The sequence below is a fragment of the Massilia sp. Leaf139 genome (assembly GCF_001424165.1).
Classification (GTDB): Bacteria; Pseudomonadota; Gammaproteobacteria; order Burkholderiales; family Burkholderiaceae_D; genus Telluria.
In genome coordinates this window covers 400704-457856 of sequence record NZ_LMOJ01000024.1, presented here as the reverse complement: position 1 = coordinate 457856, position 57153 = coordinate 400704, and the positions used below count along the sequence as shown (strand labels likewise).

Sequence of the window (57153 nt, the reverse complement as noted above, 5' to 3'; positions counted from 1 at the left end):
CGGAATCGCCACATGCATACTCGATTCCTGTCCGTATGTATCCATTTTGAATTGCCGAAAGCATAAAAATCACAGACACTCGGTTAATTGCAATTTGGCATCATCTTGCATCTCTTTTCCTCAGACGGGCGACACGATGAAACTCTTCACCAAAAAGCGGGTACTGGTTGCCGGTGCCCTCCTGATCGCGGGCGCGGGCGCAGTCGCCTGGGCCAACCGCAACAGCGAGCCGAAAACGCCGCCGCTGAAATACCGCGCCAGCGCCGTCGATACCGGCAGCATCACGCACACCGTCACCGCCACCGGCACCATCAATCCGGTCGCGCTGGTGAATGTCGGCTCGCAGGTCTCGGGCACCGTGGTCGAGCTCAAGGCCGACTTCAACGACCGCGTGAAAAAAGGGCAGGTGCTGCTCAAGCTCGACCCTACCATCTTCAACGCCCAGGTCGGACAGGCGCGCGCCAGCCTGGCCTCCTCGCAGGCCTCGCTGCGCCTGGCCCAGGCCAGCTTCGAGCGCAACGAGCAGCTCGTCGCCCAGAAATTCGTCTCGAGTCTCGCGCTCGACCAGTCGCGCCGCGAACTCGACGTGGCGCGCGCCAACGTCCAGCTGGCCAACGCACAGCTCGCGCGCGCGCTCGCCGACGTCAACAACAGCGTGATCCGCAGCCCGATCGACGGCGTCATCATCAAGCGCACGATCGACCTGGGGCAGACCGTGGCCGCTTCCTTCAACACGCCGAACCTGTTCCAGATCGCGCAGGATCTGACCAAGATGCAGATCGATACCAGCGTCTCGGAAGCGGACGTCGGCGCCCTCAAGGACGGCCTGCCGGCGCGCTTCGTGGTCGACGCCTACCCGAGCCGCGAATTCCACGCGACCATGCGCCAGTTCCGCCTGGCACCGAACGTGGTGCAGAACGTCGTCACCTACAACGTCGTGCTCGACGTCGCCAACCAGGACGAACTGCTGAAACCCGGCATGACGGCGCAGGTGCGCCTGGTGGTGGACAACCGCCCGAAAGCGCTGCGCATCCCGACCGCCGCCCTGCGCTTCCGCCTGTCGGAAGAAGACCAGGAAAAGGAACGCAAGGCGCTCGCCGCCAAGCAGCCCAAGGACGCCGCCGGCAACGCCGTCGTGCCGCCGCTCGAGGACGACCTGGCGGCCCAGGGCACGGGCGAGACCGCGCGCATGTTCAAGGTCTACAAGCTCGACGCGAAGAACGAACCGAAGCCGGTCGACATCCGCATCGGCCTGTCGAATTTCCGCTACACGGAAGTGGTGAGCGGCGACCTGAAAGTGGGCGAGCGCGTGGTCACGCGTTCGCTGGCGCCAGCGCAGGAGATGTGATGGCGGCGGTCATGAACGACGCGCTGATCGACATCCGCGCCGTCACCAAAAGCTATGTGTCGGGCAGCGTCGAGACGCCGGTGCTGTTCGGGGTCGACCTGCGCGTGGAGCGCGGCGACTTCATCGCGGTGATGGGGCAGTCGGGCTCCGGCAAGTCGACGCTGATGAACATCCTCGGCTGCCTGGACCAGGCCAGCGGCGGCGACTACCTGCTGGCAGGCGCCGATACCCGTTCGCTCTCGCGCCCGCAACTGGCCGAAATCCGCAACCGCACCATCGGCTTCGTGTTCCAGAGTTTTAACCTCATCAAGCGCATGAGCGTGATCGAGAACGTCGCCCTGCCCCTGATCTACGCGGGCGTGGCGCGCGGCCGCGCACTGGCGAAGGCGAAGCAGGAGCTGGAACGGGTCGGCCTGGGTGAACTGGGCAAGCGCACGCCGAACCAGCTCTCGGGCGGCCAGCAGCAGCGCGTGGCGATCGCGCGCGCCCTGGTCGGCGACCCGCCGCTGATCCTGGCCGACGAGCCGACCGGGAACCTCGATACGCAAACCAGCGACGACATCATGCGCGGCCTGCAGAAGCTCAATACCGAACGCGGCATTACCATCGTGCTAGTCACGCACGAGCCGGACATTGCGGCCTGGAGCCGGCGCCTGGTGCGCCTGAAGGACGGGCGCGTGCTCTACGACGGCCCGGCCGGCGAAGGCTTGCGCCAGCTCGCCGCCAGCCACGAGCAGGCCGCGGCCGGCGATCGGGATAGTGCGCGCAACAGTGCTCACGATCGTGCAACCGGGAGCGTGCCATGAAGGTCTTCCAGGTCGTCGTCGAAGCTCTGCGCTCGATGGCCGCGAACCGGCTGCGTACCGCATTGACCATGCTCGGCATCGTGATCGGCATCGCCTCGGTGGTGCTGATGCTGGCGCTGGGCGACACCATGCAGCGCTTCATCAAGAAAGAGATGCAGATGCTGGGCACGAACATGGTCTACATCATGCCAGGCGGCGACCGCACCGCGGAGCTGCGCAGCCGCAGCGGCGCGGCGCCCTCGCTGACCCTGGCCGATGCGAATGCCTTGAACCGCCTGCCCAACCTGCTGGGCGCGGCCCCGGCCCTGCAGGGCACCTTCAAGCTCGCCGCCGGCAACGAGACCGCCGCCAACATGGTGCACGGCGTGACGCCGGCCATGTTCAAGATCCGCAACTGGAAGATCGAACAAGGGAGCATGTTCACCGACGACGACGTGCGCGCCGCCGCGCGCATGGTCGTGGTGGGCCAGAAGGTGGCGGATCGCTATTTCTATCGCCAGGATCCGCTCGGGCGCTACCTGCGCATCGAGAACGTCTCCTTCCAGATCATCGGCGTGCTGCAGGGCGAGGGCCGCCAGCTCGACGGCGACGACCTGTCCGAGATGGTGCTGGTGCCGATCACCGCCGCGCGCGCCTACATGGTGCGCGGCCCTTTCCCCGACAACGTCCACTACATCGCGGCGCAGGGCAAGAGCGATGCGGTGCTGACCGATGCGATCGAAGACATGAAGGAAACCCTGCGCGACCGCCATCGCATCAAGCTCGACGATCCCGACGACTTCCGCATGCAGAACATGGCGACCTTCGCCGCCACGGCCGGCAAGATCTCGGCCGGCATCGCAGCGCTGCTGGGCGTGATCGGCGGGATCTCGCTGCTGGTCGGCGGGATCGGCATCATGAACATCATGCTGGTGTCGGTAACCGAGCGCACGCGCGAGATCGGCATCCGGATGGCGATCGGCGCCAAGCCGCGCGACATCCTGCTGCAGTTCCTGACCGAGGCGGTGATGATCTGCCTGGCCGGGGCGGCCGTCGGCATCGGGATCGCGGCGGCGGGTGCGGCGGCGATCAGCGCGGCGGCCGACTTCGACGTGCGCGTCGGCCTGAGCGCCGTGATCGTGGCCTGCGCCTTTGCCACGGCGGTCGGCGTGTTCTTCGGCTTCTATCCGGCGCGGCGCGCCTCGCGCCTGCTGCCGGTGGACTGCCTGCGCCATGAGTGAGGACATGCATCGGATTCGCCAGCTCGGCGCGGCCGATGCGGCGACGATGGACGCCGTGCTGCGCTTTTTCGGCCAGGCCTTCGGCGATCCGGCCTCGTACACGAGCAAGCCGCCAAGCGCCGCCTACCTGCGCAAGCTGCTCGGACGCGACAGCTTCATCGCGCTGGCGGCTTTCGAGGATGGCCAGGTCACGGGCGCCCTATGCGCTTACGAGCTGCACAAGTTCGAGCAGGAACGCAGCGAGATCTACATCTACGACCTGGCGGTGGCGGCGACGCACCGCCGGCGCGGCATCGCCACTGCGCTGATCGCGGCCTTGCAGGACATCGCCGCCGCGCGCGGCGCCTGGGTCATCTTCGTGCAGGCCGATACCGCGCCGGAAGACGCGCCGGCGATCGCGCTCTACAGCAAACTCGGGGTGCGTGAAGACGTGCTCCATTTCGACATTCCCGTCGCCCGCGCGGCGGATCGATAACGTGTTCAGTTCAGGAGGCAGTATGAGTTCAATGACCCTGTCGCGCCGCGCATTCGCGGCCGGCGCCGTAAGCCTGTTGGCAGTCTTGCCCCTCGCCAGTGCGCTGGCCGCGACCTTCTCCTCGGAGCGCATCAGCGTGCGCACCGAGGGGTCGGGGCCGGACGTGATCCTGATTCCCGGCCTGAATTCCTCGCCGCGCGTCTGGGCCTCGACCGTGGAGGCGCTGCCGGGCTACCGCTACCACCTGGTGCACATCGCCGGCTTTGCCGGCCAGGCGGCCGGCGGCAACAAGGAGGGCGCGGTGGCCGCGCCCGTGGCCGAGGAGATCGCGCGCTACATCCGCGAGTCGAAGCTGAAGCAGCCGGCGGTGATCGGCCACTCGATGGGCGGCACCATCGGCATGATGCTCGCAAGCCGCCATCCGGACACGCTCTCGCGCCTGATGGTGGTCGACATGTTCCCCTTCCTCGGCACCTTCTTCGCCGGCCCGGGCGCCCCCCAGGCACGGGTGGAAGCGGTCGCCGACGGGGTCGCCGCCGGCATGCGCGCCACGCCGCCCGAGCAGCGTTCGCAGCGCGCCAACGAGACCATCGCCGGCATGGTCGACACCGAGGCGATGCGTCCGGTCGCAATAGGAGATTCGATGGCCAGCGATCCGGACGTCGCCATCCGCGCCTACCGCGAACTGATCGTCACGAACCTGATTCCCGAACTACCGAAGATCGCCGTGCCGACCACGGTGCTGTACGTCCAGCCCAAGAGCGTGCCGATCCCGGCCGAGCAGTTCGACGCTGCCTACAAAGGCGGCTATGCGCCGCTGAAGAACGTGAGCCTCAAGCGCATTCCCGACAGCGCCCATTTCATCATGTGGGATCAGCCGCAACGCTTCCGCAGCGAAGTCAAAGCCTTCCTTGGTGCGCCATAATTATTGCCTAATGGAATCAGTAATCGGCACCGTTGCAAAATTAAACATTTTTTTTGAGATCCAACATATTTACAAAAAATCGATTTATACTTTTTCTTAACTAGGAACAAAGGCACCACAGAAATTTAGCGCCGCAAGTCAGAAGTGAGTAGCAGAACGATGTACCGGTACGCGCATCCATAGCGCACAAGCCTGCCGTCAGTGCGGGAACGAAGCCGAACACGATTCTAGGGAGAGCTCCTTGCATGAACGCGTTTCATTCGTGGTACTGCCGTTCCTCGGCAGCGCATCGCATCGCCATGCTCACGCTCCTTGCCGCCGCCTCCGTCGCCGGATGCGGCGGCAAGAGCGGCGGTAGCGACGGCGGCGGCTCCAGCAGCGGCTTCGGCGGCAGCACCGGCAGCGTCGCCAACAGCGGGCCGACCAAGACCGCGCTGCGCGTCGAAGCACTGGACGCCGACGGCGACTCGCTGCAATACCAGTGGCGCGTGACCGGCGGCAGCGTCGAAAACCGTAATGCGCGCGAAACCATGTGGACGCTGCCCGATGGCCCGGGCCTGCACTTCGCCTATGTCCTCATCTCCGACGGCAAGGGCGGCTACCGCGAGCAGCAATACGCCGTCTCCAGCGACGGCACGCGTGTCTCGGCGCCGGTGCGGCCGCCGGTGGCTTATACGGCGTCCACGGTCAGCGATTTCTCCGGCACCCCCGTCAGGCTGCGCTTCCAGGCGCCGGGCGATACCAGCTTCGCCCCGCCGGGTGGCGGCACGCCCGTGCGGCGCACGGTCTACCTGCCCGACGTCCAGGTGCAGGTGGTGTCGAACGGCGCAGTGGTCTACAGCGGCGTGTCCGACCTCAGCGGCGAAGTGGGCCTGCCCAAGCTCGATGCGGCGCGCAGCTACGACATCAAATGCGCGACGACCCAGGGCGTCGTGCTCGATACCTGCCTCGCCGGCTTCGCGCCCGGCACCGTGGCCTCGGTCGTGACGGTGCAGCCGGCGCTGCCGGAAGGCCGCAACCTGCGCCTGCACGGCCACGTCGGCCTGGCCGACGGCGGCATTTGCGGCACCGAGAACGAATTCCTCGGCCTGCAAAGCGCGGCCACCGTGCAGCTGCTGCAAGCCGATGGCGCCGTGCTCGGTGCGCCGGTGCGGGTCAACCGCTTCGGCGACTATGCGCTCGATGCCGCCGTGGCCGTGCAGGCCCGCCTCAAGCTGCGCGTGCAGTGCGAGTCGTATGCGGCGACGCTGGACGTGCCGGCGCCGGCCGCCGCCGGCTACGTGCGCAGCGTCCCGGTCGAGGTGTCGCACCAGATTCCCAACAGCCGTCCGCGCGTGGTGCGGATGCTCGCCAACGGCATGGACGGCAACGTGCGCGGCGATACCCTCGACCTGGAAACGGCGGCCTCGCAAACGCGGGCCCTGCCGAGCCCCGACCACTTCCTCACCTACAAGGGCAAGGACACGCGCCTGAGCGCCTGCATGTACTACCGCTCCCTCGGCGCGGTCGGCGATTGCGACGCCCAGGGCAACATGGTCGCGGCCATCTCCTTCGACGACTGGAAGCGCAAGCACAAGTTCAAGCCCTACGCCGGCGCCAATACCGAAGTGGCGGCCGACTACATCAACAAATGGGACTTGAACCTGGTGCGCCGCATGGTCGCCACCAGCACCGCGCCCGATTCGATGGCCTTCTATGTGTGCAACCACCCGGGGCCGGACGGCAGCACCCAGACCGAGATCGACCAGGTGCTCGACACGGCCTTCCGGGGCGAGAACCAGGTCGCCTGCGTGGCGATGGAGTATTCGACTTCGCCCGGCGTGAATGGCGGCGTACCGTTCACCAAATTCCTGACCTTCGGGCCGGACGGCGCGCTGCTGCCCTCGATTAACCTCGACGGCCGCGGCGAAAAATACATGCCGGGAGCCTGCGTCGCCTGCCACGGGGGCACGCAATACAACGGCCGCTTCCCGGACAAGGGCAATCCCTCGCCCTTCCTCGGTGCGCGCTTCCTGCCTTTCGACACCGGCAACTTCCTGTTCAGCTCACGCCCCGAGCTGACCGAACGCGCCCAGACCGACGCCTTGTACCTGCTCAACCAGATGGTGCGCGCCACCGAGCGCACCGGCGCCGCACCGCCCGACAGCCCGACCACGCGCCTGATCGACGGCTGGTATGCCGGCGGCCGCACGCTCGACAAGAACTACCTGCCGCCGCGCTGGCGCGTCGACGAAACCCAGGCCGCCACGGCGGGCGCCGCGCGCTTCTACCGCGAAGTGATCGGCACCTCCTGCCGCACCTGCCACACGGCCCTGGGCAGCAGCCGCTTCGATTGGGACGAATTCGGGCCGCTCCAAATGCGCGGTATCTCGGAGACGCACGTCTGCGGCGGCACGGCCGACCTGGCGCGCAACGCGAGCATGCCCAACGCGCTCGTCACGCGCAACAGCATGGCCGAACGGGTGAAGACCGACCCCGGATTGGCGGCGCTGATGCGTACCTATTTCGGATGCGACGCGCCGCGGCCCGACCCCGCCTATCCGCAACAGTAAGGCCACCGTTTTACCTGAGGATGCCGACCATGAAGCTGATCATGTTCCCTTCGCTGCGCCCGTACGGCTGGCGCCCTGCCGCCGCCGCGCTGGTTCTGCTTGCCGGCTGCACCAGCGCCGGTTCCCCGCCCGCCTCCGCTCCGGCGCAAGCGCCCGACACGGCGCCGTCGCCGCAGGCAAGCGCACCCGTAACCGCCGCCGCGCAGCCGGTGCAGGCACCCCTGCGCAAGGTCGCGGTCGTCGATCCGAAGGATCTCGTGCCGCCGGCGCCGATTCCCTTCGAAGGCGCCGTCAACCGCGCCGGCCAGGATCTGTTCGCGCAGGCGCGCGCCCTGCTCGGCGACGAAAGCCGCGCGCTGGTCGTCGACCCGCTGATCGACGCCAATACCGGCGCCCAGACCGTCAGCACGGCGCGCATGGGCACCCAGCTCGAGTCGCTCGTCAAATCGAAGTACAGCGGCTGGGCGGTGAAGCCGCTGACGCGGCAGGCGCTGGCCGAAAAGCCGCTGCTCCTGATCGGCACCCTGACCCCGGTCACCGTCGAGCGCAGCGTCGACACGGTGCCCGACGCCTTCCGCGTCTGGCTCACCCTGATCGACCTGCGCACCGGCCGGGTGATCGCCAAGCAGATCGACCGCGCCACCGTCGGCTCGGTCGACCCGGAACCCCTGCCCTTCTACCGCGACAGCCCGACCTGGCACAAGGACAAGACGGTGTCGGGCTACATCAACTCCTGCCAGGTGAACACCAGGATCGGCGACCCGGCCGACCCCGACTACCTGGCGCGCCTGCCCGGCGCCGCGGTCGTCAACGAAGCCATCCTCGCTTATGGCGACGGCAAGATCCCGCAGGCGAACACGCTCTACAAGGAAGCAGCCGCGCTGGCCGATCCGGGTGACCTGCGCGTGCTGAACGGCCTGTACCTGACCAGCTGGCAGCTGGGCCAGCGCGAGGCCGCGCGCGAAGCGTTCGCGAAGCTGGTCGATTCGGGCCTGGAATCGAAACGGTTGCCGGTCAAGATGCTGTTCCAGCCGGGTAAAACGGCATTCAACCAGGTCGGCGACCTGCCGCAGCAATACCAGATCTGGCTCGCCTCCTTGGCCCAGCAGACCGGCAAGGCCGCGGCCTGCGTGCGCATCGTCGGCCACACCAGCCGCACCGGCAGCGCGCGCGTCAATGAGACCCTGTCGCGCCAGCGTGCGGAGGCGGTGCAGAAGATGCTGCTGCAGCAGAACCGCAGCCTCAGTGCGCGCTTGACGGCGGCAGGCGTGGGCTCGAAGGAGGCGCTGGTGGGGCTGGGGACGGATGACCAGCGCGATGCGCTGGATCGGCGGGTGGAGTTCAGGGTGGTGGATTGTATTTGAGGGTGGCGCACACAGCATCGACAGGGACTTGATCGCAGGCGAATAGGGAGAATGCAATGGCGGCGTTTTGGCAGAGAGGGATGCTTCGTGTGCTCCTGGCGCTGGGGCTGGCCTTGGTTGGCTTGGGCTGGTCCTCGGGCGCGTCCGCCGCCGATCCGGCGCGCGGCCAAACGCTCTTCAACGGGTCGACCTACCAGTGCGCTTCCTGTCATGGCAGCACACCGAACGCATCGGGATTTCCGTCGCCGCCTGCGTCCTATCACCTGCGCTTCTCGGAACCCTGGTCGGCGTCCGTCGGCGCCTTCATTGACCGGCTCAAGTCGCCGCCGACGGTCACCCAGATGCAGACCCTGGGGAACGCCGCCAGCAGCGGCGACCCGGTCGCCGTCGCCGATGCGGCCGATATCTACGCCTATTTGATCCGGGCACGGGATCGCTTCAACCCGCAGGCAATCATCACTCCGCCCGCCAGTACGAACACCGAAACCGGTACCACCCTCACCTTCGACGGCGGCAACAGCATTCCGGCAGGCGACGTCACCTATTCCTGGTCGGTGCGCAATCCGTCCGGTGTCACCAGTTCGTCCGGCACCGGCGCGACCCAGAACGTCTTCTTCAGTACCGTGGGCACGTATCGCGTGATGCTGACGGTGCGGCCGGTCGGCGGCGGCACCTCGGCCTCTTCCTTTGTCGACATCAATGTGACCGCTGCCGCCCAGGCCATCATCAGCAGTCCCGCAAACAATACGAGCGTCGTCGCCGGCACCACGCTTACGCTCAACGGCGGCACCAGTACGCCGGTCGGCGGCGTCACCTACCAGTGGGACGTGCGCGACCCGGCCAATGCCGTGGCGGCGTCCGGCAGCGGCGCGACACAGGTCGTCACTTTCACCAACGTCGGAACCTATCGCGTCAACCTGACCGTGCAGCCGAGCGGCGGCGGCACGCCCTCGACCGCTTCGATCAATGTCATCGTGACCGCGCCCATCGTGGCCCAGGCCATCATCAGCAGTCCCGCCAACAACACGAGCGTCGTCGCCGGCACCACGCTCACGGTCAACGGCAGCACCAGCACGCCGCTCAACGGGGTCAGCTACCAGTGGGCCCTGCGCGATCCGGCCAATGTCACCACGCCGCTCGGCACGGCTTCGACGCAAAGCATTCCCTTCCCGACGGCCGGCACCTACCGCGTGACGCTGACCGTGCAGCCCAGCGGGGGCGGCACGGCCTCCTCCACCGGGATCGACATCGTCGTCACCGCGCCGCCGCCGGTGGTCGCGCAGGCCGTCATCGCCAGTCCGCCCGCCAGCGTCGTGATCGGCACCACGCTGACGATCAGCGGCAGCGGCAGCACGCCGGCGAACGGCGTCAACTACCAGTGGTCGCTGCGCGATCCTGCCAACGTCACGACCCAGCTCGGCACCGCCGCGACCCAGAACGTCACCTTCGCCACCGTCGGCACCTACCGGGTCAGCCTGACCGTCGTGCCCACAGGCGGCGGTACGCCGTCGACCGCCGGCGTCGACGTGAGCGTGACGCCGGCGCCGAGCGTGCCGACGCCCGTGTATTTCCCTTCCGGCTTCGGCGCGCTGACCGGTTTCACGGCCTCGACCGCCGACGCCCAGACGCTGTGCCCGACGATCCAGAACACCGGCACCGCCACGCTGTCGCTCGGCTTCGCGGCGGTGCAGGCGGCCGGCAGCAGCGCCGATTCCTCCGGCTACTTCGAACTGGGCGACAGCGCCGGCTGCCCGGCGACGCCGCGCCCCTGCATCGCTTCGCTGCCGGCCGGCAGCCCGATTTCCGGCAACACGAACCTGCAGGCGCCGGCCGATGCGGCCTGTACGTTGGCACTGCGCTTCAATCCGGCGAAATTCGGCGCCGGCGGCGGCCTGGGCGCGCGCTCGGCCACGCTGCGCATCACGCACAACGCGCCCGCCGGCACGGTCGTCGACGTACCCCTGAGCGGCAACGTGACCGCCGCGCCCCAGCCGGGCATCGGCCTGTTCACTAACCCTGGCGCCGGCGCGAACGGCCGCGTGTCGCCGCCGGCCTTCGCGGCGCAGCCGCTCAACAGCGCCAGCGCGGTCTGGAACGAGTTCCAGGTCTTGAACAGCGGCGATGCGGACGGCCTCGACATCACCGAAGTGGGCAACAGCAACCCGCAGGAATTCAGCCTCGCTGAAAACTGCGTGAACGCGGCGCCGCTGGGACGCGCCAGCACCGGGGCGAGCTGCGCGATCGGGATGCGCTTCACGCCGAATGCGCTGGGCGAACGCTGCACGACGGTCAGCATACGCGCGGCGCTGAGCAGCAATGGCGCACAAAGCCGCACCATCTGCGGCACCGGCGTCGCCGCGCCCGGCCCTGCCATGACGCTGTCCGCGGACACGATCGACTTCGGCCGCCGCTTCATCAACGCCGTCTATCCGCCGCGGCCCCTGGTGATCGGCAACGGCGCCGGGGCAACCGGCCCGCTCCAGATCAACGCGATCACCTTGACCGGTTCCGGGTTCGCACTGGTTCCGGAAGGCCCCAATGCGCGTACCCCTTGCGTGGGCACGACGCTGGCGGCGGGTGCGAGCTGCACCGTGCAGGTGCAGTTCACGCCGGATCCGGCGCGGCCGGACATGCCCTACAGCGCGTCCATTCAGATCGATACCAACGATGCGACGCCGCGCCGCACCGTCAGCCTCGCCGCGATTGCTGCGACAGGCGGGACACCGCCGGTGCTGCAGTTCCCGGGCACCCCGGCCCAGATCGAATTCGCCAACTTCGTCGTGGCCGGCCAGCAGTCGGAACAGGCCCTGAGCGTCACCCTGCGCAATGCCGGGCCGGGCGCCGCGTCGATCGAGGCGATCCGCATGGTCGGCGCCGATGCTTCCAGCTTCAGCGCGACCGGCTGCCCGGCGACCCTGGCGGAAGGCGACACCTGCCCCATCAGCCTGCGCTTCGTTCCGGGCAGCGGCGGCGCCAAGCGTGCGCAGCTCGAAGTGCTGTCCTCGCGCAGCGTCGCCCCGCCCCTGGTCACCGTCACCGGCCGCGCCGTCGGCGGCACCTCGGCCTTCCTCACCACCTCGTCCGCCGGCCTGGCGCTGGGCGAGGTGCGGGTCGGCGCCCGCTCGTCGCCGGTCGAGATCCGGCTCGCCAGCGCCGGCGACGGCGTGGTGCAGGTCACCGGGATGGAAGCCGAAGGCCCCTTCACGGTGCAGCCGAAGACCTGCCCTGCGGTGCCCTTCACCCTGCCGCGCGGCGCCGACTGCACGGTGACGGTGACCTTCACGCCGACCGACGCCCGCGCCGCCACCGCTTCGCTGCGCATCAGCACCGATGCCGACACCCGGCCCCTGGTGGTGCCGCTGAGCGGCAGCGGCCAGGCCGAAGCCGAGATGTCCAGCGGCGGCTGCTCGCTGGCCTCGGGCGACACGCGCTTCGATCCGACGCTGTGGCTGCTCGTGATCCTGGCCAGCGGCGCCATCGTCTACCGCAAGCGTGCGCGCGCCGCGCGCGGGCGCCAGCCATGAGCCGCGGCATGCTGCGTGCGGCGGGCGGATCGGATGCGGCGTCCTGGCGCCTGCCGCTGGTGTGCGGCGCGCTGGCACTGATGGCGATGCTGACGGTCGACGATGCAGCGCGGCGCCTGCTCATGCTGCTGGTGCTGGCTCCGCTGCTCGAGGAAGCCGTGTTCCGCGCCGGCCTGCAGGAGGCCCTGCAGCGCCGCTGGCGCCCGCAGCCGGCGAATGCCGTGACGGCCCTGGCCTTCGGTCTGGCGCATGCGCTGGCGCGCGCCGATGCCGCCGCCTTCGCCGCCGCGCTGCCGGCGCTGCTGATCGGCGCCGTGTACGCGCGTACCGGGCGGCTGCGCTACTGCGTCGCGCTGCACGCGGCGATGAATGCCCTCTGGCTGCGCTGGAGCATGGCGGGCGGACTGCCGGGCATCCTATAAGGCTGTGCAAACTCAGAACAACAGGGAGAATCCTTCATGATGCACACACGACCGTCCAGACACAGCCTGATCGCCGGCCTGCTTTCCCTTGTCGCTTCAGGCGCGCAGGCGCAAGCGGAGCTGTCGACCCAGGGCGTGCTGGACTTGTCGTACGGCCGCTTCGAGCCGAGCGGCTTCTATCGCGAGCACCGCTTCAACAGCAATTCGCTGACCGCCAGCTTCGTCGGCCTGAACGCGAAATACGGCCTGGAGGGCGGGTACAGTGTCGGCGCGACGGTCGAATCGTTCGTCCGCTTCCAGGACTGGAGCCTCGGGCGCAGCGGCAACGATCCCTTCTTTTCGCGCAATGCCTTCGTCTCGGTGAGCAGCAAGTACGGCAGCGTGCGGGTCGGGCGTTTGCAGACTTACTTGTTCGACGCCACGGCGCGCTTCAACGCGCTGGGCAATTCGGTGGCCTTCTCCCCCGCGATCCGCCATGTCTTCGCCGCGGGGAACCTGGAAGGCGTGCAGGGCGACTTCTACTGGAACCGCGCCGTCAGCTACAGCACCCCGAACTGGGAAGGCGTCACCGCCAACCTGATGTACAGCCAGGGCCAGAACGACGCGCGCGGCCACCGCGCAGCGGCGAGCCTGATCGTCTCGAAGGGGTTGTTCGGGGCCGCGCTGTCGGCGCAGCGCGTGCGCCGTAACGACGGCATCATCGATCCGGTCAGCGAGGACACCTGGCAGGCCGGCGCCACCTACAACTTCGGCATCGTGCGCGTGTTCGGGCTGTTTACCCGCACCCGCGACCGCGGACTGGAGGTGAACAGCAAGCTGTCCTCTGGCGGCGTGGCGATTCCGGTCGGGCCGGGTACGCTGCAGGCCCAGGCCGGGCGCGCCACGACCGAGGGCGTGGCGGTCGAGCGCAAGCACACCTCGGTGAGCGCCGCCTACCTCTACCACTACGACAGCAAGACCGATGTCTACGTCGTCGGCATGGACGACCGCGTGCGCAACCAGACGAAGGGCGTGTCGCTCGCGGCCGGCGTGCGCTACCGCTTCTGAGAGAGGCCGCCGCCCTTGTGACCGATCCCAAGAAAATCGCCGAGATCCATGCGCTGACACGTCCGAGCGTGCAGACACGCCCTGGCGCAGCCGCTTCCGCCGAGGACTGGGACGACCACTCCCTGCCGCTCGGTAGCCGCGTGAGCGAATTCGAGATCACGGGCATCATCGGCAAGGGCGGCTTCGGCATCGTCTACCTGGCCTGGGATCATTCGCTCGACCGCGTGGTCGCGCTCAAGGAGTACATGCCCGCCTCGTTCGCCTCGCGCAAAAGCCAGACCCAGGTCAGTCCCCTCTCCGAACGGCACCGCGAGACCTTCCAGGTCGGCCTGAACAGCTTCGTCAACGAAGCCAAGCTGCTGGCGCAATTCCACAGCCCGTCCCTGGTCGAGGTGCACCGCTTCTGGGAAGCGAACGGCACCGCTTACATGGTCATGCCCTACTACCGCGGCAAGACCCTCGGCGAGACGGTGCGCGCCTTTTCCGGGCCGCCGGACGAAGCCTGGCTGCTCGACCTGCTCGCGCCCCTGACCGAAGCATTGATGGAGCTGCATTCGGTGCAGTGCTATCACCGCGACATCGCGCCCGATAACATCCTGATCCTCGACGACACCCGCTCGCCGCTGCTGCTCGACTTCGGCGCGGCGCGGCGCGTGATCGCGGGCCAGGCGCACGCGCTGACCATCATCCTCAAAGCCGGCTACGCGCCGGTCGAGCAGTACGGCGAGATCCCCGGCATGGAACAGGGGCCGTGGACGGACGTCTATGCGCTGGCCTCGGTGGTGTACTGGGCGGTCACTGGCAACACCCCGCCGGCGGCCACCAGCCGCATGATCCGCGACAGCTATGTGCCGCTGGCCGAATGCGCGCCGGCGCAATACAGCCGCGCCTTCGCCGCCGCCATCGACCGCGCGCTGGCCGTGCTGCCGGAGGCGCGCACGCAGTCGATCGAGGCCCTGCGCGGCGACCTGGGACTGGGGCCCTCCACCGTGCGCAGGACGGCCGCGCCGTTTCGATGGTCGGATGCCGATGCGACCGTCGTCATGGTGCCGCGCACGGGTGCGCAAGGCCTGACGGGCACGCCGCCGACGCCGACTGCGCCGGCGCGCGTGGAACAGGCGCAGACCGTCGTCCCGCCCTTGCCGCCGACCGAGCAGGCGCCGCCGCTGCAAAAGCCGCGTAAGCACCCGCTGGCGGCGATGATCGGGGCTGCGCTGCTGGCTGCCGCAGCGGGCGGCGTGTGGTTCTTCCAGTCCGGTGGCGATGCGCCGCCGCCCGCGCCTGTCGTCGCCGAGCGCCCTGCCAGCGTGCCATCCGCGCCGCCAGCATCGCCGCCTGCGCCCTCCCCGGCACAAGCCGTCCCCGTTCCGCAGTCGGCCGCGGACGCGCTGGCGCTGCTCCTGGTCAGCAGGGATCCCGCCCTCGGTGTCAGCGCCGGCCTGGAAGAAAAGAATGCGGGCGCGGCACGCCGTTTGCGCTACACGTCCGGCGAGCCAGGACGTGCCTACCTGATCGGCCTGCGCGACGGCCTCGATGAACCACTCAGGCTGCTGTCGCCGGCCCCCGAGACGCCGCTGCGCACCCAGGCGAAAGGCACGCTCGATTTGCCTGACGAACTAAAACCCGGCGCATGGAAGCTCGTACTGATCATCGCGCGCCAGCCGCTCAACCCGGGCGCTCAGGGCTGGAACGCCGAGGGCGGTACCTGGACATGGCGCCCCGGGGCCAAGCTGCCTTGGGACATTCCGGCCTGCGCGCCCGAGCGTGCGCCCTGCGTCGCGGCCTACGGCGCCGCGGCGGTCGAGACGACGGTTGAAGCAGCCGTGGTGGCCAGGCCGGCTCCTGCGCCGCCGGCCGGCGCTACGCGCAAGTCCGAGCACGCAAGGCCGCAGAACAGCCCAGAACGCAGCAAACCGGCACCCGCCAAGGCCAAGGCCGATCCCGAATGCGAGCGGATTCTCGTGCGCATGTCGCTGGGCGAGTCCAGCCAGGAACTGATCGACCGGATGAAGACCCTGAAGTGCAACTAGCGGCTGCGGCAGACGGAAGCCGGGCGGTCGCCCGCACCGATCAGGCGAATGGCGCCGCTGCCGTCCGGCCGGGGCAGGAGGCAAAAGCGCGCGCCGTAGTGCAGCGGCATGGCGGCGTTCTTGCCGGGCCGAACCTCGATGCGCACCGTGTACACGACGCCGCTGGCCAAGGGGCCGGCCGGCGTTTGCGGCAGCGCCTGCACGCGGCCGCCGTAGGGGATGCACATGCTGAAGGCAAGCGGAAAGGTGCGCTGGGGCGGCATCGCCATGCGCCACATCACCCGTTCGCCTGAAGTGACGATCACCGATTGAAAATCGGGGCCGCCGCCGCGTTCCTCGCGTTCCGCGATGGTGAAGCACGGCAGGTCGTTCTTCCCGGTGCGCACCTCGGCCGCACCCATGCGCCGCGCCGCCGCGATGTCCGGCATCAGAAGGACGGTGAGGAACAGGGTCGGAAGCAGCTTCATGGTGGGATCGGAAAACAGGAAGGTAGGCCGGGAAACAAGCCTATTATGTTGCCGTGCAGCAGCATTGAGGAATGTCAAATGCGGCGGGTGGGTGTGCGGAATGACGACGCTTTCCCACCGTGCGGTGGGCGCTTGAACGCGTGGGCAGGAAACCTGCCCACCCTACATTCTTCGCGCTTCAGGTGCGGCGTAGTTGGAGGCATGCCAGCTGGCGTGCCAGGCCGCGATGCAGGTTGTGGCGGTCGGCCGGATTGGCCAGGAAACCGGCCAGCACGCGCTCGTACAGGGCGAGCTCGTTTTGATAGCGGCGCTGGCGCATCGCCTCGGGCCGCTTCAGGAATTTGAGGACGAAGTAGTCGGCCAGCAGGTCGCCCTGCGCTTCCATGTTGTAGTCGGCGAGCGTCGCGCCTTCGTATAAATCGTAGTGATACGGCAGGCCGATGCGCACCGCCCCGCGCAGGCGCACCGGGTAGCCGAGCTGGTGCTGCCAGACGTGCACCATCTCGTGCATGAACCAGTGCTGGCCGCCGAGGTTCGCCTGGGAATAATCGTCGAGGAAGCAGGAATGGTGGAAGTACATGCTGCCGTTCGGCGTCATCGCGCAGTTCTTCGGCTGGAACGGCATGTAGCGCCGCCTGTGAATGCGCACACGCGAATAATCGATGGCATCGCGAAACAGCAGCGCGGCCATGGCGATTTCGCCGACGGTGAGGGGGCGCCAAGGCTGGGTATGCCGGCGACGAAGGGGTACGACAGTCATCCCTGTTTTTACAAAAATTGAAGACCCGGCAATCTTAATGGGGATTGCTCGAACACGCTGTAATCGCGCCTCGGGTGCGGCGTCGAATGAAAGTCGCTCTCATCCGCGCTCCCTGACATTCTCCACGCAATAAAAATTGCTATTGCATGGTATTCATTATGCTATCCTTATTCCGACTCATTGCCTCATCGATTCCGTAATCGTTTCTGATCGACACATTCAGTTTCAAACCCACGTGCCAAATCAAGAGGAAAAAATGAACAAAAAATGGCTTGTCGTAGTGTCTTTGCTGATGCTGACCCTGACAAATGCAATCGCCGCCCCGCCGCCGGAGCTCAATCGCGCAAGCCAATTGGAGGTCATCGACACTCTGGTTGCGAAGTTGAATGCCAACTATGTATTTCCGGACAAGGCCAAGCAAGCCGAGGCAGTGCTGCGCCAGCGCCAGCGCGAAGGCAAATACGACGGCATTACGGACGGCAAGCAGCTGGCCAAACAACTGTCGGACGATATCGAGGGCGTTATCCAGGACAAGCATCTGTCGGTAAATTTCAGCCCACGTCCGGTGCCGTCCGAGGAGTCGATGCCACCGCCACCCCAGACACGGGCGGAGTGGGAAAAACGGGCGCCGCCCGAGGTGCTGGAACGGGTGCGCGCATCGAACCTGGGCGTCGAAAAGGTCGATCGCCTGAGCCCCGCTATCGGCTACCTGCAGATTTCCTCGTTCGCGCCGGCGTTTCTCGTCTCCGACAAGTACGCGGCGGCGATGAACGAACTCGCCGACACCGAGGGTCTCATCATCGACCTGCGCAACAACGGCGGCGGCGGGGGCGACTCGGTGGCGCTACTGATCAGCTATTTCTTCGACGAGCGCACCCGCCTCAACGACACCTGGGAGCGCTCGACCAACACCACCACGCAGTACTGGACGCAGGAGAAGCTCGACGGCAAACGCTATGGCGGCAAGAAGCCGGTTTTCATCCTGGCAGGCCCCGAGACGAAGTCCGCCGCCGAAGCATTCGCCTACACGATGCAAACGTTAAAGCGCGCTACGGTGATCGGCGAGCGCACCTGGGGCGGCGCCCACGCCGCGCGCCCGTATCGCCTTGGCGAGCATTTCTTTGCCACGATACCCAGCCGGCGCACCATCAGTCCCATCACAAAAACCAACTGGGAGGGCGTGGGCGTGATCCCGGATGTCGCAGCGACGCCGGACAATGCGCTCGCAGTGGCCAGGGATCTGCTGCAGCGTCGCCTGCAAGGCAGCGCTGCGCCCGGCGCCGTGGGACATTGACGGCGTCGCGGCGCTGGATGCGGCGCTTCTCGTCGTTTTTACCGGCGCAGCGCCGCCGCCGCTTTCGCCAGCTCGGTGATACGGTTCCAGTCGCCGGCCGCGATTGCATCCTTGGGTGTGAGCCAGGAGCCGCCGACGCAGGCCACGTTCTTGCAGGCGAGGAAGGCGGGCGCGGTGTCGATCGAGATGCCGCCGGTCGGGCAGAAGGTCACGTCCGGCAGCGGGCCGGCGATTGCGTTGAGCATGCCGACGCCGCCCGCCGGCACCGCTGGAAACAGTTTTAACTGTTTGAAGCCGGCTTCGCGCGCGGCCATCACTTCCGAGGGCGTCATCACGCCCGGCAGCAGCGGCAGGCCGCTTTTCTTAGCCGCTTCGATCAGGCTGGGGGTGAGGCCGGGCGAAACGCCGAACACGGCGCCAGCATCGCGCGCGGCGGCGAATTCCTCGCCTTGCGTCAGGGTGCCGACACCGACGATGGCGCCTTCCACCTGCGCCATGTCGCGGATCGCCTGCAGCCCGTGCGCGGTGCGCAGGGTCACCTCCAGCACGCGGATGCCGCCGGCAACCAGGGCTTTGGCCAGCGGCACGGCGTGCGCCGGGTCGTCGATGGCGATCACGGGAATCACGCTCGCCGAGCGCATAATGTCGAGTACGGTCATGGTAGTCATCTTGGTCATCATCCTACTTCTGTGTCCTGAACAGGAAGTCTTCGTCGGAGCCGGGCATGATCTCGCCGCTGTCGGCGCCCTCATGCAGCGGTACGGTGGTTTGCTTCGGCGAGGGCAGCGGGAAGGTGGCCGCGCCCTCTTCCGCCGCGCTGCTGCCGGCGCGGAACATGGCGAACAGCTCGCGGCCCATGCCGATGTGGCTGGACGAGATGTCGGCCGTGACCTGCTTGCGCGCTTCCCACACTTCGCTTGGCACCAGCGCTTCGAGCGCGCCCGTGGCGGCGCAGACGCGGATGATGTCGCCGTCGCGCACGCGGCCCAGCGGGCCGCCGGCCAGGATCTCGGGCGAGACGTGGATCGCCGCCGGCACCTTGCCCGACGCGCCAGACATGCGGCCGTCCGTCACCATCGCCACGCGGTGGCCGGCGTCCTGCAGGTTCGACAGCGCGGGCGTGAGCGCATGCAGTTCCGGCATGCCGTTGGCGCGCGGGCCCTGGAAGCGGATCACGGCCACAAAGTCGCGGTTCAGGTGACCCGCCTTATAGGCGTGCATGAAGTCTTCCTGCGAATTGAAGGTCAGCGCCGGCGCTTCCACGGTCTGGTGTTCGATCTTCACCGCCGAGACCTTCATCACCGCGCGGCCGAGGTTACCCTGCACCAGCACCATGCCGCCGTTGCTGCTGAACGGATTGGTGTGAGGACGCAGCACCGATTCGTCGCCCGATTGCGCCGGCACGTCGCGGAAGACGGCATTGCCGTTCTCGTCCAGGAAAGGCTCCTTGCAGTGCTTGCGCAGGCCGTGGCCGAGGATGGTGTTGACGTCCTCGTGCGCCAGGCCGGCATCCAACAGCTCGCGGATGACGAAGCCCGGGCCGCCGGCGGCCTGGAAGTGGTTCACGTCGGCGTCGCCGTTCGGGTAGATGCGGGTCAGCAGCGGCACGACTTTCGACAGTTCGTCGAAGTCGTTCCAGTCGATGACGATGCCGGCCGCGCGCGCGATCGCCACCAGGTGCAGCGTGTGGTTGGTCGAGCCGCCGGTCGCGTGCAGCGCGGCGATGGCGTTGACGATGCTCTTCTCGTCGACGATATGCCCGATCGGCATGTAGTTGCCGCCCTGCTGGGAGATGGCCACCGCCTGCTGCGAGGAGGCGCGCGTCAAGGCGTCGCGCAGCGGCGTGCCCGGCGTGATGAAGGCGGCGCCAGGCAGGTGCAGGCCCATCATCTCCATCAGCATCTGGTTGCTGTTGGCGGTGCCGTAGAAGGTGCAGGTGCCGGCGCCGTGGTAGGAGGCTGATTCGCCCTCCAGCAGTTCCTCGCGGGTGGCTTCGCCCTTGGCATAGCGCTGGCGGATCGCGGCCTTTTCCTTGTTCGAAATCCCGGTGGTCATCGGGCCGCCCGGCACGAACACGCCCGGGATATGGCCGAAGTGGAGCGCGCCGATCAGCAGGCCTGGCACGATCTTGTCGCAGATGCCGAGATACAGGGCGGCGTCGAACATATTGTGCGAGAGCGCCACGGCGGTCGCCATGGCGATGGTGTCGCGCGAGAACAGCGACAGTTCCATGCCAGGCTGGCCTTGCGTCACGCCGTCGCACATGGCCGGTACGCCACCCGCGAACTGGGCCACGGCGCCGACTTCGCGCACCGCATCCTTGATCACCTTCGGGAAGTATTCGAAGGGCTGGTGCGCCGACAGCATGTCGTTGTAGGACGAGACGATCGCCACCGAGGGCTTCTTCGTTTCGCGCAGTTTCAGCTTGTCGTTCGCGGGAAAGGCGGCGAAACCGTGGGCCAGGTTGGTGCACGACAGCGCGCCGCGCTGCACGCCCTGGATGCGCGCCGCCTCGAGGTGCGCGAGATAGGCCGCGCGCGAGACGCGGCTGCGCTCGATGATCCGGTTCGTTACCTGTTCAACTACGGGGTGCAGCGCCATAATCGTTCCTTCGAAATTGGATTCTGAAATTTTACTACAGAATGGAAATCCTGTTTGGGCAGGGGTTTGTTTTTCGACCCGAGTGACGTGCGTTGACGCGTGGGCACGGGGCGCCCACCCTACGGTACATAACGGCCAACGACATTATTTTTCATCCCGACAGGTTGCGCACCGTAGGGTGGGCTCCCCGAGCCCACGCGTTATCACCGCCCGCTCAACGGCACCGTCACGCGCAGCCTGAAGCGCGCACACGCCTCATCGTGTAGTGAATTTACGCAGCATTCCCTGTATCATTCGATAATCTGTCCAAAACAACATCGCACGCTCAACATGACCGCTACGCCACTCACCAGTACCGCCAGCTTCCAGGCTCTCGAAACCCACGCCGTCGAGGCGGAAGACTGGGAGATGCGGCAGCTGTTCGCAGCCGATCCGCAGCGCTTCGAACGCATGTCGATCGAGGCCGCCGGCCTGTTCCTAGACTATTCAAAAAACCGGCTTGACGGGCGCACGCTTGAACTGCTGGCAAGCCTTGCGCGCGAGCGCGGCGTGGAGGCCCGGCGCGACGCCATGTTCCTAGGGGAAAAGATCAACAACACGGAAAACCGCGCCGTCCTGCACACCGCCCTGCGCGCCCCGCGCGACGCGGCCCTGACGGTGGACGGCCAGGATGTGCCGGCCGACGTGCATGCCGTGCTGGCCCGCGTCAAGACCTTCACCGATGCCGTGCGCAGCGGCGACTGGCGCGGCCATACCGGCAAACCGATCAGCGACATCGTCAACATCGGCATCGGCGGCTCCGACCTCGGCCCGAAGATGGTCTGCCTGGCGCTGCGCCAGTACAGCCATCCGAGCCTGACCATGCACTTCGTCTCGAACGTCGACGGCCACGACATGGACGCGGCGCTGGAAAAGCTGAACCCGGAAACCACCCTCTTCATCATCGCCTCGAAGACCTTCACCACGGCCGAGACCATGATGAACGCGAACACGGCGCGCATGTGGTTCCTGGCCCATGCCCAGGAAGAGGCCCTGGCCAAGCACTTCGTTGCGGTGTCGACCAACGTCGAGGCCATCAAAAAATTCGGCATCGATCCGGCCAACATGTTCCCGTTCTGGGACTGGGTCGGCGGCCGTTATTCGGTGTGGTCGGCGATCGGCCTGCCGGTGGCGCTGGCCGTCGGCTACGGCTATTTCTCGGACTTCCTGGCCGGCGCCCACGCGATGGATCAGCACTTCCGCACGGCGGCGGTCGAAGAAAACATGCCGATGCTGCTGGCCCTGGTCGGCTTCTGGAACCGCCAGTTCCTCGGCTGCACCTCGGTCACGATCGCGCCCTACCACCAGGATCTGAACCGCTTCCCGGCCTACCTCCAGCAGCTCGACATGGAGAGCAACGGCAAGCGCGTCACGCGCGACGGCGAACCGGTCGACACCCCGACCTGCCCCGCCATCTGGGGCGAGCCGGGCACCAATGGCCAGCACGCCTATTTCCAGCTGCTGCACCAGGGCACGGACGTGACGCCGATCGATTTCATCGCCGCCCTGCGCCCGGCGCACGAGCTGCAGCACCACCACACCGCGCTGCTGGCGAACTGCTTCGCCCAGTCGGAAGCCTTCATGAAGGGCAAGACCATCGACGAGGTGCGCGCCGACCTGCAGAAGGATGGCCTGTCGCTGCAGGGCATCGAACGCCTGGCGCCGCACAAGACCTTCCCCGGCAACCGCCCGAGCAACACGATCCTGATGGAATACCTGACGCCGTCGACGCTGGGCGCCCTGATCGCGCTCTACGAGCATAAAACCTTCGTGCAGGGCGTGCTCTGGGATCTGAACAGCTTCGACCAGTGGGGCGTCGAGCTGGGCAAGGTGCTGGCCAAGCAGGTCGAGGCGGAGCTCACGGGCGAAGCGCGTCCGCAGCAGCATGACAGCTCGACCAACGGCCTGATCGCACGCGCCAAGGCGGCCGTGTAATGAACCACTTCAGCGATACCGGCATGAAGAACCTCAAATTCGACATCGTCCACGACGCCCCCATGCTGGTGGGCGAATGCCCGCTCTGGCACGACGTGGAATCGGCCCTGTACTGGGTCGACATCAACGGCCGCACCGTCAACCGCGTGCATCCGGCCAGCGGCAAGTTCACGAGCTGGAAGATGGGCGCGGAACCGTCGGCGATCGCCGCCGACGACGACAACAACCTGGTGGTGGCGACGCGCACCGGCTTCGTGCGCCTGAACACGACCAGCGGCGCCATCGCCGACATCTGCCCGGCGCCCTACGACACGGCCATCACCCGCTTCAATGACGGCCGGGTCGATCCGCAGGGCCGCTTCTGGGTCGGCACCATGTACGAGCCGCGCGACAAGCCGGCCGCCGAGATGTACGTGCTCGAGCGCGACCGCCTGCGCCTGGCCTGGTCGGGCGGCATGACCAACTCGAACGGCCTGGCCTGGTCGCTCGACGGACGCGCCATGTTCCATGCCGATACCACCAGCCACCGGATCGACCGCTACGACTTCGACGGCGCCGCCGGCAGCGTCGCCAACGGCCGCACCCTGCTCAGCTTCTCGACGGACAAGACTTCGCCCGAATACGGCGGGCGTCCGGACGGCGCGGCGGTCGACGCGCAGGGTAACTACTGGGTCGCGATGTTCGAGGGCGGCCGCTTGCTGAAGCTCTCGCCCACGGGCGAACTGTTGCGCGAAATCCCCCTGCCGGTGCGCTGCCCGACGGCAGTCGCATTCGGCGGCTCCGACCTGCGCACCCTGTACATCACCAGCGCCAGCCATGGCAGATCAAGCGAGGAGCTGGCGCAGTATCCGCTGACGGGCAAGGTGCTGTGCACGCGCGTGGATGTAGCGGGACGGGTGCAGCCCGAGTACAAGCGCTGATTGCGGCGTGCAGCCTGTAGGGTGGCCGGCTCCACCCGACAGGCCGCAAGCACGCTGCGTATGCGCCGTCCACGCGTTCAATGCACACATGCACTACCGCGGCTACGCACGGGATGATTGAACGCGTGGGCGGCATCGGACGCATCGATGCGCATGCGTCCGGGGTGCAGCCGCCCACCCTACGCCCCCATTACCCGAACGCCCCATCCAGCCCGCTTGTGGCACCATGATCCCGCCCCACCCCATATGCGTAGTAGAGTTTCTTGCTAAGAGCATATTTATGTAGTAAATTTACATGAACTGCTTTTAACCCATTTGCGACCGACACCATGGCCCTTCTTGACTTTGACCTCGTCCTCTTTGGCGGCAGCGGCGACCTTGCGATGCGCAAGCTCCTGCCCGCGATGTATGCCCGCGATGTCTGCAGCGACCTGCCCGCCACGGCCCGCATCATCTGCGTCGGCCGCGACGAGAGCTCGCAGGAAGCGTTCCTGGACTTCGTCGATACACATTCGAAGCAGCACATCAAGGATCAGGACAGCGTCGACCCGCAGAAATGGGACAGCTTCCTGAAGCGGCTCACCTACATCGCCCTCGACGCCACCGACGTCAAGACCTATGCGCCGCTGGTCGACACACTGCGCCAGGACGAGGCGATCACGCGCGTCTATTACCTGGCCACGCCGCCGCACCTGTTCGCCCGCATCTGCGACAACCTGGCCGCCACCGGCCTGGCCACGCCCGCCTCGCGCGTGGTGCTGGAAAAGCCGCTCGGGCGCGACCTTGATTCGGCCAAGCAGATCAATGCCGATGTCGGCAAGGTGTTCGCCGAATCGCAGATCTACCGGATCGATCACTACCTCGGCAAGGAGACCGTGCAGAACCTGCTGGCGCTGCGCTTCGGGAACGTGCTGTTCGAGCCGCTGTGGCGGCGCGAATGGATCTCCGACGTGCAGATCACCATCGCCGAGAAGATCGGCGTCGGCAACCGACTTGGCTACTACGACACCTCGGGCGCGCTGCGCGACATGCTGCAGAACCACCTGCTGCAACTGCTGTGCATCGTGGCGATGGAGCCGCCGACCTCGATTTCTCCGGACGCCGTGCGCGACGCCAAGCTGCAGGTGCTGCGCTCCCTGAAGCGCTTCACGCCGACCACGCTGAGCCAGAACATCGTGCGCGGCCAGTACCGCGCCGGTTTCGTCGACGGCCAGGCCGTGCCGAGCTACCGCGACGAGCCGGACGCGCCGAAACAATCGAAGACCGAGACGTTTGTGGCCATGAAGGCCGAGATCGACACCTGGCGCTGGGCCGGCGTGCCCTTCTACCTGCGCACCGGTAAACGCATGGCCGACCGCCTGGCCGAGATCGTGGTGCGCTTTAAGCAGATTCCGCATTCGATTTTCAATCAACCGACCTCGAGCTTCCAGCCCAACAGCCTGGTGATCCGCCTGCAGCCCGACGAAGGCCTGTCGCTGAACCTGATGGCGAAAACGCCGGGCGACAGCATGCGTTTGAAGCAGGCCGAACTCGAACTCGATTTCCGCGAGCAGTTCAAGGCGCCGCGCATGGAAGCCTACGAGCGCTTGCTGCTGGACGTCCTGCGCGGCCAGCTGACCCTGTTCATGCGCGGCGACGAACTGGAAGCGGCCTGGGAATGGGTCGAGCCGATCCTCGATCACTGGGAGCAGGACGACACGGCGCCGGTGCCCTATGCATCGGGCACCTGGGGCCCGGCTTCTTCCTCGGCCCTGATCGGCCGCGACGGCCTGCAGTGGCGCGAAGAAGCGCTACCGGAAGACTAAACGATGCTGCTCGACTCGATCCGTACCCAGCTCGACTCCTTTTCGAAGTCCGAGCGCAAGGTCGCCCTCGCCGTACTGGAAGCCCCCAGCGCCACCGTCAGCCAGAACATCACGGCGCTGGCCAAGAATGCGCAGGTGTCCGAGCCGACCGTGGTGCGTTTCTGTCGCACGCTCGGCTACGACGGCTGGCACGAATTCAAGCTCAAGCTGGCGCAGGGCCTGGCCCTGGCATTACCCAGCGCGAACGAGCAGCCGGCCCAGGACGACCTGGCCGCGGATCTGGTCAATAAAATCTGCAGCCGCTCGATCAACACCCTGCTCGACCTGCGCAACAACCTGAACGCGGAGTCCGTGCAAAAGGCGCTCGACATCCTCTCGCGCGCGAACAAGATCGAGTTCTACGGCCAGGGCACTTCCGGCATCGTCGCCGCCGACGCCCAGCACAAGTTCTTCCGCTCCGGCGTGCCGACGGTGGCCTACGCCGACCCGGCGATCCACTCGATCGCGGCGGCCCTGCTGCGCGAAGGCGACGCCGTGGTGGCGATCTCGCAGCGGGGAAACAATCCGCAGCTGGTGCGCTCGGCAAAACTGGCGCGCCGCGGCGGCGCCGACGTGATCGTGCTGGCGCCCTCGGGCACGCCGCTGGCCGACATGGCGAGCGTCCTGATCCCGATCGACCTGGTCTTCAATATCGACCCCTACACGCCGATCTCGGCGCGCCTGGCCTACCTGGTCGTGATCGACGTCCTGGCCGTCGGCCTGGCCCTGCAGCGCGGGCCGGAGTTCCGCAAGAAGATGCAGAACGCGCAAAAGGCGTTGCAGGAGTTCGATATGCAGTTCGATTCGTTTATCGGCTGATGCCCAGGCCGTAGGGGTGGGCGATGCCAATGGCATCGCCCACGGTTTCACCGGGCGCCCCGTGTCCACGCGTGACGCCTGCATCGAGTTGGCCGTGTCTTTCGTAAAACCAAGCTAACACGGTGCTATGTATCCGCGTGGGCACTGGGCGCCCACCCTACAAAATATGGGCAGCGCGATGCAATCATCGTTCAGCGCCCACCCGACACCTCGATGAAGCTCCCCGTCGTGTACGAGGCCTGATCCGACAGCAGCCACAGTACCGCGCGCGCCACCTCTTCCGGTTCGCCGCCGCGCCCCATCGGCACCGACGATTGCAGGCGCGCCACCCGTCCCGACTCGCCGCCATCGGCATGCATGGTCGTGTGGATCAGCCCAGGGCGCACGCCGTTGACGCGGATGCCCTCGCCCGCCACTTCCTTCGCCAGGCCGATCGTCAGGGTGTCGAGCGCGGCTTTCGACGCGGCGTAGTCGACATACTCGCCGGCCGAACCGAGGACGGCTGCGCGCGAGGAGACGTTGACGATGGCGCCGCCGCGGCCGCCGTGGCGCGTCGACATGCGCCGCACCGCTTCGCGCGCGCACAGGAAGGCGCCGACCACGTTGGTGTCGAGAATGCGGCGGATGCGCGCCGCGTCCATCTCGTCCACCCGCATCTGGCGCGCCAGTACGCCTGCATTGTTGACGAGGGCGTCGAGCGGCCCACAGCGCGCATCGACTTCGGCGAACAGGCGCTCGACCTCCTGTTCGTCGGCCACGTCGGCGCGAATGGCCAGCGCGGTACCGCCCGCGTCCCCGATGGCGCGCACCAGGTTCGAGGCCGCTTCGTCGTCGCTGCGGTAACCGATGCAGACCTGGTAGCCCTGGCGCGCCGCCAGGTGGGCGCAGGCGGCGCCGATGCCGCGTCCGCCGCCGGTGATGAGGATTGTCTGTGTCATGGCCGCCTTTCGATGGGGGTGAAACCCTGGCTCAGCATAGCACTGCGGATGCGGAAAGAAGCCATCGTCGAGCTTTCAACATATAATGTTTTTTTACCAAAAGCCCACGCCATGCGGTCGCCCACCGGTTTCACCTTGTCGCTGCGTCGACTGCTCATCCTGCTCAGCGGGATCGGCCTGCTGCCGCTGGCCGTGCTCGGCCTGTGGTCGGTGCACACGACCAGCCAGTATCAGCAACGCGAGCGCGATCGCGCCATGCTGGACCAGGCGCGCGCGCTGTCGAGCGCCGTGGACGCGGAACTCGACGGCTCGATCGCCACCCTGGCCAGCCTGGCGCGCGCGCCGGCGCTGGCCGCGGGCGACCTGCGCGCCTTCTACGCCATCGCGCTCGACCAGGTGAAGGCGCAGCCGGAATGGCTGGCGATCATCCTCACCGACGGCGCCGGCAACATCCTGTTTCGCACCACCGACCCCTTCGGCGCGCCTGGCGGGCGCGTCAACGATCCCGAAAGCCTGCGCCAGCTGCTGGCGGTGCAGCGCCCCCTGGTCGGGCGCGTGGCGCGCGGCCAGCGCGGGCGCGTCGCCTTTCCGGTACGCGTGCCGATCCGCGACGACGCCGGCCGCCTGTACGCCCTCACCGCCGTCATCAAGCCCGACCGCATCCTCGGCGTCGTCAAGCGCCAGGGCGTGCCCGCCGATTCGGTCATTGCCGTCATCGACGCTTTCGGCGCCATCGTGGCGCGCTCGAAAGACCACGACAAACGGGTGACCGGCCCGGTCGGCCCCGCTCTGACGGAACTCATGCGCGGCGATGCGCCCGAAGGCGTCGGCAGCAACGTCAACTACGAAGGCGACCGCATCACCAGCGCCTTCACGCGGGTCTCGCGCCATGGCTGGACGGTGGCGGTGGGCGTGCCCAAGCCGGCCATCGGCGCCGCTTCGCTGAAGGGCATCACCCTGTATGGCTGGGGCCTGGGCGCTTCGCTGCTGGCCTGCATCGGCCTGGCGACGCTGCTCTCGAACCGCATCGCGAAAAGCTTCGCCAACCTGCAGCGCGGCGCCGCGGCGCTGGGCGCGGGCAAGCGGGTCGACATCGCGCCCTCGCGCATCCGCGAACTCGACCTGATGGGCCAGGCCCTGAGCGCCGCCGGCAGGCAGCATGCCGCCTTCGAGGCCGAACGCTCGAAGCTGCTCGCCTCGCTCGAAGAGGCGCTGGCCGCCAGCCGCGACGCCAGTCTGGTGAAGGACGAATTCCTGGCCGTGCTCGGCCACGAGCTGCGCAATCCCCTGAGCCCGATCGTCGCCTCGCTCGACCTGATGGATCTGCGCGCCGACGGCGCCAGCCTGCGCGAACGCACGATCATGCGGCGCCAGGTGAATCACCTGCGGCGCCTGGTCGACGACCTGCTCGACGTCTCGCGCATCACCTCGGGCAAGATGCAGCTCGAACTGCGCCCGCTGAACCTGGCCGAGCTGGTGCGCCATGTCGTCACCAGCCGCCCCGGCGCGCCGCTGGCCCTGGCGGCGCCGGATGCGGTCTGGGTGCAGGGCGACGAAAGCCGCCTGGCGCAAGTACTGAACAACCTGCTGTCGAACGCCGAGCGCTTCGGCAACGGCAGCACGCGCATCACCCTCGGCGCCGATGCCGGCACGGCGCGCCTCGTCGTCTGCGACGACGGCATCGGCATGGACCGCGAGCTGCTGGCGCGCGTGTTCGAACCCTTCTACCAGGCGCCGCAACAGGCCGCGCGCGTCACCGGCGGCCTCGGTTTGGGCCTGGCGATCGTGCGCAGGATCGTCGAGCTGCATGGCGGGCGCGTCTCGGCCCACAGCGACGGGCCGGGCACCGGCAGCTGCTTCACGGTGGAGCTGCCGCTGGCCGCCGCGCAGGACGCCGCGCCGGAGCCCGCAGCGGCCGCGCTGCCCGGCGCGCGCCGCGTGCTCGTCGTCGACGACAACGTCGACGCCGCCGCGACGACGGCACTGGTGCTGGAGCAGTTCGGTCACGAGGTGCAGGTCGCGCACAGCGCGGCCGATGCGCTCACCGCCGTGCGGCGTCACATGCCCGCCGTCGCGATCCTCGACATCGGCTTGCCCGACATGGACGGCTACGCGCTGGCCGCGGCGATCCGCAACATGCAAACGGGCGGCGCCGCACCGCGGCTGGTGGCGCTGACCGGCTACGGCCAGAAGTCCGACGTCGAGCGCGCCGCCGGCGCCGGCTTCGACCTGCATCTCACCAAGCCGGCCTCGCTGGACGACCTGGCGCGCGCCGTGGCCGAGACGGAAGGAATCAAGGGGTGACGCGGCATAAGAAGCTCACCTTCTACGGCGCCGACGAAAACGACGACAGCCTGGTGCGCGCCGTGATTGCCGGGCGCAAGACCGTCACCGCCGATACGGTCGAGGACTACCACAAGGGCTATGGCGAACTGGGCGACGGCGGCTACGTGGCGGGCGACATCATCGACGTGTACGACTTGCGCGGCCGTTTGCGCTGCACGATCCGCGCGCGCGAGGTGCGCATCGTCCGCTTCGGCGCGATTCCGGAAGACGTCTGGCGCGGCGAAACCTTCGCCAGCGCGCAGGAGTTCCGCGAGGTGCATATCCGCTGCCTGCCCCACCTCGACCTGCACGACGGCTTCGAATTCGTGACCCTGTATTTCGAGCTGGTGTCGGCCGCCCCCGAACCTGTCTGAGCCTCGTCACGATCCTGTCATTTGCCTTTCCTACAATGCTTTCCTTTTCCAGGGAGAGCATCGATGGGGGCATTCAGAGGGGCGGCCGCGGCCGCGGCGGTATTGGTGTTGCAGGGCTGCGGCGGCGGCAGCGATCCGGTCGTGGGACATGAACTGCATGGCGTCGCCGCAATCGGCGCGCCGCTGGCCGGCGCCAGCGTCGCGCTGCAATGCGTGGCCGGAACGCCGGCCGCGGTCACCACGGCCGCCGACGGCTCCTGGTCGGTTCCGCGTGCGCTTGCGCTCACCCTGCCGTGCGCGATCGAGGTGAGCGGCGGACGCGTGGGCGGCGCCGAGAACACCCAACACTTGTATGCGGTGGCGACCGCGCCGGGCGTGGCCAACGTCACCACCCTGAGCAGCCTGCAGACGGCCGTCATGACTGGCCAGGAACCGGCGGCCTGGTATGCGCGCGTAAAAGCCGATCCGCGCGGCCTGAACGAGGTCGACGCCGCGGCCGCCCGCGCAGCCACGGGCCGCCTGGCGGCGCAGCTGCCGCCATCGGTCGCGCTGCCGGCCGGCTTCGATCCGGTCGCCACCGCCTTTGCCGCGCGCAGCGACGATGCGGTCGACCAGCTGCTGGTCAGGCTGCAGGCCAGCCTGCTCGATAGCGGCACCAGCTTCGGCGAGGCGCTGGCGCTGGCGGCGGCGAAGCTGCCCGTGATCGAAGCGACGCCGGCCAGCCTGAGCCTGTCCCGGATCGGCGGCTTCGGCGGCGACCTGGTCGACGGCAAGCTGGTCGACACCCACGAGATCCCGGCCTACGACGCGTCGACCAAGCGCCTGTTCGTGGTCAACGGCTCGGGCACCGGCACCGTCGAAGTATGGAACATTGCCGATCCGCGCAATCCGGCGCAGGTGGGCACCTTGCGCACCGAAGCCTTCGGCATCGGCCTGGGCGGCGTCAACAGCGTTTCGGTACGCGACGGCGTCGTGGCGCTGGCGATCCAGGGCAGTCCGAAGACGGCCAATGGCCGCGTGGTCTTCGTGAATGCGGGCGATCTCGCCACCCTGTCGCAGGTGACGGTCGGCGCCCTGCCCGACATGCTGACCTTTACACCCGACGGCAAGCACGTGATCGTCGCCAACGAGGGGGAGCCGAACAGCTACGGTCTGGCTGACTCGATCGATCCCGAAGGCTCGGTCAGCATCATCGACGTGACCGACATCCGCAACCCGGTCGAGCGCCGCGCCGGCTTCGCCGCCTTCAACGGCCAGGCCGACAGCCTGCGCGCGGCCGGCGTGCGCATCTACGGCCCCGGCGCCAGCGTGGCGCAGGATCTGGAACCGGAGTACGTGACGGTCAGCGCCGACAGCAAGACCGCATACGTGACGCTGCAGGAAAACAATGCGATCGCCGTGGTCGACATCGGCGGCGCGAAGGTCGATGCGATCCGCCCGCTCGGCTACAAGGATCACAGCCTGGCCGGCTTCGGCATGGACGTCAGCAACGAGGACGGCGGCACGAATACCAACAGCGGCTCGGCCCTCGTGAAAATCGGGCCGGTGCCGGTCAAGGGCATGTACCTGCCGGACGGCGTCGCCAACTACACCGTGGGCGGCGTGACCTATCTCGTCACCGCCAACGAAGGCGACGCCCGCGCCGACTGGCCCGGCTTCAACGAGGAGACCCGCGTACGCGATTACTGCGGCACCCTGGGCCTGGATCCGGCGCGCTTCGGCGGCGACCTGGCCAACCTGACGCGCGACTCGAACCTGGGCCGCCTGCGCATCACCACGACGCCGAACGGGGGCAGCACCGGCAAGAACGGCGCAGGCCAGTGCACCGAGCTGTATGCCTTCGGCGGCCGCTCGTTCTCGATCTGGAATGCCGCCACCGGCGCACGCGTCTACGATTCGGGCGATGCCTTTGAACGCACGACGGCGCAACTGGCGGGCACGCCCGGCTTCGACTTCCCGTTCAACACCGGCCACGACGAGGCCGACGCGCTCGACGCCCGCAGTCCGAACAAGGGGCCGGAACCGGAAAGCGTGGTGCTGCAGCGCTTCGGCAAGAAGACCTTCGCCTTCATCGGGCTGGAACGGGTCGGCGGCGTGATGGTGTACGACGTGACGACAGCCGCCGCGCCGAGCTTCGTCACCTACATCAACACCCGCGCCGGTGCCGGCACCGTGGTCAAGAATGCGAACGGCGACAACGGCATCGTCAACGGCGGCGACCGCGGCCCCGAAGGCCTGATCGTGATCCCGGCCGCCAAGTCGCCGACCGGAAAACCGATGCTGGTGGTGGCCAACGAGATCAGCGGAACGACCTCGATGTTCGAGATCTCCCTGCGCTGAAGACCCTGTGCCTCGGAGCCCTCGGTGCACCCGGCGCCGGGGGCTTCGCCGCACATGGCGAAGCATATAGACAATAATGTCTAGTTAGTTTATCGTGCATGCTCGAACCACCAACCGGAGCCAGCATGCGCATTCTCGTCACGTTCCTCCTCTTTTTCGCGGCCGCCGTCGCCCAGGCCGCGCCTCGCTTTGCGCATTCCTTCGTTTTTCCGAATGCGCCCGGCGCCTTCCCCGTCGGTTTCAAGGCCATCCACCAATACGACCAGGCGCGCGCCTACCGCGGCGAGATCGATCCGGCGACCGGCAAGCGCAATTCCGAGCTGGCGCGGCCGGTGCAGACGCTGGTCTGGTATCCGGCCACGGCATCCACCGCTCCAGCCATGGTCTACGGCGACTACCTGCGCCTGATCGGCAGCGAAGACGATTTCGGCCGCAACGCGGCGCAGGTGGCGGCGATCGCGGACGGGATTGTCCGCGCCGACTACATCGCCGTCTCGGGCCCCGAGCAGGGACGGGCGGCGCTGCCGAACCCGATGCGCGCACGGCACGACGCCGGCGCCGCCAATGGTAAATTCCCGGTCGTGATCTACGCGCCCAGCATCAGCGCACCGGCGGCCGAGAACGCGGATCTGTGCGAGTTCCTGGCCAGCCACGGCTACATCGTCATCGCCAGCCCGAGCATGGGCACGCGCGGGCGCGAGATGCCCGCCGACCTCGAAGGCGCACAAACGCAGGCGGCGGACATCGCCTTCCTGATCGGCTATGCGCACACGCTGGCGCAGGCCGACACGCGCCAGGTCGCCGTCGCCGGCTATAGCTGGGGCGGATTCGCGAACGTGCTGGCCGCGGCCCGCGATCGCCGCATCAAGGCGCTGGTCGCGCTCGACGGCTCGGTGCGCGCGTACCCGGAACTGGTGGCCGCCGCCAACTACGTGACGCCGTTGACGGTGACCGCGCCGCTCCTGTATGTGGCCGGTCGCCCGCCCTCGATCGAGCAGCTGGCCAAGCGCGGCAAGCCGGCGTCGAGCTTCCTCGACGATATGAAGCATGCCGACGTCTACAAGCTGACGATGTACCCCATGGCGCATTTCGCGTTCTCGTCGACTTACCTGCGCTTCGCGCCCGACAAGATGTTCGACCAGTACCCGCGCGCCGAAGTGAACCGCGCCCACGGCTGGATGGCCGATTATGTGCTGCGCTTCCTCGACGCCTACCTGAAGGACGATCGCGCCGCCAAGACCTGGCTGAACGCGGCGCCGGCCAGCCACGGCATTCCGGCCTACGCGGTCACGATGGAGGCGCGCTCCGCGCTGCCGCTACCGGCGGGCCGGCAGGAACTGGCGGTGGAACTGGCCAAGCGCGGTTTCGAGCACGCGCACGCCGCTTTTCAAGCGCTGCGCGAGCGCGACGCCGCGTTTGCCCTGTCCGAGAAAGAGCTGAACGAATGGGGTTACCAGCTGCTGCGCGTCGGCGAGCAGCAGAAGGCGATTCAGATCTTCAAGCTCGCCACCTTGCTCCACCCGCAAAGCGGCAACGCCTTCGACAGCCTGGCCGACAGTTACGACCAGGCCGGCGACAAGGCCGCTGCCATCGAGCACTATCGGCGCGCGCTGAAGCTCGATCCGAAGAACGCGAACGCGCAGCAGCGTCTAGGCATGCTTTCGCCGGCGCCTTAGTCCGCAGGCCGGGCGCGCAGCTTTCCGCGCACAAGCAGGCGGCCGAGGCCAGCGATGAAGGCCATGTCCACGTCAGCCGAAGTCGAACTGGAATTTGACGGCGCAGTTCACGGCGACCGGCGCGCCTTCATGCAAGGCCGGTTCGAACGTCCAGCGTGCGACGGCGATGGCGGCGTGGTTGCCGAACCAGTGCCTGGCTTCGCCATCGCCCTTCGTCTCTTTCGAGATCACTGCGACCTTGCCGTCTTCGCCGACCCGGTAGCGGATGATGGCGCTGCCCGTGTACTTGCCCAGCATGTTCCGATCGGGTACAGCGGCCGAACGCCCTGCAGGAAGACCGGCCGAATGTCGACCGCGTCTTTCGTTGCGCACACTAGGCTTTTTGGCGCGATCATGTTTTTCTCGGAATACGGGCGGCCGAAAACGTCGAACTCGTCCGCCCCAGCCGGGGAGGACAGCATGGCCAAAGCGATAGCGGCGGTGCGCAGGGGAAGCATCGACATGGTTCCTGAATGACAAAAGAATAATTTCTTAATTGTAATTCAGTGCCGCGTCGGAGTCACCCGGCTGCTTGCGCAAAGGCCCGCACGCGGACGAAACTGCGGCCGCTGTAAAATAGCGTTTTTCGTCCAGCTTTTCTTGAGCCTCCATGCACATTAATCCAGAACGCAGCACCCGTCCCGATTACGACCTGCTGGTGCGCCAGGTGGTCAGCGTTCTCGAAGGCGAGCGCGATCTCACCGCGAACGCGGCGCAGTTTTCCGCCCTCGTCTACGACACCCTCGCCGACCTGAACTGGGCCGGCTTCTACCTTACCGTCCCTTCCAAAAAGGGCGAAGGCCAGGATTTATTGGTCGGCCCCTTCCAGGGCAAGCCGGCCTGTGCACGCATTCCCTTCGGGCGCGGCGTGTGCGGCACGACCGCGGTCGAGCGCAAGACGATCGTGGTGCCGGACGTGCATGCCTTCCCGGGGCATATCGCCTGCGATTCGGCCTCGAATGCGGAAATCGTGCTGCCGGTGATTAAGGATGGCAAGCTGGTGGGCGTGTTCGATATCGACAGCCCGGTGCTGAACCGCTTCACGGAAGAGGACCGCGTGGGGTTGGAGGCGATGGTGCAGGCGTTTGTCGAGGCGACCGATTGTTGAGACGCCGCCCCAGGCAGCGCAAAGAATATTTTGCAATATTACAATTTAGGCAAATTATATGAACCAACTTGAGCAACTGAAGCAATATACGACCGTCGTGGCCGATACCGGCGATTTCCAGTCCATCAAGGCCTACGCGCCGCAGGATGCGACCACCAACCCGTCGCTGATCCTCAAAGCCGTGCAGAAGCCGGAATACCTGCCGCTGCTGCAAAAGGCGGTGGTCGAATCGAACGGCGGCAGCACCGACGAGATCGTCGACCGCCTGCTGATCGCCTTCGGCGTCGAGATCCTGAAATTCGTGCCGGGCCGCGTGTCGACCGAGATCGATGCCGCCCTCTCCTTCGATACCGAAGCGACGGTGGCCAAGGGCCGCGAGCTGATCGCCCTGTACGAAGCGGCCGGCGTGTCGCGCGAGCGCGTGCTGATCAAGATCGCTTCGACCTGGGAAGGCATCCGTGCCGCCGAGATCCTGGAAAAGGACGGCATTCATTGCAACCTGACCCTGCTGTTCTCCCTGTGCCAGGCCGTCGCCTGCGCCGAAGCGGGCGTGAAGCTGATTTCGCCTTTCGTCGGCCGCATCTACGACTGGTACAAGAAGTCGACCGGCACGGACTATCAGGGCGCCGACGATCCGGGCGTGCAGTCGGTCAAGCGCATCTACCAGTACTACCGCAAATTCGGCTATACCACCGAAGTGATGGGCGCGAGCTTCCGCAATACCTCGCAGATCCTGGAACTGGCCGGCTGCGACCTGCTGACCATTTCCCCGGATCTGCTGCAGAAGCTGGCCGACAGCGACGCGCCGGTCGAGCGCAAGCTGACGCAGGAGAGCGACGCGGCGATCGAGAAGATCGCGGTCGACGAAAAGAGCTTCCGCTTCATGCTCAACGAAGACGCGATGGGCACCGAGAAGCTGGCCGAAGGCATCCGCGCGTTCGTGGCGGATTCGAAGAAGCTCAAGAAGATGATCGAAGAGATGCGTTGATCGAGTGCGGTTTCGGCCGCGTTTCAATCAATACGGACGCCGGCGGATGCCGGCGTTTTGTTTTATGTGGCCGAGGCACGCGCGTGACATGTGCGAGCGACGTAACGCGGGCATGCCCGCCCTACCGCGCGCGGATCCCTTCCAGCATGGTTGCAATCATCCGATCCCCCAGGTCGACCAGGCTGAACGCCGTCGGCTCGAACATCCAGTTGCGGATCAAGCCATCCATCAGCGCCCACAAGCCCGCCGCCAGCAGCTGCGGTTCGACGTCCGCCTTGATCAGCCCCGCATCCTGCGCCAGCTTGAGCCGCTCGACGACCTGCTCCGTCAACTCGCATTTGCTCTGGCGCCGCCGCACGCGCACGGCGTCCATCTCGCTGACGAATTCCACCTTCAGCGACGCGATCTCGAGCACGCGGCGCGCCTGCGGATTGGTTTCCGTGACGCGGAAAATCTCGACGAAAAACTGGCGCACGTCGGACAGGACGGTCGCCGCATCGGACTTCCCCAGGCTGCTCAGCGCGCACTCGAACGGCAGAGTCACGCGCTCCATCATGGCGTTGAACAGGGCGCCTTTGTCGTCAAAATGCCAATAGATCGCACCGCGCGTCACGCCCGCTTCGGTTGCGATATGCTGCAAGGTCGTTCGCGAAACACCTTGCTCAACAAACAATTTTTCCGCAGCATCCAGGATGCTGTCTCGCGTGGCTGCCGCTTCTTCTTTGGTCCTGCGGGCCATGTCTTCTCCGTTTTTTGGTGGTGCTGCACGTTAAACATACACTCGTGATAGTATATAAAAAAATCTGCAAAAGCCAGTGATGCAACCGTGTGCAGGGTCGAAGGATACCTGAGGGCGGTTGCGTCTTTTCCAAAAAACCAGAAGGAAGCACGTAATGCGCTCTGCCCACTCCTCTCACCTCACCCTCACGCGGATTGCCGCCTGCACGCTGATGGCCGTGACCCTGCTGTCGGCCTGCGGCAAGAAAGACGCTGCCCAGGCAGGCCCCGGCGCCGGCGGCCAGATGCCGGCGCCTGAAGTCGGCGTCGTCACCACCAAATTCGAACAGGTCGCCCTCCAGACCGAACTGCCGGCCCGCGCCGAGCCGGTACGCGTTGCGCAAGTGCGCGCCCGCGTCAACGGCGTCGTGCTCAAGCGCCTGTTCACCGAGGGCAGCGAGGTCAAGGAAGGCCAGTCGCTGTTCCAGATCGATCCGGCCCCGTACCAGGCGCAGCTCGCCGCCGCCCAGGCCGACCTCGGCCGCGCGCAGGCGACGCTGACCCAGGCCGCCGCGCAGGCCGAGCGCTACAAGCCGCTGGTCGAAGCCAACGCGATCAGCAAGCAGGAATACACGAACGCCGTCGCCGCCCAGAAGCAGGCCGAAGCCGCCGTCGCCGCCTCGCGCGCCCAGGTGCGCATCGCCCAGATCAATTCGGGCTACGCCAACGTGAACGCGCCGATCTCGGGCCGCATCGGCCGCGCCCTGGTGACCGAAGGCGCCCTGGTGTCGGCCGCCGAGGGTACCGAACTGGCCGTGATCCAGCAAACCAATTCGATGTACCTGAACATCACCCAGTCGGCCTCGGAAGTGCAGCGCCTGCGCAAGCAGGCCGCAGTTGGTAGCAGCGGCGCCAAGGATACCCCGGTCACCGTGATCCTCGACGACGGCACCGAACTGCCGACCCGCGGCAAGCTGCTGTTCTCGGACGTCACCGTCGATCCGGGCACGGGCCAGGTTACCCTGCGCGCCACCGTGCCGAATCCGGACAACGCCCTGCTGCCGGGCCAGTACGTGCGCGTGCGCATCGCGCAGGCCCAGCTCCCGAACGGCATCGTCGTGCCGCAGCAGGCCGTCACCCGCGGCGGCGCCCAGGGCGACACCCTGATGGTCGTCGGCCCGGACAACAAGCCGACCTCGCGCACCGTCAAGATCGCGTCGCAGCAGGGTTCGAGCTGGGTCGTCACCGAAGGCCTGAAGGAAGGCGAACGCGTGATGGTCGACGGCTTCCAGAAGCTGCAGATGCTGCCGCCGGGTACCCCGGTCAAGGCAGTGCCATGGCAGGCGACCGCGCAAAACGCCGCCGCCCCGGCCGGCCCGCAGAACGCCTCGGCCAACGCCGGCCAGGCCGCCGCGGCGACCAACCGCCAGCTGCCTGCTTCGGCCCCGTCTGGCTCCACCGCGGGCGCCGCGCCGGCCGCCGCGTCGACGGGCCGCTAAGCGCCCCAGGTACAGAACAGGACTATTGCAATGGCACGTTTCTTTATCGACCGCCCTATTTTCGCCTGGGTGATCGCGCTGTTTATCATGGTGATCGGTGCGGTCTCGATCACCCAGCTGCCGATCGCCCAGTATCCGAACGTGGCTCCGCCCTCGATCGTGATCAATGCCGCCTATCCGGGCGCATCGGCCCAGACCCTGGAAGACTCGGTCATCTCCGTCATCGAACGCGAGATGAACGGTTCGCCGGGCCTGGTCTACATGGAGTCGAGCAGCACCGCCAACGGCAGCGGCTCGATTACCCTGACCTTCGAGACCGGCACCAATCCGGAACTCGCCCAGGTCGACGTCCAGAACCGCCTGTCGCGCGCGGCTCCGCGCCTGCCGGCGGCGGTGAACCAGCAGGGTGTGCGCGTCGACAAGGTGCGCGCGAACTTCCTGCTGTTTACGATCCTGTCGTCGGACGATCCGAAATGGGATCCGATCGCGCTGGGCGACTACGCCTCGCGCACCGTGCTGCCCGAGATCCAGCGTATCAAAGGCGTCGGCACCGCGCAGCTGTTCGGTACCGAGCGCGCCATGCGCGTCTGGATCGACCCGGCCAAGCTGGTGGGCTTGCGCCTATCGCCGGCGGACGTGAACAACGCGATCCGCAGCCAGAACGCCCAGGTGGCCTCGGGCACCATCGGCGAACTGCCGCTGGCGCAAGGCCAGGAAATCACCGCGACCGTGGTCGTGACCGGCCAGCTGTCGAGCGTCGAACAGTTCGGCAACATCGTGCTGCGCGCGAATCCGGACGGTTCGACCGTCCGCCTGAAGGACGTGGCCCGCATCGAAATCGGCGCGCAGGCCTACGGCACCTCGGCGCGCCTGAACGGCAAGCCGTCGACCGGTATCGGCGTGCAGCTGGCGCCGTCGGGCAACGCGCTGGAAACGGCGCGCCTGGTGCGCGAGCGCATGGAAGAGCTGTCGAAGTTCTTCCCGCCGGGGATGAAGGCCACGGTGCCGTTCGACAGCTCGAAGTTCATCGACATCTCGATCGAGCAGGTGCTGCATACCCTGGTCGAAGCGCTGGTGCTGGTGTTCCTGGTGATGTACCTGTTCCTGCAGAACTTCCGCTATACGATCATCCCGACCATCGTCGTTCCGGTCGCCCTTCTGGGTTCGCTCGGCACGCTGCTGGCGCTGGGCTATTCGATCAACGTGCTGACCATGTTCGGCATGGTGCTGGTCATCGGTATCGTCGTCGACGATGCGATCGTGGTCGTCGAGAACGTCGAACGCATCATGTCCGAAGAAGGCTTGCCGCCGCTGCAGGCGACCCGCAAGGCCATGGGCCAGATCTCGGGCGCCATCATCGGCGTGACCGTGGTGCTGATGTCGGTGTTCGTGCCGCTGGCCTTCTTCGCCGGCGCCGTCGGTAACATCTACCGCCAGTTCGCGGTCGTCATGGTGTCCTCGATCGCCTTCTCGGCCTTCCTGGCGCTGTCGCTGACCCCGGCCCTGTGCGCGCACCTGCTGAAACCCGTCGAAGCCGGCCACCACCACGAGAAGAAGGGTTTCTTTGGCTGGTTCAACCGCCGCTTCGCCCGTACCGCCAAGGGCTATGAAGGCTGGGTCGGCAAACTGATCCGCTATTCGGGCCGCGCGCTGGTCGCTTTCGTGCTGGTGATCGGCCTGGTCACCCTGCTGTTCACACGCATGCCCAATTCCTTCCTGCCGAACGAAGACCAGGGCTATGTGATCGCCAACATCCAGCTGCCGCCGGGCGCCACGCTCGAGCGCACCAACGAAGTGATGCGCACCGCCGAAGCCTTCATCATGAAGCAGCCGGAAGTGGCGAACATGGTCAGCGTGCTGGGCTTCTCGTTCTCGGGCGCCGGCCAGAACATGGCACTGGCCTTCATTCCGCTGAAGGACTGGAGCGAGCGCAAGGGCGAGAACTCGAGCGCCAACGCGGTCGCCGGCCGCATCATCGGCGGCCTGTCGGGCGTGCGCGATGCCTTCATCTTCGCACTGTCCCCGCCGCCGATCCCGGAACTGGGCCGCGGCACGGGCTTCAGCTTCCGCCTTCAGGATCGCGGCGGCAACGGCCACAACGCCCTGCTCGCAGCGCGCAACCAGTTGCTCGGCATGGCCGCGCAAAGCCCGATCCTGGCCGGCGTGCGTCCGGAAGGCCTGGAAGACGCGCCCCAGGTCATGCTCGACATCGACCGCGACAAGGCGCAGGCGCTGGGCGTGACGTTCGACGCCATCAATACCGCGATCTCGACCTCGCTCGGTTCGTCGTACGTGAACGACTTCCCGAACGCCGGCCGCCTGCAGCGCGTGGTGGTGCAGGCCGATGCGAAGGATCGCATGCAGCCGGACGACCTGCTGCGCCTGAACGCGCTCAACGTGCAGGGCAATCCCGTGCCGCTGTCCTCGTTCGCGACGACCAAGTGGGTGACCGGCCCGATGCAGACCCTGCGCTACAACGGCTATCCGGCGATGAGCATCTCGGGCGACGCCAAGCCGGGCTATTCGACCGGCGACGCGCTGGCCGAGATGGAGAAGCTGGCGGGCCAACTGCCGCCGGGCTTCGCCTTCGAATGGACGGGCCAGTCGCGCGAGGAACAGCTCTCCGGCGGCACGATGGGCATCCTGATGGCCTTCTCGCTGCTGGCGATCTTCCTGGCGCTGGCCGCCCTGTACGAAAGCTGGTCGATCCCGGTGTCGGTGCTGCTGGTGGTGCCCTTCGGTATCCTGGGCGCCGTGCTGGCGGCCATGCTGCGCAGCTATCCGAACGACGTGTACTTCAAGATCGGCCTGGTGACCATCATCGGCCTGGCGGCGAAGAACGCGGTCTTGATCATCGAGTTCGCGAAAGACCTGCAGGCGCAGGGACGCTCGCCGATGGAAGCGGCGATCGAGGCGGCGCACCTGCGCTTCCGTCCGATCATCATGACCTCGCTCGCCTTTATCCTCGGCGTGCTGCCGCTGGTGATCGCAGGCGGCGCCGGTTCGGCCTCGCAGCGCGCCATCGGTACCGGCGTGATGGGGGGTATGATCACGGCGTCCACGCTCGGCGTGCTGTTCGTGCCGATGTTCTTTGTCGTGGTGCGCAAGATCTTCAAGGGCAGCGACCGCCAGCGCAAGAAGTACGCGCATGAAGAAGATGCTGCCACCAAAGTCCAGGAAAAAATATGATCGACATGATGAAAAAACTGACTCCACTCGCGCTGGCGATGCTGCTCTCGGGTTGCATTTCCCTGGCGCCGAAGTACGAGCGCCCGGCAGCGCCGGTCGCCCAGAGCTTCCCTGAACTGCCCAAGGCGGGCGGCACCACGCTGCCCACCGCCACCAGCGAAGCGCCAGCGAACCTGCAATGGCAGCGCTTCTTCGCCGATGCGCGCCTGCGCCAGCTGATCGAGCTGTCGCTGGCGAACAACCGCGACCTGCGCGTGGCGATCATCAACATCGAGCAGGCGCGCGCCCAGTACCGCATCACGCGTGCCGACCGCGCGCCGACCGTCTCGGCCATCGTCAACGGCAACCGCCAGACGACGGGCGAAGACCAGCCGATTTCGAGCGTCTACCAGGCCGGCTTCGGCATCTCGAACTTCGAGCTGGATCTGTTCGGCCGTGTGCGCAACCTGTCGGAAGCGGCGCTGGCGCAGTTCCTCGCCACCGAGGAAGCGCGCAAGACCACGCAGATCAGCCTGATCTCGCAGGTGGCCAACACCTACCTGACGCTGCTGGCCGACGAGGAGCTGCTGGCCCTGACCGAGCAGACCGTGAAAACCCGCGAGGAATCGGATCGCCTGACGCGCCTGCGTTTCGAGAACGGCGTCGTGTCGAAGCTCGAACTGCAGCAATCGGCCTCGCTGGTCGAGACGGCGCGCGCCACGCTGGCGCAGTTCCAGCGCCAGCGCGCCCAGGATCAGAACCTGCTGACCCTGCTGGTAGGCCAGCCGATTCCGGATAACCTGGCGCCAGGCACCACGCTGGCGGCCACCGAGCTGCCGGATCTGCCGGCCGGCATGCCGTCCGACCTGCTGGCGGCCCGTCCGGACATCCGTTCGGCCGAGCAGCAGCTGATCGCGGCCAATGCCAACATCGGCGCGGCGCGCGCGAACTACTTCCCGCGCATCTCGCTGACCGGGTCGGTCGGCAGCGCCAGCACGGAACTGTCGGGCCTGTTCAAGTCCGGTTCCTATGGCTGGACCTTCGCGCCGCAGGCAGTGCTGCCGATCTTCGACCTGGGCCGCATTGGCGCCGGCGTCGACGCGGCGCGTGCCGGCCGCGACATCGCGGTGGCCCAGTACGAGCGCTCGATTCAGACCGCGTTCCGCGAAGTGGCGGACGCCCTGGCCGGCCAATCGACCCTGAGCGAACAGCTGCGCGCCCAGCGCGCCGTGGCCCTGGCCGAGCAGGATCGCTTCAACCTGTCCGACCTGCGCTACCGCAGCGGCGCGGCGAGCTACCTCGACCTGCTCGACGCCCAGCGCTCGCTGTTCCAGGCGCAGCAGCTGGCGGTGCAGGCGAACCTGCAGCGCCTGCAGAACCAGGTCACGCTGTACCGCGTGCTGGGCGGCGGCTGGAGCGAGCCGGCGTCGGAAGCGCAGGCGGCGCGTTGATCTGACGGCTGAGTGCTGAAACGGAAACCGGGGCTGTGTGCCCCGGTTTTTTTTATGGGCCGCGTCCATATCGGCGGTAAGCGCTGCCGGAACGCCACAGCGGCGCGGATCGTGTGACCGCCCTTTTTGAACTTGGCTAGACTGAACCGGTCTATCAGTTGAGGGCGCCCTCACGGCGCCGAGAGACTGCCATGCGGAACTTTTTTCACTCACACTGGAAAGTCATCGTTGCGCTCATCCTGCTCATCCTTGTGGCGGTGTTGACCGTGCGCCCCGGTTCCGCCGCCGCCGCGCCCGAACTGGCCGAGCGCCTGCGCGCGCACGTGGGTGCGATTGCGTCGAAGGAGCACAACACGCGCACGCCGGCCGAACTGGAAAATGCGGCGGTGTATATCGAGGAAGCGTTGGTGGGGGCGGGCTACAAGCCGTCGCGCCAGGAATACCTGGCCGGCGGGCAGAAGGTGCGCAATATCGAAGCGTCGATCGGCAATGTCGCCCCGGGGACGCGGCCGGAGCGCATCTTCATCGTCGGCGCCCATTACGATTCGGCCCAGGGGGCGCCCGGCGCCAACGACAACGGCAGCGGCACGGCGGCCGTGCTGGAACTGGCGCGCCTGCTCAGGAAAGTGCAGCCGGCGGCCGGTACCGAGGTGCGCTTCGTCCTCTTCGTCAACGAGGAACCGCCCTGGTTCATGGGCGAGGCCATGGGCAGCATGGTGCATGCGGCCGAAATGAAGCGGCAAGGCCAACACGTCCAGGCCGCGCTGGTGCTGGAGACGATGGGCTATTACACGGATGCGCCGGAGAGCCAGCAGCTACCGCCGGGGCTGGAGGGACGCTACCCGTCGACCGGGAACTTCATCGCCTTTGTCGGCACGCTCGCATCCTCGCAACTGGTGCGCGAGGCGCTGGCGGCTTTTCGCGCCGCCTCGGACTTCCCGGCGCACGGGCTGGCCGCGCCGGCGCACACGACGGGCGTGACGCTGTCGGATCATTCGGCCTATAACCGGCACGGCTATCCGGCGCTGATGATCACGGATACGGCTTTCATGCGCTATCCCTACTATCACACGGCGCAGGATACGCCGGACAAACTCGATTACGGGAGCATGGCGCGGGTGGTGACGGGGTTGGCGAAGACGATTACCGCGCTTGCCGGGGCGGCGCAGGGGTAAAAGGCGCGGGGATGCGAGCGCTGTGACGCGTGGGCATGCCCACCCTACGAAGGCGGACTGCACGTAGGGTGGGCATGCCCACGCGGTACGGCATCTCCGCAGACACGACGGGTGCGACGCCCGCGGCAGCTGCCTTCTACTTCCCTTCCGCCAAAAACATCTCCTGCAAATCGTTCAGGAACCGCTGCCCCAATTCCGTCGGCCGGATCAGCTTGAAGTCGCGCGTCAGCAGCCCTTTCGCTTCGGCCGCATCCAGCGCCTTGCTGATTGCCGTGATGCTCATCCCCGTGCGCTCGCCGAACAGGTTCGGATCGAAGCCTTCGGTCAGGCGCAAGGTGTTGAGCATGAACTCGAAGCCCATGTCGGCGCGCGCGATTTCGTGCTCCTCCTGCACCGGGTTGCCGCGTTTCGCCGCTTCCATGAAGGAGGCCGGCTGTTTGAAGCGGGCCTGGCGCAGGATGCGGTGCGGGAAGGAGATCTTCGAGTGCGCGCCGGCGCCGATGCCGAGGTAGTCGCCGAAATGCCAGTAATTCAGGTTGTGGTTGGCGCGCCGGCCGGGCTGGGCATAGGCCGAGACTTCGTAGTGCTCGTAGCCGGCGCCGGCCATCGTCGCCGCGATCATGTCCTGCATGTCGGCGCTGGTGTCGTCGTCGGGCAGGCTGGGCGGATACTTGGCGAAGACCGTGTTCGGCTCCATCGTCAGGTGGTACAGCGACAGGTGCGGCGGCGCGAACGACAGCGCGGTTTTCAGATCGTGCTCGGCCTGCGCCAGCGTCTGCTGCGGCAGCGCGTACATCAGGTCGAGATTGAAATTGTCGAAGGTCGAGGTCGCGATCTCGACCGCGCGCAGCGCTTCGCGCTCGTCGTGGATGCGGCCCAGCGATTTCAGGTGCTCGCCATTGAAGCTCTGGATGCCGATCGACAGGCGGTTCACGCCGCTGTCGCGGTAGTGGCGGAATTTCTCGATCTCGAAGGTGCCGGGATTGGCCTCCATCGTGATCTCGGCATTGATCTCCAGCGGCAGCAGCGTGCGCACGTCGGACAGCAAACGATCGAGGCCGGCGGCCGACATCAGGCTCGGCGTTCCACCGCCGATGAACACCGTGTGGATCTTGCGGCCCCAGATCAGGGGCAGCGACTGCTCCAGGTCGAGGCGTACGGCGTCGAGGTATTCCTGCTCGGGCAGTTCGCCTTTCGCCTCGTGCGAATTGAAGTCGCAATACGGGCACTTGCGCACGCACCACGGGAAATGGATGTAGAGCGAGAGCGGCGGCAAGGCGGTCAGGTTCAGTGCGCCCGGCTGCAGGTATTGCAGGGCGGCCTGCGCCGGCGAACGCGCGTCGCCGAGCTGGACGGCTGGCTTAATCGGAATCATTGCGGCTTCCGCAGTTTTTCCACCAGCGCGCGCAGGGCCTGGCCGCGGTGCGAGCGCGCGTTCTTTTCGTCCGGGGTCAGCTCGGCCGTGGTCTTGCCGAGCGACGGAATCAGGAAATACGGGTCGTAGCCGAAGCCGTTCTCGCCGCGCGGGGTGTCGATGATTTCGCCGTCCCAGCGGCCGTCGGCGATGATCGGCTGCGGGTCGTCGGCGTGGCGCACGTAGACCAGCACGCAGTAGTAATAGGCCGACTTGTCCGCGTGGTTGGCCAGATCCGCCACTAGCTTTTCATTGTTGCGGGCGTCCGATTTCGGCTCGCCGGCGAAGCGCGCCGAGTACACGCCGGGCGCGCCGCCGAGCGCATTGACGCAGACGCCGGAATCGTCGGCCAGCGCCGGCAGGCCGGTCAGGCGCGCGGCGTGGCGTGCCTTTTCCAGCGCGTTTTCCACGAAGGTCGCATGCGGCTCCTCGGCTTCCGGCACATCGAATTCGCCTTGCGGGTGCAGGGTAAAACCGATGGGGCCGAGGATTTGCTGGAATTCCTTGAGTTTGCCGGCGTTGTTGGAAGCGAGGATGAGGCGTTGGGTCATGGTGGGAATGAGGCGAGGAACAAACGAAAAGGTATTTTAACCGTTTGCGGCGGTGCACCGTAGGGTGGGCATGCCCACGCGGAAGCATGATCAGTGTTCGCGTACGCATACACCGCACAGGTTCGCCATACAACCTAGCATGTAGGGCGGCATGTTAGCGACGCGTCCATTCGCATGCGCCGCGGAGCGACGTTTCGGCGCCGTGGACGCCGAATGCGCACGTACCGCGTGGGCGCGGGGCGCCCACCCTACAACCCCAGCGCGCTCTTCTGCATCCGCACCAGCTCCGCAATCCCGCCCTGCGCCAGATCCAGCAGCCGGTTCATGCCCGCCCGATCGAAGGCCGCGCCTTCGGCCGTCCCCTGCACCTCGATGAAGTGCCCTTCTTCCGTCATCACCACGTTCATGTCGGTGTCGCAGCCCGAGTCTTCCACGTAATCGAGGTCGAGCACCGGCATGCCCTGGTAGACGCCGACCGAGATCGCGGCGACGAAATGCTTGACCGGGACGGCAGTCAGCGCGCCGCGCGCCACCAGGGCGTTGAAAGCGTCGTAGGCGGCGACCATGGCGCCGGTGATGGAGGCGGTGCGGGTGCCGCCGTCGGCCTGAATCACGTCGCAGTCGAGGTGCAGGGTGCGTTCGCCGAAGGCCTCCAGGTCGAAGGCGGCGCGCAGCGAGCGGCCGATCAGGCGCTGGATTTCCTGCGTGCGGCCGGACTGCTTGCCGCGCGCGGCTTCGCGGTCCATGCGCGAATGGGTCGAGCGCGGCAGCATGCCGTATTCGGCCGTCAGCCAGCCCTGCCCTTTGCCCTTCAGGAAGCCGGGCACCTTGTCTTCGATGCTGGCGGTGCAGATCACCTTGGTGTCGCCGCATTCGATCAGCACCGAACCCTCGGCGTGCTTGGTGTACTGGCGGGTGATGCGGATGCTGCGCAGCTGGTCGACGGCGCGGCCGCTGGGACGGGATTCGAAGGGCATGGGTGCTTTCTTTATTTGAGTAATTGGGAAGACTTCTCGATCGCCTGGTTGATCTCGGCGATCGCCTTTTCGATGGCGTCCTCGTCGAACGGGTCGGCATCGAGCGTGGCGCTCACATTGCTGATTGTGCTGCTGACCTGGTCTTCGGGCAGCATCTGGGTCGAGATCACGTTCGGGCCGGCGCCTTGCGCATTGTCGGCGCCCTGCCAGCTGATCGCCAGCGCGGTCGTGTTGTCGGCGCGCGGGCCGCCGATGGCGACTGCCATCGACACCAGTTCGGGCACCGCCTGCACCACCGTTTGCGTGGCCAGCTTCTGCACGATCTCGGCGTCGGGCACCATCGACCAGACACCATCGGAACACAGCAGCAGCACGTCGCCCGGCTCCAGGCCGGCCTGGCGCGACAGTTCGATGCGCGGCGCGCTGGTGGCGCCCAGGCAGTTATACAGCTTGTTGCGGTCGGGGTGGCTGCTGCGTTCGGCGGGACTGGCCAGGCCCTTGGCGATCAGGTATTCGAAGTGCGAGTGGTCGCGCGTCTGCGCCAGCACCTCGTTGCGGCGAACCCAGTACAGGCGCGAGTCGCCGCAATGGGCCCAGATGGCGCAGTTGTGCTGCACCAGGCAGGCCACGACGGTGGTGCGCGGACTTTCGGGCAGCTTGTGGCGCACGGTGTAAGCGAGGATGTCGCGGTGCGCCTGCTGCATGGCTTCCTCGAGAAAACGCTCCGGCTTCTTGATATAAGGCTTGGCCTGCATCTGGAACATCATCGACAGGGTCTGCATGGCGATGGTGGCGGCGATCTCGCCATGCTGGTGGCCGCCCATGCCGTCGGCCAGCACCAGCAGCAGCGCGTCGCGCGTGAAGCAGTAGCCCATGCGATCCTGGTTGACCTTGCGCCCGCCGATGTGGCTTTGCTGGTAGACGGAAAACTGCATGATGGCTCCTGGTTCCTGTGATGGCGCGCGTGCCGTCAGCGGCCGCGCTTGAGGCCGATGCGGCCGAGCAGGCCGCGCAATCCGCCGGCGGGCGTCTCGATGGGCACGATTTCAGCGGCCAGCGGCGCGGCGGGCGCCGCCTGCAGCGCCTTCTGCACGGCGAACACGCTTTGCGGGCGCGCCATCGGGTCGAGCGCAAGGCAGGCCTGCACCATGTCCAGCAGCTCGGGCGAATAGCTGCCGGCCAGCCGTTCGAACTGGGCGCCGAGCTTGTCCTCCTCCTTGCGCGCGTCGGCGGCCTGCGGCGGCGCGCCTGTCATGCAGGCAAACATGGCCGCGCCCAGGCTGTAGATGTCCGACCAGGGGCCGAGCGGCGCACCCTTGGCATAGAGGTCGGGCGGCGCGAAGCCCGGCGTGTACATGGGCGCCAGCATCGGCGCGTCCAGCCCGACAGCCTGGCGCGCGGCGCCGAAGTCGAGCAGGATGGGCGAGCCGTCGCTGCGCAGGTAGATGTTGGCCGGTTTCAGATCGAGGTGCAAGAGCTTGTTGGCGTGGGTCTCGCGCAGGCCGCGGCAGACGCCGTCGAAGGTCTTGCGGATGAAGGCTTCGCCGAGGCGCGCGCTTTTGCCCCCATCTTTCGCATTCGCGCGCGCGATCTGTTCCTGCAGCGACTGGCCCGACTCATAGGCCATCACCATGTACACGGTGTCGTTGGCGCGGAAGAAGTTCAGGATGCGCACCACGTTCGGGTGGACGATGCGCGCCAGCGCCCGCCCCTCCTCGAAGAAGCACTTCAAACCGATGCGGAACAGGGGCTGGTTGGGCTTGGCGATGACGGGCGCCAGTTCGCCCGGCTGGCGCAGCGCCAGCGCGCTCGGCAGGTATTCCTTGATGGCGACGGCGTTGCCTTCGGCATCATATGCAAGATAGACAATACTGAACCCGCCAGACGCGATTTTCTTTACAATGCGATATCCGGCAATCTCCAGCCCTTCCGGCAAGGGTGCGTTATTTTGTGCGGCCATACTGAAGAGTTCCTTGCATAACACGGCGATTGTGTGGATAAATGTCGGACTTGTAAAGAATAAAAGGGGCGCCTGACCAAAGCCCCAGGGCAGCAATGTCGCCATGGGGATTTGGTTCGCGCTCTACAATACCGGGGACTCCATTGAGTATTTCAAGCATGACAGGTTATGCGGTGGCCACCAGCGAAGGCGCTGCCGGCACCCTCACAATCGAGATCAAGAGCGTCAATTCGCGCTTCCTCGATCTTCAGTTCCGCATCAACGACGAATTGCGCGCGCTCGAACCGGACTTGCGCGCGGCCATCATGGCAGCCATCACGCGCGGCAAGGTCGAAGCGCGTCTTTCCTTCGGCCGCAAGGTCGCCGGCGGCGCCCAGGCCTTGAACCAGGAATTGCTGGCCGACCTGGCGCGCCTGCAGGGCGAGGTTACCCAGCACTTCACGCAGGCCCAGCCGATGACGGTGGCCGAACTGCTGCGCTGGCCGGGCGTGGTCGAGGAAGCCCATATCGGCCAGGAGTCGCTCCAGGCCGATGTCGCCGCCCTGACAGCAAAAACCATTGCCGCCTTCGTGGAAAGCCGCAAGCGCGAAGGCGCGGCGCTGGAAGCGATGCTGCAGTCGCGCATCGATTCGATGGAAGCGATCGTCAAGCGCATCACGCCGCTGATCCCGCAAGTCATCGCCGGTTTCCAGCAAAAAGCGGTCGAGCGCATGCAGGACGCGCTGGGCCTGGCCGGGCACGGCAACCCGTCGACCCTGACGCGCCAGGAAGTATTCGAACGGATTCGCCAGGAAGTCACCCTGTACGGCATCCGCATCGACGTCTCGGAAGAACTGTCGCGCCTGTCGGCGCACCTGAACGAGACGCGCCACATCCTGAAAAAAGGCGGGCAAGTCGGCAAGCGCCTCGACTTCATGATGCAGGAACTGAACCGCGAGGCGAATACGCTGGGCGCCAAGGCGTCGGTGAAGGAGCTGGCGGATGCGTCGATGGAGCTCAAGCTGCTGATCGAGCAGATGCGCGAGCAGGTGCAGAACCTGGAGTAAAAACCAATTGAATTTTTGGCGGCGTGGCTTGCACGCGCCGCCTGAACGCGTGGGCGGGGAACCCGCCCACCCTACGGGTATATCGGAGACGTTTCTGGCATACGTGTAGGGTGGGCAGGTTTCCTGCCCACGCGTTCAGCTATATCATGCACCATCGCGAAAATCGCAGAAACAAAGGACTACCCCATGATCACCCCCGCTTTCTCCGGCAGCCTGTTCGTCGTTGCCGCCCCGTCCGGCGCCGGCAAATCGACCCTGGTCAATGCGCTGCTGGCGCAGGAGCCAGGCATCCAGCTGTCGATCTCGACCACCACGCGCCAGCCGCGTCCGGGCGAGCAGGACGGTGTGCATTACCATTTCACGACGGCCGAGGATTTCGTCGCGCGCGCCGACCGTGGCGAGTTCCTGGAGTGGGCTGAAGTGCACGGCAATTTCTATGGCACGAGCCGCGCCAGCGTCGAAGAGAAAATGAAGAGCGGCACCGATATCCTTCTGGAAATCGACTGGCAAGGTGCGCGCCAGGTGAAGAAGCAGTTCCCGGATGCGGCCGGCATCTTCATCCTGCCGCCATCGATCGAGGCGCTGGAAGAACGCCTGCACAAGCGCGGCACCGACGAACCGCACATCATCACGCGCCGTTTGCTGGCCGCTGGGGGCGAGATCGCTCACGCTCCCGAGTTCGAATATGCTATCATCAACGAAGAGTTCAATGTCGCCCTGTCCGAGCTGCGGGCGATTGTCCAGGCGACACGTTGCCGCTTCGCCCAACAGGCCGCCCGCAACGCCTCGCTGTTTGCCCAATTGGGTATCCACGTCATTCAACCAACGTAATCTGCAAGCGTCGTCCACGCCGCTGCACCATTGTCCATTTCAGGAGCTACACCATGGCCCGTATCACCATCGAAGATTGCCTCAAAACTATCCCGAACCGTTTTCAGCTGACCCTGGCCGCGACCTATCGCGCACGCCAGCTGCTGCAGGGCCACACCCCGAAAGTCGAAGCCAAGGACAAGCCGACCGTCGTCGCCCTGCGCGAAATCGCCGCCGGCAAAGTCGGCCTGGAAATGCTGAAAAAAGTGCCGATGTAATCGCGCCGGGACGCCTGACTGTGTCGATGCCTTATTCTGTTATTCTGTCACCACACTGCGGCTGATCGACTAACGTATGAACCTAGTATGAACCTGTTCCCCCCGGACTCGACTCAATCAGGCAACACCACCACCCGGGCCAAGCGCCCGGGCAAGCCGCAAGAAGTCCCTGAGCCGCCCGCCATCGGCGTCGCCACGGTCAGCCACCTGATCGACAAGCTCTCGGACTACCTCACTCCCGTCGAACTCAAGAAGGTTCGGGAAGCCTACCGCTTCTCCGACGAGATGCACCTCGGCCAGGTGCGCAAGTCGGGCGAACCGTATATTTCGCACCCGATCGCCGTCGCCGAGATCTGCGCCGAGTGGAAGCTCGACGCCCAGGCCATCATGGCCGCGCTCCTGCACGACGTCATCGAAGACCAGGACGTCAAGAAGGAAGAGCTGCTCGAACGCTTCGGCCCGCAGGTGGCGAACCTGGTCGACGGCTTGTCCAAGCTGGAAAAGATCGAGTTCCAGAGCCTGGTCGAGGCGCAGGCGGAAAACTTCCGCAAGATGCTGCTGGCCATGGCCTCGGACGTGCGCGTCATCCTGATCAAGCTGGCCGACCGCCTGCACAACATGCGCACCCTGGGCGTGATGGCGCCGGCCAAAAAGCGCCGCATCGCCGGCGAGACGATGGAAGTGTATGTGCCGATCGCGCACCGTCTCGGCCTGAACAACATCTACCGCGAGCTGCAGGATCTCGCCTTCTCGCACCTGTATCCGCTGCGCTACCGCACGCTCTCGAAAGCGGTCAAGGCGGCGCGCGGCAACCGACGCGAAGTGGTCAAGAAGATCCTCGAGGCGGTCAAGAGCACGCTGGCCATGGCCGGCATCCACGCCGAAGTCTACGGCCGCGAGAAGACCCTGTTCGGTATCTATAAAAAGATGCGCAACAAACACCTGTCGTTCTCGCAGGTGCTCGACGTGTACGGCTTCCGCATTGTCGTGGACACGGTGCCGAACTGTTACGTCACCCTGGGCACCCTGCACGGCCTGTACAAGCCGATGCCGGGCAAGTTCAAGGACTACATCGCGATCCGCAAGCTCAACGGTTACCAGTCGCTGCACACGACCCTGATCGGCCCCTACGGCACCCCGGTCGAATTCCAGATCCGCACCCAGGACATGCACCGCACCGCCGAGTCCGGCGTGGCCGCGCACTGGCTGTACAAGACGGGCGACCAGAACATGTCGGATCTGCAGCAGCGTACCCACGCCTGGCTGCAGTCGCTGCTCGACATCCAGCAGCAGACCGGCGACTCGGCCGAGTTCCTCGAACACGTCAAGGTCGACCTGTTCCCGGATTCCGTCTACGTGTTCACGCCGAAGTCGAAGATCATCGCCCTGCCGCGCGGCGCCACGGCGCTCGACTTCGCCTACTCGATCCACACCGGCATCGGCGACCACACGGTGGCGGTGAAGATCAACAACGAAACCCAGCCGCTGCGCACCGAGCTGCACAACGGCGACATCGTCGAGATCGTCACCGATCCGGACTCGCGCCCGAGCCCGACCTGGCTCAGCTATGTGCGCACCGGCAAGGCGCGTTCGGCGATCCGCCATTATCTGCGGACGATCAACGTCAACGAGTCGGTGGAACTGGGCCAGGAATTGCTGGCGCAGGCACTGGCCGCGCGCAACATCGAGCCGGAGCTTTCCGCCAGCACGATCGACAAGCTGCTCGCCGAATCCTCGGCCAAGTCGATGGACGAACTGTACGCCGACATCGGCATCGGCAAGCGCATGCCGGCCCTGGTGGCGCGCCACATCTTCGGCCTGATCGAAGGCGAGTCCACCGCCCTGCCCTCGAACATGCCGCCCGCCGCCGACATCGACCCGGTCACGATCTACGGCAGCGAAGGCGTCTCGGTGCAGCTGGCACCCTGCTGCCTGCCGATCCCGGGCGACCAGATCACGGGCCAGCTGCGGCGCGACCAGGGCCTGGTCGTGCACACCTGCGACTGCCTGCCGGCGAAGCGCCTGCGTGTGAAAGAGCCGGATCGCTGGATCGCCGTCCAGTGGGGCGAGGAACTGAACCGCCGCTTCGACTGCCGCATCCGCCTCCTGATCAACAACGAAAAAGGCATCCTCGCGCGCGTGGCGGCCGAGATCGGCGAGTCCGACGGCAACATCACCTATGTCGGCATGGACGAGGACGACGAGAACATGATGACGCAGCTGCGCTTCACCATTCAGGTGAAGGATCGGGTGCATCTGGCGCATTTGATTCGCAACCTGAGAAGGGTGGCGGGCGTGAATCGGGTGGAGCGCGAGCGGGCCTGACGCCTCCTTCCTGGAAAACGAAAAGCCCACGCGAGTGGGCTTTTTTACGTCCGGCACTGCTACGCGAGCAGGAAGGCTGGTCGAACGCGTGGACGGCGCCAAGGACGCGTGTTGACCTGCTATCGGGTGGAGCCGTCCACCCTACATCCGAAGATCGTGTTGCGCACCCGGTAGGGTGGACGGCTCAGCCGTCCACGCGTTCAATCGTGCCTCAATGCCGATCGAACGCCAGCGCCAGGATCCGATCAAACGCATCGCACGCCCCCGCGCAAGCCTCTGCAACCTCTCCTTCGCTGCGCACCTGCTCGCGCAGCGCCGCCATGAAGGCGCGCCAGCGCGGGCCGGGGCCGCCCTCGCCCGCGCCGCGCAGGTAGCGCAGCGGATGCGGTGCGAGCCGCTCGGCCAGGCGTTTATACAAGACGGCGCCGCCCAGCTGGGAACCCTCGACGACATAGGCCACGCCCCAGCGGTAGGCGGCGCTGGCCTGCGCCGGCCATGGTTGCTGGAGGGTGTGCACGTGTGCGCAGCTGGCGTAGGGGGCCAGCGCCGGCTCGGCCAGGTCGGCGTCGATCAGGGCCAGGTGCGAAGCGGCGGCGATCCCGGCCGCGCCTTGCGGGCCGTCGCTGAATCCCTGCTGCCAGGCGTCGAGCGGCAGCAGCCAGGCGCGCAGCAGGTGCAGGTGGCGGGCGTAGTCGGCCAGGGTGGCGTCGGGCGCCGCGAGCGGCAGGCCGCTGTCGAGGCGTTCGTGGCGGGTGGCCGTGGCCTGCCGCAGCGCGGCCAGGACGTCGGACTCGCGTGCGGTGTCGTTGGAGTGGTTCATGAAGGTGCCAAGTGCGCCAAACCAGCATCTTACCAGTCCCGGCCGCCTTCGGCCGGCTCAGTCCGCGATCGGCTCCGGGTACTCGACCGACACGATTTCCAGTTCCTCGCTGCCCTGGGGCGTCTCCAGGGTGGCGACGTCGCCCTCGCGGCACTTGGTCAGCGCGCGCGCCACCGGCGACACCCAGCTGATGCGTCCGCGCAGCGGGTCGAGCTCGTCGACGCCGACGATGGTGACGGTGTGCTCGTCGCCGGCCTTGTTGACATAGGTGACGGTGGCGCCGAAGAACACCTGGTCGTTGCCGTGATGGACGCTCGGGTCGACGATGAAGGCCGAGTCGAGGCGCTTGGTGAGGAAGCGGATGCGGCGGTCGATCTCGCGCAGGCGGCGCTTGCCGTAGATGTAGTCGCCGTTTTCCGAGCGGTCGCCGTTCGAGGCGGCCCAGTGCACGATGCGCACCACTTCCGGACGGTCGACGTCGATCAGCTGCAGCAGCTCGTCCTTGATGGCCTTGTAGCCGGCAGGGGTGATGTAGTTCTTGGCGCCGACGGGAATCGCCTGCGCAAGGGCGACGGCGTCGTCATCGTCGTCGTTCTCGGATTCTTTTACAAATGCCTTGTTCATTCGTCCATTGTAGCCCCAGTCCGGCCGCCCTGAGAAACGCTAGCGGAACGTGCGCAGTCCGGCTCAGCTTCGCCTAAGGAAAGGGGCTGCGGATGCCGTATCATGCGCAGGATGACAAGCCCCGCCACGACGAGCCGACTTCCCCCGCGCAGCCCGCTGCTGGCGCCGCTGCTGTACGTCGTGGCGCTGTTGCTGCTGCTCGAACAATGGCTGTGGGCGGCGGGCAGCCGCTGGGCCGGGGCGCTGGCCGCCTGGCCGCCGCTGCGCGCGCTCGAGAGCGGGATGCGCCGCCTGCCGCCCTGGGCCGCGCTGCTGGCCTTTGCCCTGCCCGGCCTGCTGCTCCTGCCGATCAAGTTCCTGGCGCTGCTGGCGATCGCCAAGGGCCACGCCTTTACCGGCGTCGCCACCTTTGTGCTGGCCAAGGTCGGCGGCGCGATGGTGGTGGCGCGCATCTACGTGCTGACGCTGCCGTCCTTGCTGGCGCTCGTCTGGTTCGCGCGGTGGCACAATCGCTTCATGGTGTTCAAGGATCAGCTCATCGCCCGCTTCCGGGCCAGCCCGCTGTATGCCCAGGCCCGCCGTTCGGCGTCCGGCCTGCGCCGCGTGCTGCGCCGGCTGCGGCAGCAACTCAAACCCTCGGTGCCTTTCGGCAGCCGCCACGCCACGCGCAGCGCGCGCGCCCTGCGCCGCTTCGTCTCGCTCTGGCGCCGGCGCCGCAAACCGGGGAGCGAACCATGACGAACAACGAACCCCTGCTGGCGGCGCCGATGCATGCCGCGCCCGCCGAAATTCTCCTGATCGACGCTGCGACGCTCTCCCTGGTCGACGTCAATTCCAGCGCGCGCGCCAATCTCGGCTATGACGCCGAAACGCTGAAGAGCATGCGCGCGCCCGACATCGCGCCCAGCCTCGACGAGGCGACCTTGAGCGCCCTGCTGGCCGGCCTGGGCGAGGACATCGGCGAGCAGCGTTGCCTGCGCACCGAACTGCGCCGCGCCGACGGCAGCAGCTATCCCGTCAAGCTGACCTTCCTGCGCACCCAGCGCGACGGCCGCGCCCTGCTGCTGGCGGTCGGCGACGACCTCTCGTCCGAACTGGCCGCGTCGACCACGCTGGCGCAGGCACTGGCCATGTCCGAGGCGCGCTTCAATGCCATCGTCAACCACACGCCGGGCCTGGTCTACCAGTTCACCCTGGGTGCGGATGGACGCCACGCCTTTCCCTATCTGAGCGACGGCTGCGCGCCCCTGCTCGGGGTGCAACCAAGCGCGCTGCAGCACGATCCCGACCTGTTCCTGCGCCTGATCCTGCCGGAAGACCGCAAGGGCTACCTGGAGGCGATGGCGGTGTCGAAGATTTCGCTCTCGGCCTGGAACTGGGAGGGCCGGATCTGGATCGACGCCTGGCGCGACGTCAAATGGATCAACCTGCGCGCCACGCCCCATGCCGCCCCCGGCGGCGCGGTGCAGTGGGACGGGATCATGACCAACATCACCGACAGCAAGATCGAGCAGCAGGAGACCCTGCGTTCGCGCGCGCGCCTGGCCGAACTGACCGACCACATCGAGCAGGTGAAGGAGCAGGAACGGGCCCGCATCGCGCGCGAGATCCACGACGACCTGGGCGGCAACCTCACGGCCATCAAGATGGCGCTGTCGATGCTGGCCGCGCGTCTGCCGCAGGAGCAGCCCCTGCTCCTGGAAAAGGCCACCTACCTCGACGACCTGGTCGACCGAACCATCGATGCCGTGCATCGGATCTCGCTCGACCTGAGGCCGTCGACGCTGGATCTGGGCATCGTCGCCGCGCTCGAGTGGCAGGCACGCGAATTCGAAAAAGGTTCCGGCATCGCCTGCGTGTTCCGCAGCGCCGAACGCGAGATCGATCTGGATCCCGACCACGCTTCGGCGCTGTTCCGCGTTTTCCAGGAGGCGCTGACGAATGTGGCCAAGCATGCCGGCGCCACCCGCGTGACCGTCACCCTGCGGCGCCAGCGCCAGCACCTGACCCTGGCCATCTGCGACAACGGCCGCGGTATCGCCCCGGCCGACCGCTTGAAGCCCGCCTCCTTCGGCCTGCGCGGCATGAGCGAACGGGCGCGCGCGCTGGGCGGCACCCTGACCTTGTCGGCAGCGCCCGGAGGTGGCACGATTGTGAC

General features: G+C 66.8%; 46 protein-coding genes (1 of these 46 cut by a window edge). 32 read left to right on the top strand and 14 right to left on the bottom strand.

The features are described 5' to 3' along the window. Positions 1 to 136: 136 nt before the first annotated feature. The 11 genes from ASF77_RS17815 to ASF77_RS17765 all read left to right on the top strand — a co-directional run bounded on the left by ASF77_RS17815 (position 137) and on the right by ASF77_RS17765 (position 15713). A complete protein-coding gene (locus tag ASF77_RS17815) occupies positions 137 to 1348 on the top strand; it encodes an efflux RND transporter periplasmic adaptor subunit (RefSeq protein WP_056342236.1) in 1212 nt (403 codons plus the stop codon). Continuing rightward, positions 1348 to 2154 (top strand): ABC transporter ATP-binding protein, encoded by an 807-nt coding sequence (locus ASF77_RS17810; protein WP_229445478.1) that lies wholly within the window; start codon positions 1348 to 1350, stop codon positions 2152 to 2154. Before ASF77_RS17815 ends, ASF77_RS17810 begins: the two co-directional genes overlap by 1 nt. Continuing rightward, on the top strand, positions 2151 to 3374 hold the full coding sequence (locus tag ASF77_RS17805; protein WP_229445477.1) for an ABC transporter permease: 1224 nt from the start codon (positions 2151 to 2153) through the stop codon (positions 3372 to 3374). The genes ASF77_RS17810 and ASF77_RS17805 overlap by 4 nt, the downstream gene beginning before the upstream one ends. Before the next feature lie 4 nt (positions 3375 to 3378). Next, a complete protein-coding gene (locus ASF77_RS17800) occupies positions 3379 to 3849 on the top strand; it encodes an AAC(3)-I family aminoglycoside N-acetyltransferase (RefSeq protein ID WP_082493859.1) in 471 nt (156 codons plus the stop codon). A 22-nt stretch (positions 3850 to 3871) separates the two neighbouring features. Continuing rightward, on the top strand, positions 3872 to 4774 hold the full coding sequence (locus ASF77_RS17795) for an alpha/beta fold hydrolase (protein ID WP_200934196.1): 903 nt from the start codon (positions 3872 to 3874) through the stop codon (positions 4772 to 4774). 245 nt (positions 4775 to 5019) lie between these two features. Further along, entirely contained in the window at positions 5020 to 7326 is a 2307-nt protein-coding gene (locus ASF77_RS17790; protein WP_056342230.1) for a hypothetical protein, read from the top strand. Between the two features lie 29 nt (positions 7327 to 7355). Next, positions 7356 to 8690, top strand: coding sequence for an OmpA family protein (locus ASF77_RS17785; protein ID WP_162244869.1), 1335 nt, complete (start codon positions 7356 to 7358; stop codon positions 8688 to 8690). An 80-nt stretch (positions 8691 to 8770) separates the two neighbouring features. Further along, the gene (locus ASF77_RS17780; protein ID WP_056342224.1) at positions 8771 to 12214 is read left to right on the top strand and encodes a choice-of-anchor D domain-containing protein; all 3444 of its coding nucleotides are present in this window, start codon (positions 8771 to 8773) and stop codon (positions 12212 to 12214) included. Continuing rightward, the gene (gene mrtJ / locus ASF77_RS17775) at positions 12211 to 12636 is read left to right on the top strand and encodes a JDVT-CTERM system glutamic-type intramembrane protease (RefSeq protein WP_056342221.1); all 426 of its coding nucleotides are present in this window, start codon (positions 12211 to 12213) and stop codon (positions 12634 to 12636) included. Before ASF77_RS17780 ends, mrtJ begins: the two co-directional genes overlap by 4 nt. A gap of 36 nt (positions 12637 to 12672) precedes the next feature. Further along, the gene (locus ASF77_RS17770; protein ID WP_056342218.1) at positions 12673 to 13683 is read left to right on the top strand and encodes a porin; all 1011 of its coding nucleotides are present in this window, start codon (positions 12673 to 12675) and stop codon (positions 13681 to 13683) included. A gap of 17 nt (positions 13684 to 13700) precedes the next feature. Continuing rightward, positions 13701 to 15713: a serine/threonine-protein kinase gene (locus ASF77_RS17765; RefSeq protein ID WP_056342215.1), complete on the top strand. Its 2013-nt coding sequence runs from the start codon at positions 13701 to 13703 to the stop codon at positions 15711 to 15713. On the opposite strand, the gene ASF77_RS17760 is transcribed toward ASF77_RS17765, so the two are convergent. Both ASF77_RS17760 and ASF77_RS17755 read right to left on the bottom strand, forming a co-directional pair. Next, the gene (locus ASF77_RS17760; RefSeq protein ID WP_056342213.1) at positions 15710 to 16180 is read right to left on the bottom strand and encodes a hypothetical protein; all 471 of its coding nucleotides are present in this window, start codon (positions 16178 to 16180) and stop codon (positions 15710 to 15712) included. The two genes, ASF77_RS17765 and ASF77_RS17760, sit on opposite strands and share 4 nt — an antisense overlap. Before the next feature lie 178 nt (positions 16181 to 16358). Beyond that, positions 16359 to 16871 (bottom strand): hypothetical protein, encoded by a 513-nt coding sequence (locus ASF77_RS17755; protein ID WP_056342210.1) that lies wholly within the window; start codon positions 16869 to 16871, stop codon positions 16359 to 16361. A gap of 325 nt (positions 16872 to 17196) precedes the next feature. Between ASF77_RS17755 and ASF77_RS17750 the strand changes: the two genes are divergently transcribed. Further along, positions 17197 to 18234, top strand: a complete 1038-nt coding sequence (locus ASF77_RS17750; RefSeq protein WP_082493856.1) for a S41 family peptidase — start codon at positions 17197 to 17199, stop codon at positions 18232 to 18234. A 38-nt stretch (positions 18235 to 18272) separates the two neighbouring features. Here ASF77_RS17750 and eda read toward each other — a convergent pair whose 3' ends face one another. Next, positions 18273 to 18893 (bottom strand): bifunctional 4-hydroxy-2-oxoglutarate aldolase/2-dehydro-3-deoxy-phosphogluconate aldolase, encoded by a 621-nt coding sequence (gene eda, locus ASF77_RS17745; protein WP_200934203.1) that lies wholly within the window; start codon positions 18891 to 18893, stop codon positions 18273 to 18275. Positions 18894 to 18915: 22 nt separating this feature from the next. Then, positions 18916 to 20835 (bottom strand): phosphogluconate dehydratase, encoded by a 1920-nt coding sequence (edd, locus tag ASF77_RS17740; RefSeq protein WP_056342204.1) that lies wholly within the window; start codon positions 20833 to 20835, stop codon positions 18916 to 18918. A 330-nt stretch (positions 20836 to 21165) separates the two neighbouring features. On the opposite strand from edd, the gene pgi reads away from it, so the two are divergent. The 4 genes from pgi to ASF77_RS17720 all read left to right on the top strand — a co-directional run bounded on the left by pgi (position 21166) and on the right by ASF77_RS17720 (position 26392). Beyond that, complete coding sequence (pgi, locus tag ASF77_RS17735) at positions 21166 to 22809, top strand: glucose-6-phosphate isomerase (protein WP_056342201.1); 1644 nt, start codon at positions 21166 to 21168, stop codon at positions 22807 to 22809. A gap of 62 nt (positions 22810 to 22871) precedes the next feature. Continuing rightward, positions 22872 to 23729, top strand: a complete 858-nt coding sequence (locus ASF77_RS17730) for an SMP-30/gluconolactonase/LRE family protein (RefSeq protein ID WP_082493869.1) — start codon at positions 22872 to 22874, stop codon at positions 23727 to 23729. Between the two features lie 329 nt (positions 23730 to 24058). Next, positions 24059 to 25534: a glucose-6-phosphate dehydrogenase gene (gene zwf / locus ASF77_RS17725; protein WP_056342197.1), complete on the top strand. Its 1476-nt coding sequence runs from the start codon at positions 24059 to 24061 to the stop codon at positions 25532 to 25534. A gap of 3 nt (positions 25535 to 25537) precedes the next feature. After that, on the top strand, positions 25538 to 26392 hold the full coding sequence (locus tag ASF77_RS17720) for an SIS domain-containing protein (protein ID WP_056342194.1): 855 nt from the start codon (positions 25538 to 25540) through the stop codon (positions 26390 to 26392). A gap of 191 nt (positions 26393 to 26583) precedes the next feature. Here the strand turns inward: ASF77_RS17720 and ASF77_RS17715 are convergent, their stop codons facing one another. Then, positions 26584 to 27330, bottom strand: coding sequence for an SDR family oxidoreductase (locus tag ASF77_RS17715; RefSeq protein ID WP_056342191.1), 747 nt, complete (start codon positions 27328 to 27330; stop codon positions 26584 to 26586). Positions 27331 to 27441: 111 nt separating this feature from the next. On the opposite strand from ASF77_RS17715, the gene ASF77_RS17710 reads away from it, so the two are divergent. The 4 genes from ASF77_RS17710 (at position 27442) to ASF77_RS17695 (ending at position 34045) form a co-directional block, all read left to right on the top strand. After that, positions 27442 to 29634, top strand: coding sequence for an ATP-binding protein (locus tag ASF77_RS17710; RefSeq protein WP_056342188.1), 2193 nt, complete (start codon positions 27442 to 27444; stop codon positions 29632 to 29634). After that, complete coding sequence (locus ASF77_RS17705) at positions 29631 to 30029, top strand: ASCH domain-containing protein (RefSeq protein ID WP_229445476.1); 399 nt, start codon at positions 29631 to 29633, stop codon at positions 30027 to 30029. The genes ASF77_RS17710 and ASF77_RS17705 overlap by 4 nt, the downstream gene beginning before the upstream one ends. Before the next feature lie 63 nt (positions 30030 to 30092). Further along, positions 30093 to 32369: a choice-of-anchor I family protein gene (locus ASF77_RS17700; protein WP_056342183.1), complete on the top strand. Its 2277-nt coding sequence runs from the start codon at positions 30093 to 30095 to the stop codon at positions 32367 to 32369. A gap of 125 nt (positions 32370 to 32494) precedes the next feature. After that, positions 32495 to 34045: a CocE/NonD family hydrolase gene (locus tag ASF77_RS17695; RefSeq protein ID WP_056342180.1), complete on the top strand. Its 1551-nt coding sequence runs from the start codon at positions 32495 to 32497 to the stop codon at positions 34043 to 34045. 72 nt (positions 34046 to 34117) lie between these two features. Here the strand turns inward: ASF77_RS17695 and ASF77_RS17690 are convergent, their stop codons facing one another. After that, positions 34118 to 34342 (bottom strand): energy transducer TonB, encoded by a 225-nt coding sequence (locus tag ASF77_RS17690; RefSeq protein WP_056342178.1) that lies wholly within the window; start codon positions 34340 to 34342, stop codon positions 34118 to 34120. 352 nt (positions 34343 to 34694) lie between these two features. Here ASF77_RS17690 and ASF77_RS17685 point away from each other — a divergent pair, with 352 nt between their 5' ends. After that, a complete protein-coding gene (locus tag ASF77_RS17685; protein ID WP_056342175.1) occupies positions 34695 to 35192 on the top strand; it encodes a GAF domain-containing protein in 498 nt (165 codons plus the stop codon). Positions 35193 to 35250: 58 nt separating this feature from the next. Then, positions 35251 to 36180 (top strand): transaldolase, encoded by a 930-nt coding sequence (tal, locus tag ASF77_RS17680; protein WP_056342172.1) that lies wholly within the window; start codon positions 35251 to 35253, stop codon positions 36178 to 36180. 121 nt (positions 36181 to 36301) lie between these two features. Here the strand turns inward: tal and ASF77_RS17675 are convergent, their stop codons facing one another. Continuing rightward, entirely contained in the window at positions 36302 to 36919 is a 618-nt protein-coding gene (locus ASF77_RS17675) for a TetR family transcriptional regulator (protein ID WP_056342168.1), read from the bottom strand. A gap of 154 nt (positions 36920 to 37073) precedes the next feature. On the opposite strand from ASF77_RS17675, the gene ASF77_RS17670 reads away from it, so the two are divergent. The 4 genes from ASF77_RS17670 (at position 37074) to ASF77_RS17655 (ending at position 44190) form a co-directional block, all read left to right on the top strand. Beyond that, entirely contained in the window at positions 37074 to 38396 is a 1323-nt protein-coding gene (locus tag ASF77_RS17670) for an efflux RND transporter periplasmic adaptor subunit (protein ID WP_056342165.1), read from the top strand. 30 nt (positions 38397 to 38426) lie between these two features. Beyond that, on the top strand, positions 38427 to 41585 hold the full coding sequence (locus ASF77_RS17665) for an efflux RND transporter permease subunit (protein WP_056342163.1): 3159 nt from the start codon (positions 38427 to 38429) through the stop codon (positions 41583 to 41585). Further along, positions 41582 to 43015, top strand: coding sequence for an efflux transporter outer membrane subunit (locus ASF77_RS17660; protein WP_056342161.1), 1434 nt, complete (start codon positions 41582 to 41584; stop codon positions 43013 to 43015). Before ASF77_RS17665 ends, ASF77_RS17660 begins: the two co-directional genes overlap by 4 nt. Positions 43016 to 43206: 191 nt before the next feature. Next, the gene (locus ASF77_RS17655; protein ID WP_082493855.1) at positions 43207 to 44190 is read left to right on the top strand and encodes a M28 family peptidase; all 984 of its coding nucleotides are present in this window, start codon (positions 43207 to 43209) and stop codon (positions 44188 to 44190) included. 136 nt (positions 44191 to 44326) lie between these two features. Here ASF77_RS17655 and hemW read toward each other — a convergent pair whose 3' ends face one another. The 5 genes from hemW to ASF77_RS17630 form a co-directional block, all read right to left on the bottom strand. Further along, on the bottom strand, positions 44327 to 45565 hold the full coding sequence (gene hemW, locus ASF77_RS17650; protein ID WP_056342158.1) for a radical SAM family heme chaperone HemW: 1239 nt from the start codon (positions 45563 to 45565) through the stop codon (positions 44327 to 44329). Then, positions 45562 to 46155 (bottom strand): RdgB/HAM1 family non-canonical purine NTP pyrophosphatase, encoded by a 594-nt coding sequence (gene rdgB, locus ASF77_RS17645; protein WP_056342155.1) that lies wholly within the window; start codon positions 46153 to 46155, stop codon positions 45562 to 45564. The genes hemW and rdgB overlap by 4 nt, the downstream gene beginning before the upstream one ends. A 248-nt stretch (positions 46156 to 46403) precedes the next feature. Next, on the bottom strand, positions 46404 to 47132 hold the full coding sequence (gene rph, locus ASF77_RS17640; RefSeq protein WP_056342152.1) for a ribonuclease PH: 729 nt from the start codon (positions 47130 to 47132) through the stop codon (positions 46404 to 46406). Positions 47133 to 47143: 11 nt separating this feature from the next. Next, the gene (locus ASF77_RS17635) at positions 47144 to 48067 is read right to left on the bottom strand and encodes a PP2C family serine/threonine-protein phosphatase (protein WP_056342149.1); all 924 of its coding nucleotides are present in this window, start codon (positions 48065 to 48067) and stop codon (positions 47144 to 47146) included. Positions 48068 to 48102: 35 nt separating this feature from the next. Beyond that, positions 48103 to 49092 (bottom strand): serine/threonine-protein kinase, encoded by a 990-nt coding sequence (locus ASF77_RS17630; RefSeq protein WP_056342146.1) that lies wholly within the window; start codon positions 49090 to 49092, stop codon positions 48103 to 48105. Positions 49093 to 49250: 158 nt separating this feature from the next. On the opposite strand from ASF77_RS17630, the gene ASF77_RS17625 reads away from it, so the two are divergent. From ASF77_RS17625 to ASF77_RS17610, 4 genes are all read left to right on the top strand, one after another. Beyond that, positions 49251 to 50138 carry a YicC/YloC family endoribonuclease gene (locus ASF77_RS17625; protein WP_056342143.1) on the top strand — a complete coding sequence of 296 codons (888 nt, stop codon included), beginning with the start codon at positions 49251 to 49253 and terminating at the stop codon, positions 50136 to 50138. Between the two features lie 186 nt (positions 50139 to 50324). Continuing rightward, positions 50325 to 50969, top strand: coding sequence for a guanylate kinase (gmk, locus tag ASF77_RS17620; protein WP_056342140.1), 645 nt, complete (start codon positions 50325 to 50327; stop codon positions 50967 to 50969). A 53-nt stretch (positions 50970 to 51022) separates the two neighbouring features. After that, the gene (rpoZ, locus tag ASF77_RS17615; RefSeq protein WP_008451304.1) at positions 51023 to 51226 is read left to right on the top strand and encodes a DNA-directed RNA polymerase subunit omega; all 204 of its coding nucleotides are present in this window, start codon (positions 51023 to 51025) and stop codon (positions 51224 to 51226) included. An 87-nt stretch (positions 51227 to 51313) separates the two neighbouring features. After that, positions 51314 to 53551 (top strand): bifunctional (p)ppGpp synthetase/guanosine-3',5'-bis(diphosphate) 3'-pyrophosphohydrolase, encoded by a 2238-nt coding sequence (locus ASF77_RS17610; RefSeq protein WP_056342137.1) that lies wholly within the window; start codon positions 51314 to 51316, stop codon positions 53549 to 53551. 211 nt (positions 53552 to 53762) lie between these two features. On the opposite strand, the gene ASF77_RS17605 is transcribed toward ASF77_RS17610, so the two are convergent. Together ASF77_RS17605 and greB are read right to left on the bottom strand one after the other, a co-directional pair. Next, positions 53763 to 54371: a biliverdin-producing heme oxygenase gene (locus ASF77_RS17605; RefSeq protein ID WP_056342134.1), complete on the bottom strand. Its 609-nt coding sequence runs from the start codon at positions 54369 to 54371 to the stop codon at positions 53763 to 53765. A gap of 57 nt (positions 54372 to 54428) precedes the next feature. Further along, entirely contained in the window at positions 54429 to 54995 is a 567-nt protein-coding gene (greB, locus tag ASF77_RS17600; protein WP_056342131.1) for a transcription elongation factor GreB, read from the bottom strand. Between the two features lie 102 nt (positions 54996 to 55097). Between greB and ASF77_RS17595 the strand changes: the two genes are divergently transcribed. Together ASF77_RS17595 and ASF77_RS17590 are read left to right on the top strand one after the other, a co-directional pair. Continuing rightward, positions 55098 to 55733 (top strand): hypothetical protein, encoded by a 636-nt coding sequence (locus ASF77_RS17595; RefSeq protein ID WP_229445475.1) that lies wholly within the window; start codon positions 55098 to 55100, stop codon positions 55731 to 55733. Continuing rightward, on the top strand, positions 55730 to 57153 hold the 5' portion of the coding sequence (locus ASF77_RS17590; protein WP_229445474.1) for an ATP-binding protein. Its footprint extends 34 nt past the window's final position; the window shows 1424 of its 1458 coding nt (coding positions 1–1424); it begins with the start codon at positions 55730 to 55732; the stop codon falls past the right edge of the window. The genes ASF77_RS17595 and ASF77_RS17590 overlap by 4 nt, the downstream gene beginning before the upstream one ends.

What these genes read in the sequence shown, in the direction of transcription:
- ASF77_RS17815 (WP_056342236.1), top strand. Translation starts at nt 137, where the DNA reads ATGAAACTCTTCACCAAAAAGCGGGTACTGGTTGCCGGTGCCCTCCTG.
- ASF77_RS17810 (WP_229445478.1), top strand. Translation starts at nt 1,348, where the DNA reads ATGGCGGCGGTCATGAACGACGCGCTGATCGACATCCGCGCCGTCACC.
- ASF77_RS17805 (WP_229445477.1), top strand. Translation starts at nt 2,151, where the DNA reads ATGAAGGTCTTCCAGGTCGTCGTCGAAGCTCTGCGCTCGATGGCCGCG.
- ASF77_RS17800 (WP_082493859.1), top strand. Translation starts at nt 3,379, where the DNA reads ATGCATCGGATTCGCCAGCTCGGCGCGGCCGATGCGGCGACGATGGAC.
- ASF77_RS17795 (WP_200934196.1), top strand. Translation starts at nt 3,872, where the DNA reads ATGAGTTCAATGACCCTGTCGCGCCGCGCATTCGCGGCCGGCGCCGTA.
- ASF77_RS17790 (WP_056342230.1), top strand. Translation starts at nt 5,020, where the DNA reads ATGAACGCGTTTCATTCGTGGTACTGCCGTTCCTCGGCAGCGCATCGC.
- ASF77_RS17785 (WP_162244869.1), top strand. Translation starts at nt 7,356, where the DNA reads ATGAAGCTGATCATGTTCCCTTCGCTGCGCCCGTACGGCTGGCGCCCT.
- ASF77_RS17780 (WP_056342224.1), top strand. Translation starts at nt 8,771, where the DNA reads ATGCTTCGTGTGCTCCTGGCGCTGGGGCTGGCCTTGGTTGGCTTGGGC.
- mrtJ (WP_056342221.1), top strand. Translation starts at nt 12,211, where the DNA reads ATGAGCCGCGGCATGCTGCGTGCGGCGGGCGGATCGGATGCGGCGTCC.
- ASF77_RS17770 (WP_056342218.1), top strand. Translation starts at nt 12,673, where the DNA reads ATGATGCACACACGACCGTCCAGACACAGCCTGATCGCCGGCCTGCTT.
- ASF77_RS17760 (WP_056342213.1), bottom strand. Translation starts at nt 16,180, where the DNA reads ATGAAGCTGCTTCCGACCCTGTTCCTCACCGTCCTTCTGATGCCGGAC.
- ASF77_RS17755 (WP_056342210.1), bottom strand. Translation starts at nt 16,871, where the DNA reads ATGGCCGCGCTGCTGTTTCGCGATGCCATCGATTATTCGCGTGTGCGC.
- ASF77_RS17750 (WP_082493856.1), top strand. Translation starts at nt 17,197, where the DNA reads ATGAACAAAAAATGGCTTGTCGTAGTGTCTTTGCTGATGCTGACCCTG.
- eda (WP_200934203.1), bottom strand. Translation starts at nt 18,893, where the DNA reads ATGACCGTACTCGACATTATGCGCTCGGCGAGCGTGATTCCCGTGATC.
- edd (WP_056342204.1), bottom strand. Translation starts at nt 20,835, where the DNA reads ATGGCGCTGCACCCCGTAGTTGAACAGGTAACGAACCGGATCATCGAG.
- pgi (WP_056342201.1), top strand. Translation starts at nt 21,166, where the DNA reads ATGACCGCTACGCCACTCACCAGTACCGCCAGCTTCCAGGCTCTCGAA.
- ASF77_RS17730 (WP_082493869.1), top strand. Translation starts at nt 22,872, where the DNA reads ATGCTGGTGGGCGAATGCCCGCTCTGGCACGACGTGGAATCGGCCCTG.
- zwf (WP_056342197.1), top strand. Translation starts at nt 24,059, where the DNA reads ATGGCCCTTCTTGACTTTGACCTCGTCCTCTTTGGCGGCAGCGGCGAC.
- ASF77_RS17720 (WP_056342194.1), top strand. Translation starts at nt 25,538, where the DNA reads ATGCTGCTCGACTCGATCCGTACCCAGCTCGACTCCTTTTCGAAGTCC.
- ASF77_RS17715 (WP_056342191.1), bottom strand. Translation starts at nt 27,330, where the DNA reads ATGACACAGACAATCCTCATCACCGGCGGCGGACGCGGCATCGGCGCC.
- ASF77_RS17710 (WP_056342188.1), top strand. Translation starts at nt 27,442, where the DNA reads ATGCGGTCGCCCACCGGTTTCACCTTGTCGCTGCGTCGACTGCTCATC.
- ASF77_RS17700 (WP_056342183.1), top strand. Translation starts at nt 30,093, where the DNA reads ATGGGGGCATTCAGAGGGGCGGCCGCGGCCGCGGCGGTATTGGTGTTG.
- ASF77_RS17695 (WP_056342180.1), top strand. Translation starts at nt 32,495, where the DNA reads ATGCGCATTCTCGTCACGTTCCTCCTCTTTTTCGCGGCCGCCGTCGCC.
- ASF77_RS17690 (WP_056342178.1), bottom strand. Translation starts at nt 34,342, where the DNA reads ATGCTGGGCAAGTACACGGGCAGCGCCATCATCCGCTACCGGGTCGGC.
- ASF77_RS17685 (WP_056342175.1), top strand. Translation starts at nt 34,695, where the DNA reads ATGCACATTAATCCAGAACGCAGCACCCGTCCCGATTACGACCTGCTG.
- tal (WP_056342172.1), top strand. Translation starts at nt 35,251, where the DNA reads ATGAACCAACTTGAGCAACTGAAGCAATATACGACCGTCGTGGCCGAT.
- ASF77_RS17675 (WP_056342168.1), bottom strand. Translation starts at nt 36,919, where the DNA reads ATGGCCCGCAGGACCAAAGAAGAAGCGGCAGCCACGCGAGACAGCATC.
- ASF77_RS17670 (WP_056342165.1), top strand. Translation starts at nt 37,074, where the DNA reads ATGCGCTCTGCCCACTCCTCTCACCTCACCCTCACGCGGATTGCCGCC.
- ASF77_RS17665 (WP_056342163.1), top strand. Translation starts at nt 38,427, where the DNA reads ATGGCACGTTTCTTTATCGACCGCCCTATTTTCGCCTGGGTGATCGCG.
- ASF77_RS17660 (WP_056342161.1), top strand. Translation starts at nt 41,582, where the DNA reads ATGATCGACATGATGAAAAAACTGACTCCACTCGCGCTGGCGATGCTG.
- ASF77_RS17655 (WP_082493855.1), top strand. Translation starts at nt 43,207, where the DNA reads ATGCGGAACTTTTTTCACTCACACTGGAAAGTCATCGTTGCGCTCATC.
- hemW (WP_056342158.1), bottom strand. Translation starts at nt 45,565, where the DNA reads ATGATTCCGATTAAGCCAGCCGTCCAGCTCGGCGACGCGCGTTCGCCG.
- rdgB (WP_056342155.1), bottom strand. Translation starts at nt 46,155, where the DNA reads ATGACCCAACGCCTCATCCTCGCTTCCAACAACGCCGGCAAACTCAAG.
- rph (WP_056342152.1), bottom strand. Translation starts at nt 47,132, where the DNA reads ATGCCCTTCGAATCCCGTCCCAGCGGCCGCGCCGTCGACCAGCTGCGC.
- ASF77_RS17635 (WP_056342149.1), bottom strand. Translation starts at nt 48,067, where the DNA reads ATGCAGTTTTCCGTCTACCAGCAAAGCCACATCGGCGGGCGCAAGGTC.
- ASF77_RS17630 (WP_056342146.1), bottom strand. Translation starts at nt 49,092, where the DNA reads ATGGCCGCACAAAATAACGCACCCTTGCCGGAAGGGCTGGAGATTGCC.
- ASF77_RS17625 (WP_056342143.1), top strand. Translation starts at nt 49,251, where the DNA reads ATGACAGGTTATGCGGTGGCCACCAGCGAAGGCGCTGCCGGCACCCTC.
- gmk (WP_056342140.1), top strand. Translation starts at nt 50,325, where the DNA reads ATGATCACCCCCGCTTTCTCCGGCAGCCTGTTCGTCGTTGCCGCCCCG.
- rpoZ (WP_008451304.1), top strand. Translation starts at nt 51,023, where the DNA reads ATGGCCCGTATCACCATCGAAGATTGCCTCAAAACTATCCCGAACCGT.
- ASF77_RS17610 (WP_056342137.1), top strand. Translation starts at nt 51,314, where the DNA reads ATGAACCTGTTCCCCCCGGACTCGACTCAATCAGGCAACACCACCACC.
- ASF77_RS17605 (WP_056342134.1), bottom strand. Translation starts at nt 54,371, where the DNA reads ATGAACCACTCCAACGACACCGCACGCGAGTCCGACGTCCTGGCCGCG.
- greB (WP_056342131.1), bottom strand. Translation starts at nt 54,995, where the DNA reads ATGAACAAGGCATTTGTAAAAGAATCCGAGAACGACGACGATGACGAC.
- ASF77_RS17595 (WP_229445475.1), top strand. Translation starts at nt 55,098, where the DNA reads ATGCGCAGGATGACAAGCCCCGCCACGACGAGCCGACTTCCCCCGCGC.